This is a genomic window from Luteimonas viscosa (assembly GCF_008244685.1).
In the GTDB taxonomy this organism is placed as follows: Bacteria; Pseudomonadota; Gammaproteobacteria; order Xanthomonadales; family Xanthomonadaceae; genus Luteimonas; species Luteimonas viscosa.
The window spans coordinates 1,027,390-1,082,157 of sequence record NZ_VTFT01000001.1; the positions used below are offsets into that span (position 1 = coordinate 1,027,390).

Consider the following 54,768-nt stretch of genomic DNA (forward strand, 5'->3'; position numbering starts at 1 on the left):
TGCCGCGGTAGTAGCCATCGGCAGTGATGTGGTGGCGCAGGTGGGTTTCGCCCGAGGTCGGGTCGGTGGCGAGCTGCTTGGCCGTGAGGGCGTCGTGGGAACGACGCATGCCACGACGGGACGGGGTGACGCGGGACTTCTGCACAGCCATGGGATTGCTCCAGGAACGATTCGGTTGTTGCGACTGCTCGGATCCGCCATGAAGGCGCGGAACGCGACGATTCTGTTGTTCAACTCTGCTTCTTCAGCGCGGCCAGCCCGGCGAAGGGATTGGCACGCACCTCTTCTTCCGCGGACACCGGCCAGTCGCGCTCGACCGCTTCCGAGCCCGGCTTCACCGGCACCACCGGGATGGCGAGGATCAACTCGTCCTCCACCAGGTCCAGCGGCCGCAGCACGCCGTCCTGCGGCACCAGCAGCGGCTCGTAGCCGGGCGGCAACCCGGCCTCGTCCGCCTCGTCGCGGATCAGGCCCAGCCGCTGCACCGTACGCACCGGGAACAGGAACCGCTGCAGGGTGCGCTGGCATTGCAGCGGCAACTCCGCATCGATCCTCAGTTCCAGGTACGGGACCTGCATGGTGTCGCGATCGAACCCGAGCGCGAAGACCACCTCACCCCCGGCTTCGGACAGCGCGTCGCGCAACCTCGGCAGCGCGGACAACGCGACCCGGCCTTCGAATTCCCGCCGCGCGGCAACCATTCGCCAGGCGTCCAGGATCTCGGGCATTTCCGCGGACATAAGCCGCTGAATTTTAAGGATGCCGGGCGCCCCTGTCAAACCGGGCGCGGATCGCCAACCCCCTGAAGCGGCAGGGAATTTGCCCCGGCTGTCGGCCCACGGCAGACTGCACCCCCGCACCGGGAGCGCCATTGTGACCCTGTTCGTCCTTTCCCTGCTGCTGGTCGCGGTCGTGTTCGGGCTGTCGTTGTGGCTCCGCCGCCGTGGCGGGCGCCGCAACCGGGCGATGGCGCAGCTGCTCGATTCGGCCGATGCGCTGGAGGACCGGCTGCGGGCCGCGCGCTCCGAGATCGAGGCCATCGCCGGCGACGAGGAGAACCCGGTGCGCGAAGCGATGCAGGAAATGCTGCGGCAACGCCTGTGGTTGCAGTTGCACGGCCGCGAGGCGTCGCTGGAGCAGCTCGATACGGTGCGCGCGTCGATCGACGCGGCCCGCGGCAACATCGAGACGCAACTGCTGCAGATCGAACGCGCGCGCGCGTCGCTTCACTGACCGGGCGCCGGGACCGCATGCATCGGCTCGTCCTCGCCTCCACCTCGCGCTACCGGGCGGAGCTGCTCGCGCGCCTGCGCCTGGCGTTCGACAGCGCGAACCCCGACGTCGACGAGCGGCCGTTGCCCGGCGAAGCGCCCGGATCGCTGGCGCTGCGCCTGGCGGGGACCAAGGCCGAGGCGGTCGCGGCGCGGCGCCCGGATGCGGTGGTGATCGGTTCCGACCAGGTCGCCAGCTGCGACGGCCAGGTGCTCGGCAAGCCCGCGACGCGCGAGGCGGCGATCGCCCAGTTGCAGGCGATGTCCGGCCGCGAGGCGGTGTTCCTGACCGCAGTGGCGGTCACCGGGCCCGGCAGCCCCGTCGCCCATGCGCTGGACACCACCACCGTCCGCTTCCGCCCGCTGGCGGACGACGACATCGCGCGCTACATCGAACTCGAGCAGCCGCTCGATTGCGCGGGCAGCTTCAAGTGCGAGGGACTCGGGATCGCGCTGTTCGACGCGATCGAATCGCGCGATCCGACCGCCCTGGTCGGCCTGCCGCTGATCGCGACCGCGCGCCTGCTGCGGGCACGCGGCTTCGCCGTTCCCTGAGGCCGCCCCGGCATTCAGTCCACGGGCTCGACCCGGACCGGGATCTCGCTCCAGTCCTCCACGCTGCCGTCCTCCCCGTGCAGGCGCAGCCCCAGCCAGCGCAGTCCGGGCGCGATCGCGTCGCCTTCGAGCTTCGCGCGGAAGCCCACCGCCGGATGCCGCGGGTCCGTGGAAATCTCCCAGTAGGCCGCCGTTCCCGGGCTGGGCAGCCCGTACTCGGCCATGGCCGCCGCGCCCCCGTCGACCAGCACCTCGACCTTCGACAGGCCCACACCATCCTTGAACGCCCAGCCGACCACTTCGACATCGCCCGAGACGGTGCCGCCGGACCGCGGGGTGTCGATCCATGCCATCGCCGGCGTGACGCAAGCGCGCGCGTCCTCGTCCGCGTCCGCCCTGCGCGCGCGCGGCAATCCCTCCGGCCACGCCAGCAGCACGAAGCGCTGCCGGCCATGGTCGACGTTGAGCACGCGCGGCGCGGGCAGCGGACCGAGCATCCGGCACAGCGCGTGGTAGCGCGCCAGCAGCCCGCGGTACGGCACGTCGCTGGCGCCGACCACCAGCAGCAGCGGCGCGCCGGCCAGCGCCTCGCGGGAAGTGACTTCCAGCCCCCACAACTGCAACTGGGGCGCACGCCCGTGCGCGCGGTTGAGCGGGTGGTCCAGCACCGGGATGTCGGTCTCGCCGAGCGCGAACCCCAGTTCCGCGCCGATCTTGAAGTTGTCGGCCACCAGCCGGGTATCGGCGGGAAGCTCCGCGCGGACGCGACGCACCTCGTCGGCCAGCACGTTCCAGCCCGCGAAGTTCGACGGATACCACTTCAGCGCGGCCGCACGCGCGCGCAGTTCGGGCATGGAGACCGCGACGTGGTAGCCCAGCACCGCCACCAGCCCGAGCGCCGCCAGCGACCAGGTCGAGACGCGCAGCCACTTCGACCATCCGGCGATCGTCGCCGGGAGCAGCGGCAGCAGGGCGACATAGCCCGGCAGCGGCCAGTGGAAGCTGACCCGTTCGGTATCGGCGAAGAAGCCGAGCCCGAAGAAGCCGACGATGACCACTGCCCCGCTGATCGCCAGCAGTTGCAGCGCCGGATTGTCGGCGCGGCGGAACTTCCAGGCCGCACACAGCAGTGCCGCGAACAGCAGCGGCGTCACCAGGATCGCCTGGATGCCGAGGAAGGTGATGCCCTCCCAGTGCAGGGTCCAGGGGTGGCGGTCCACCAGTTGGAAGCGCAGGCCGGCCTCCGCATTCTCGATGTTCCAGGCCAGCAGCGGCATCCACGCCGCCGCACCGAAGGCGACGGCGATGATGACGCGCGGATCGCGCAGCAGCCCGCGTCCCCGTGCGATCAGCAGCAACGCGACGAAGCCGGCGCCGATCGCGGCGATGAAGCGGTAGTGGCTCAGCGCGCCTATCGCCAGGGCGAACGCCAGCTGCACGGCGTTGGCGTGGGTCACGCCACGCAACATCCGCGTCAGCGCATCCAGGCAGAGCAGCGTCGCCAGCGCCAGCAGCACGTCGGGCAGGGCCATCACGCCGAGCATGCCGAACAGCGGAAGCACCAGCGCGGCGCAGCCGGCGATCCAGGCCTGGCGCTCGTCGAATTCGCGCCGGCCGATCGCCACCACCAGCCACGGCAGCAGGGCCGACACCAGCAGGAACAGCGATCTCGCGGCGAGCACGCCATCGCCGAAAAGTTCGCCGCCCAGCCGGATCGACCACGCGGTGAGACCGGGCAGGTCGGAGTAGGCCCAGGCCAGGTGGCGGCCTTCCTGCCAGTAGAACGCCTCGTCGACGAACAGCGGCAGGCGCGCGGCCACCACCAGCTTGACCAGCACGACCGCCGACCAGAGCGTGATGAATGCCGCACGCATGCCGTCCCGTTCCCGCATTGCTACGCAACCCCGCTACACTCGAATCCGTATCGAAAGGAGTGCGCCGTGCCCGCCGCCATCCACGAACCGGCCATGCTAACCGACCGCGATCAAGACGCGTTGACGGCAGCGCAGGCGCAGGTCAACCGGTTCGTGCTCGGCAAGGCGCACGAGGTGCGGCTGGCGTTCGTCGCTTTGCTGTCGGATGGGCACCTGCTGATCGAGGACCTGCCGGGCCTCGGCAAGACCACGCTTGCGCACGCGCTCGCCGCGACCCTCGGGCTGGGCTTCCAGCGCGTGCAGTTCACCTCCGACCTGCTGCCCTCGGACATCGTCGGCGTGTCGATCTTCGACGCGCAGGCGCGGCGGTTCGAATTCCACCCGGGTCCGGTGTTCGCCAACGTCCTTCTGGCAGACGAGATCAACCGTGCACCGCCCCGCACCCAGAGCGCGCTGCTCGAGGCGATGGCCGAGCACCAGGTGACGGTCGACGGCACCACCCACCGCCTGCCCGAGCCGTTCTTCGTCATCGCCACCCAGAACCCGGTGGACCTGTCGGGCACCTACCCGTTGCCCGACTCGCAGCTCGACCGCTTCCTGCTGCGGCTCACCCTGGGCTACCCCCATGAGGAAGCCGAGCGCGCGCTGCTGTCGGGCGAGGACCGGCGCGAGCTGATCGCACAGGCCATGCCCACGCTCGGCGCCGAGGACGTGCTGCGCCTGCGCCGCGCGGTGGCCGGCGTACACGCCGGCGAACCACTGATCGCCTACGTGCAGGCCCTGCTGGGCCGGAGTCGCCATGCCGCCGGGGTCCGGGTCGGGCTCTCGCCGCGCGCGGGCATCGCGCTGCTGCGCGCATCGCGCGCCTACGCGATGCTGCAGGGTCGCAACCACGTGCTGCCCGAAGACGTGCAGGCGCTGTTCGGCCCGGTCGCCGCGCACCGGCTGGTCCCGGGCAGCGAGGCCGGGGACGGCGCTGCGCTGGCCGAATCGATCCTGCGCGGCGTACCGGTCGACTAGGCCGCGTCGATGGCGACGTTCCCTGCCGACGCGATCGTGCATGCGCGTCCGCCGCAGTGGCGGCAGCGCCCCGCACCGCTTCGCGGGGCCGGGGGGTCGACGCCCCGGCGCGACGCCCACGCCAAACCGATCGATACGGCGAGGCCGGCGGCCCTCGCCGCATCCGGACGCTGATGCCGGGCAGGCTGCAGCAACGCCTGCGCGCGCGTTTCGATGCGTGGGTCCGCAGGCGCACCCCACGGTCGCTGCCGGTGCGCTTCGACCGGCACCGGATCTACGTGCTGCCCACGCGATTCGGTGCGTTCTTCGCGATCCTGCTGCTCACCATGGGCGTGGGCGCGCTCAACTACAACAACAATCCCGCGCTGCTGCTGTGCCTGCTGCTCGCCGGTGCCGCGGTGGCCAGCCTGCTGCACGCGCAGCTCCAGCTCACCGGGCTGGAGATCCACGCCATCGGCGCCGAGCCGGTCGCCGCCGGGACGCCGCTGCAGCTGCGGGTCCATGCACGCGCACCGGCCGGCCGCGCGCGGCGCGGCCTGCGCGTCGACTGCGGCGCCGCGTCGGGCGTACTGTCGCTGGACGGGGGCGCAGGCGAAGCGGTGCTTTCGCTGCCCACCTCCCGGCGCGGCTGGCTTGCGCCCGAACGACTGCGTATTTCCACCACGCGTCCGCTCGGCCTCGCCCGCGCATGGGCCTATGCCTGGGCCGAGATGCCGTTGCTGGTCTACCCGGCCCCGGAGGCCGGCAGCCCCCCGCTACCGCAGGGGCGGGGCGACGGCCAGCACTCGCGCCTGGATCCGGCCGGCGACGACGTCCACCACCTGCGCGACTGGCGCCGCGGCGACAGCCGCCGCGCGGTGGCGTGGAAGGCTTCGGCGCGCCGCGATGCGTTGCTCGTACGCGAGTTCGAACAGCCGCTGGGTGCCGACGTCCTGCTGGAGTGGAGCGCCCTGTCCGCGCTGGCCCACGAGGACCGGATCCGCCGGCTGGCCGGCTGGATCGACGCGGCCGAACGCGAGGCGCGGCGCTACAGCCTGCTGCTGCCGGACCACGCGGCGCTCGGTCCCGGTACCGGACCCGCGCATCGCCACGCCTGCCTGCGTGTGCTGGCGCTGATGCCCGGAGAAGCCGATGGCACGCGTTGACCCGCAGCCGCTCTCGCCCGCGGCGCGTGCCTGGTCGCTTGCCGCGGGCGCGGCCTGCCTGCTGCCGCTGCTGCCGCAACTGCCCGCGCCGGTCGCGATCGGCAGCGTCGCGATGGCGCTGGCGATCGGCACGCTGTCCTGGTGGCGGCCGCTCCCCGGCTGGTTGCGCATGCTGCTCGCGCTGGCGCTGGTCGCGGCGGTACTGTCCATGTTCGGTTTCGCGCTGGGCCGCGACGTCGCCTGCGCGCTGCTCGCGGTGATGCTGGCATTCAAGCCCGGCGAACTGGTCACGTTGCGCGATGCGCGCAGCCTGGTCGGCTTCGCGCTGTTCGCGCCGTTCTCCACGTTCCTGCTCGACCAAGGCCCGCTTTCGCTGCTGCTGGGCCTGGTGGGCGCGACCCTGGCGCTGGTCGCGCTGCTGCAACTGTCCGAGGAAGAGTCGGGCGATGCGGCACCGATCCGGCCGTGGCGGCGCGTGTCCACCGTGCTGCGCCTGGTCGCGATCGGACTGCCGCTGGCCCTGGTGGCCTTCTGGCTGTTCCCACGGATCGGGTCGCCGTTGTGGGGAGTACCGGAACGCGTGCTGGCGCGACCCGGCCTGTCGGACGAGATGACGCCAGGCGAATGGCTCGACTTGATGAATGACGACCGGCCGGCGCTGCGCGTGAGTTTCTTCGGCACTGTGCCTTCGACCTCTCAGATGTACTGGCGTGGCCCGGTGCTGATGGACTACGACGGTCGGAGCTGGACGCGTTCGCGTTGGCTCAGCGACCTCCCCGTGCCCGCCACCACCCGTGGGCCGGTGGCCTGGGACTACGAGGTGGAAGTAGAGCCCACCGAACGGCGCACCCTGGTCGCGCTGGAACTGCCCCTTGCCGTGCCCGTCGGGGCCCGGGTTGCATGGGATCACGTGCTGCAGTCCGATGTGCCGCTGGGACGGGTGACCCGCTGGCGCATGCGCGCGTCGCCGCCGAGCACATTCGAGCCGCAGTTGCCCGCCTTGTTCCGCCAGAACGCCCTGCGCCTGCCTGAGGGCTACAACCCGCGCACGGTCGCGCTCGCGCGGCAGTGGCGTCGCGAAGTTGGCGCCGAGAACGATGTGGCCGTGGTCGACCGCGCCATGCGAATGATCCGCAACGAATTCGGCTATACGCTCAGCACCCCGTTGCCGGGACGCCACGCCGCGGACGAATTCCTGTTCGACTGGAAGCAGGGCTTCTGCGAGCACTTCAGTTCGGCGTTCGTGATCCTGATGCGCGCGGCCGGTATCCCGTCGCGCGTGGTGACCGGTTACGTCGGAGGAGACCGCAATCCGATCGGCGATTATTGGATCGTCCGCAACGAAGATGCCCACGCGTGGGCAGAGGTCTGGCTCGATGGCCGCGGCTGGGTGCGGGTCGACCCGACCGCCGCGGTCGCGCCCGAGCGCATCTACGACACCATCGACGACCGCACCGACGGCGGTGGCTTCGGCGGGCTGCCGGGCGTCACCCCCATGCTCGACCTCGGAGACTGGCTGCGACGCGGCTGGAACGACCTCGTGCTCGGCTTCGATGCCGCGCGACAGCTGGCGATCCTGCGACCGATCGGCCTGGACCGGACCGGTGCGCGAGGCCTGGTGGGCCTGTTCGGCGCCTGCGCCGTCCTCGCGCTGGGCTGGATGCTGTGGCTGACCGCACGTGCCGAGCGCAGTGGCGATCCCGTGGTGCGGGCCTGGCGTCGGCTCGGGGCGCGCTACGCCCGTTTCGGCCTGGCCCGCGAAGCCCACGAGCCGGCGCAGCAGTGGGCACGGCGCGTGGCCGCGGCCCGGCCCGCCGATGCCGAGGCCCTGCTCGCACTCAGCGCGCGTTTCGCGAAATGGCGCTACGCTCCGCGCATCGATGCGGACGACCCGCGTCCGCTGATCCGCGACCTGCGCAGGTACCGCCCCGCATGAACCGTCCCCACGGAGCCGCCGCCATGACCGTCCGCCTCCTAGTACCCGCCACGGCGATCCTGCTGCTGGCCGCCTGCGCTTCCCAGCCCAGGCCGCTGCAGGGCGATTACAGCGAGGCCACCCCGCACGCGATGATGCAGTCCGAGGCCAGCGGCACGCCGGTGCGCTGGGGCGGCCGCATCGTGCAGGTGGAACCGCGCGCGGACGAGACCTGCTTCGAGATGATCTCCACGCGCCTGACCACGACGGGCCGGCCGTACTGGGCCAGCGACGACACCAACGGCCGCTTCATCGCCTGCCGTGCAGGCTTCTACGACCCGGCGGTGTTCGAGGTCAACCGCGAAGTCACGTTCACCGGCAGCGTCAGCGGCTACGAGACCCGCCGCATCGGCGAGTACGACTACCGCTTCCCCAGGATCGCCGCCGATGTCGTCTACCTGTGGCCCAAGCGCGAGCCGGTCAACATCATCACCCGGCCCGAGCCGTGGCCGTGGTGGGGCTGGTGGTGAGAGGAGCCGTGACTGGAGGATTACCAGCCTACGGCTGTTGAAAAGCTTTTGGTGATTCGTGCTTGGTGAAAGCAGTTCGCAGGCGCTGCTTTTTTCGAATCACGAATCACGAATCACCAATCACCAATCACCGCTTTCACGCCCCGAACCGCCCCAGCGCCGCGCCCGCCAGCAGGTGCAGGTGGATCTGGAACACGGTCTGTCCGCCGTCGCCGTTGCAGTTCATGACGATGCGGTAGCCGTCCTCGTCGAAACCCTGCGCCTTCGCATAGGCCGCGGCCGCCAGCGCGAGACGGCCGACCACCTCCGGCCTGTCCGCGGGCACCTCGTTCAGGGTCGCGAACGTTTCCTTCGGCACGAACAGCACATGCACCGGCGCCTGCGGCGAAATGTCGCGGAAGCCGATCACGTGCTCGTCCTCGAACACGATGTCGGCGGGAATCTCGCGGCGGATGATCTTGTGGAAGAGGGTGGGCATGGGGGGAGCCGTGATTGGTGATTGGTGATTGGTGATTCGGGATTCGGGATTCGGGATTCGGGATTCGGGAACTTGATCGGAGATCGGAAATCCGTGTCCGGCTCGCGTCGTGCAGAAGGCGCCGGCTTCGCTCTTTCAAATCACGAATCACGAATCACCAATCACGAATCACCGCCCCTCAACCATCTCGCTGCGCGAGCCGAACGCATGCGACAGGGTGCCGCGATCGACGTACTCGAGTTCCCCGCCCAGCGGCACACCATGCGCCAGCCGGCTCGGGCGCGCGCCATGCTGTCGCGAAAGCTGGGCCAGGTAATGCGCGGTGGCCTCGCCTTCCACGGTGGGGTTGGTGGCGATGATCAGCTCCTGCACCTGCCCTTCCTGCAACCGGTCGGCCAGCCGGTCCAGGCCGATCTCGCGCGGACCGATGCCGTCGAGCGGGCTCAGCCGGCCCTGCAGCACGAAGTAGAGGCCGCGGTAGCCGGTCGCCTGCTCGATCGCGAGCCGGTCGGCGGCCGATTCGACAACGCACAGCTGGTGCGCATCGCGCGCGGCGCTGGCGCAGATGGCGCAGACCTCGGTTTCGCTGAAGTCGCGGCAACGCGCGCAGTGGCCGACGCGTTCCACCGCCTCGGACAGCGTCGATGCCAGCCGTCGCCCACCCTCACGCTCGCGCTCGAGCACGTGGTAGGCCATGCGCTGCGCGGTCTTCTGGCCGACGCCCGGCAGGATCCGGAAGGCTTCGATCAGTTGTTCGAGGAGGGAAGACATCGGCAGGTCGTGGTTGGTGACGACCAGCTTGCGGTCGTTGAGAAGCGTCTCGTGACGGGTAAGGCCAGACTCGCTGCGGTGTCTCGCTTTTTCGAATCACCAATCACCAATCACGGCTCCTCAGAACGGCAGCTTCATCCCCGGTGGCAACGGCATGCCGGCCGTGGCGCCGGCCATCTTCTCCTTCGAGACGGCGTCGATCTTGTTGGAGGCGTCGTTGAAGGCGGCCGCGATCAGGTCCTCGGCCATTTCCGGATCGGACAGGACGCTCGGGTCGATCCGGACCTTGCGGCACTCCTTGGCACCGGACAGGGTCACGGTGACCATGCCGCCGCCGGCGCTGCCGTCGACTTCGAGTTCGGCGATTTCCTGCTGCACGCGCTGCATGTTTTCCTGCATTTTCTGCGCCTGCTGCATCAACTGGGCGATGTTTCCACGCATGGGCGTTCTCTAGCCTTCTTCGTAGGGTCGGATGGAATCGGGGACGAGCCTGGCGCCCTGCTGCTGCATCAGCCGCTGCACGTTCGGGTCGGCCAGGAACGCGTTCTCCGCGGCGGCCTGGCGCGCTTCGCGCTGGCGTGCGTTGCGTGCGTGCAGGGTCTCGCCGGCGGCAGGCACGTCGTCGTCGAAACGGATCTGCGGCGCGATACCGAGCGCCGGCGCCAGTGCGCCCGCCAGTTGCGAGACCAGGAACGGCGTCTTCAGGTGGTCGTCGCTGGCGGGCAGCGAGAGGCGCAGCACACCCGCTTCCCAGCCCGCGAACGCGGCATGCGCGGCGAGTTCCCGCACCGGTCCGCGCAGGGCGAGGTCGGCGACCAAGTCCAGCCAGCCGGCTGCGTCGAGCGGGCGCGGCGGGGTGCGAGCACCGGCATCAGCGGCATCGGGCCGCGCGATCCGGGTCGGAGTCTCGGCTTCGGGCGCTGACTCCAGGCCCGAAGCGGCAGCCCCGGCCACGCCGGGCCGCGCTGCGCGCGGTGCATCGATCACCCGCGCCTCCGCGGGCACCCCGGCTTGCGTGGCAGCACCGCCGGCCGCGGCGGACGCCGGCGTCGGCGCAGGCCCGCCCGCCGCGTCCGCCAGGTCCGAATCCAGCGCGGCGCGCGCGGCGGCAGCCGCCGAACCCCTCGCACGGGGCTGGCCCGGAGCGGCGGGCGCGGCGATCACCTGCCCTGCGCCCTCGACCGGCCGGAACGCCAGCATCCGCAGCAGGCTCATCTCGAATCCGGCGCGCGGGCTCGGCGCCAGCGGCAGGTCGCGCCGACCGCCCAGCGCCATCTGGTACCAGAGCTGCACCAGTTCCGGCCGCAGCGCCGAAGCCAGCGCCTCGACGTCGAAGCCGTCGCCCTCGGCCGCCGCGGCGGGCACGAGCTGCTTCACCTGGATCCGGTGCAGGGCCCCGGCCAGCGCATCGAGCACGCCGGCCCAGTCGGGCGAGACTTCCGCCAGCGTCGCTACTTCCGCCATGAGCCGCTCGCCGTCCCCCGTCGACAGCGCCTCGAGCAGCGCGCCGATGCGGGTGCGGTCGACCGTGCCCAGCATCTTTCCCACCACCTCGTCCGACAGCGCGCCGCCGGCGTAGGCGATCGCCTGGTCGAGCAGCGACAGGCCATCGCGCAGGCTGCCATCGGCGGCCTTCGCCAGCTGGCGGATCGCGCCCGGCTCGGCGTCGATGCCCTCGGCAGCGAGGATCATCTCGATCTGGCCGCGGATCTGCTCCTCGTCCAGGCGCTTGAGGTTGAACTGCAGGCAGCGCGACAGCACCGTGACCAGCAGCTTTTCCGGATCGGTGGTCGCGAACAGGAACTTCACGTGCCCCGGCGGCTCCTCCAGCGTCTTGAGCAGCGCGTTGAACGCCGGCTTCGACAGCATGTGGACTTCGTCGATCAGGTAGACCTTGTAGCGGCCGCGCGAGGGCATGTACTGCGCGTTGTCGATCAGGTCGCGGACGTTGTCTACGCCGGTGTTGGAGGCGGCGTCGATCTCGAGCAGGTCGATGTAGCGGCCGGCGTCGATCGCCAGGCAGGTCTCGCACTGGCCGCAGGGATCGGCGCCGGTGCCGGTCTCGCAGTTCAGGCTCTTGGCGAAGATGCGGGCGATGGTGGTCTTGCCCACGCCGCGGGTGCCGGTGAACAGGTAGGCGTGGTGCACGCGGCCCGAATCGAGCGCATTGGACAGCGCCCGGACCACGTGTTCCTGGCCCACCAGCTCGGCGAACCGCTTGGGGCGCCACTTGCGGGCGAGGACGAGGTACGACATTCGCCCATTGTGCCGCGCCCCGGGAAAATCTGCCTGTCCGGGCACGGAACGCGCTGCTCGCGCGGGAAGCGTCCCTTCGCATGAGCCGACGCGCTCGACTCCGCGGCATTCCCCGGATGCGGCTGCGGCCTTATCCGGGCTACGCGGCGCGGGTGACACGGCGTAGCCCGGGTAAGCGCAGCGCACCCGGGGCTAGGTGGCATTCCCGGATGCGGCCTGCGGCCTTATCCGGGCTACGCGGCGTGGGTGACACGGCGTAGCCCGGGTAAGCGCAGCGCACCCGGGGAGCGGCGGCGTTCCCGGATGCGGCCTGCGGCCTTATCCGGGCTACGCGGCGCGGGACACGGCCGTAGCCCGGGTAAGCGCAGCGCACCCGGGATGCCCGGGCGACAGCCACCCCTTCGGGCGGGCGAGGCGGCAGGCTCGATGCGCTCGCCGACGCCGGGCTTCCCGATCGCCCCCGAGCTGAACTCGTCGGCCCGGGAAAGCCACCTGCGACTCGCTTTAACGCCACGCGCCCGCTAAAATCACCGGTCCGATCGGCGGCCGGATGGCCGCCCGGGCGGGAACGGAGAGGTGTCCGAGTGGTTGAAGGAGCACGCCTGGAAAGTGTGTAAGCGTCTAAACCGCGCTTCGGGGGTTCGAATCCCCCTCTCTCCGCCAGTTTCAAGCGGTGTGGTGGTTCGGGTCGCGTGGGTTTCGCCGGCGGCTTCGAAGTGGGGGTGAGAACCCCCGCGGGTTCGACAGACCGCGGAGCGGTCTGCACGGCGAAGCCGCCCGAAGGGCGAGGCGCGCAGCGCCGAGTGAATCCCCCTCTCTCCGCCAGTTTCATGAAACGCCCCGGCAGGGGCGTTTCACTTGTCCAGTCCTATGGTGGCCCCGTCGGCCCCTCGCGACGCTAGATCGAAAACCCCGCCAGGGCCGGAAGGCAGCAACGGTATCGATCGACGCGGGTGCCGAGGCAAGCTGGCGGGGCCATCGCCATTGCGGAAGCTGTGTACGGCTGCCACCCACTCGCCGGCCCCTGGCGGCGGTGATGTTGGGCACGCCGGCACCCTGCCCGCTGCGCGGGGAATCACCAGGCCTGGAACCGGGCCAAGCCACAACCCCTCACCGGGCCCCGGACGCGAGCTCCACGCTCGGCTTGCCGTCCTGCTGGCTGAACACGAACGCATACGACAATCGCAACGCGACCGGGGTTTCCACCGCGTCGGGTTCGGCACAGGCGTCGTCCACGCCGCGGCCGTCGGGCATGCGGCAGACCAGCGCGGGGTCGTAGCGCCACAGCCGTACCGCCTGCCCGACCGCGGCGGCGAAGCGGGCCGCGTGCGACGCCTCGGGCACGCGGCAGCCGTCGTCGCTGCGGGGCGACACGGCGGTGACGGTTCCATCGCTGCCGATGTCGACTTCCACGCACAGCTCCAGCGGCGGCAGGCGCAGCGCCAGGACATCCGGCGGATACGCGGGCATCGGCGACTCCAGCAACTGCGGGAAGACGAACGCCTGGCTGGAATCGAGCTGCATGCGCGTCGCGCCCGCGGGAGGCGGCACCAGTGCCACGTCCACCTTCGCCACCGGCTCGGGCGGGTCCGCCGGCAGGGTCCGGCACCCGGCAACGCAGGCCAGGCCGAGGAACATCAGCAGATGGGCGCGCATCGGGATTCTCCTTCCATGGTGTGGGGCTCCGCCTGTCAGGGCAGGATACCCAGGGCGTCGGGCTGCCGTCCGGTCGCCCAGAACTCCAGCACACGCCAGTCGTCGGCATCGATCACGGCGATGCGGTCGGCGCCACTGATCGCGACATAGATGCGCGGCCGCACGGGGTCGGCGATCACGCCGATCGGCATCGGGCCCTGGCCGAGCATGCTCTGGCCGCTCTCCGCGCCTTCGGGCCGCAGCGCCACCGTCGCCACCAGCCGAGGGTCGGTGGCGTCGAACACGCTCATGCTGCCGGCCATGGCGTTGGTCACCAGGGCATGGCGGCCGTCGGGCGTGAACACCACGCGGATCGGGAAGCCCTCGCTCGGGAGCGTCGCCATCGTCTCCAGCGTGTCCGGATCGTGCACGGTCACCGTGTCCTCGGCGCGGTTGGTCACCCACACCCGACCGTCCGGCGCGACCTCGATGCCTTCGGCGCCCTCCCCCGCCGGCACCTCGTGCGTCTTGCGACCGGTCGCCAGGTCGATGCGCGCCACCGTGCCGGCGGCGATCTTGCTGACGTATGCGGTCGCACCGTCGGCCGCCAGCGCGACCATGTGGCCGACGCCGTCGCCGACCTCGATCGCCTGCACCACCGCACCGGCATCGAGATCCACGCGCAGCAGCGAGCGGCTCTGCTCGGTGGTCACCAGCGCGTGTCCATCGGCCAGCAGGCGGATGCCATGCGGGCGGGCGTGTGCGCCCAGGTCGATCGAACGCGGCGCCTTGCCGTCGCCCATGTCCAGCACGGTCAGCGAGTTGCCGGCCTGCTGGTGCCCGTAGTCGGTGACGACGGCGAGGCGCCGGTCGGGCGACACGGCGATCTCATGCGGCCCCTGCCCGCTGGGGATCTCGTCCAGGCGACGGCCGTCCTCCAGCGACAGGCGCCAGACGGTGTCGTCGCTCTTGTTGCCGACGAGCAGTTCGCCTCTCGCGAACCCCGCCGGACACGGCAGGACGAGAGACATTCCAAGCAGGAGCGGTGCGAATCGCTTCATGACGACCTCTGCGCAGCGACGATACCGGATGGTACCGACCAGGTGCTCGAGCATGGGGTTGCCTCATGCTTTCGCCCGTGGCGACGGTGTCAGTCCCCGGAGCCTGCGGGATGGGTCTGGCGCGGATGCAGCCAGTCTGCTTGCCCGTCGAGGTAGCGCTCGTGCTTCCAGATCGGCACCCGCGATTTCACCTCGTCGATGATCCAGCGGCAGGTATCGAAGGCCACGTCGCGGTGCGCGGCGCTCACGCCGACCCAGACCGCGAGCTCGCCGATCGCCAGGTCGCCGACGCGGTGCACGCAACAGGCATCGAGCGCACCGAACCTCTCCAGCGCCTCGCGCACGATGCGCTCGCCTTCGGCTTCGGCGAGCGCGACATAGGCTTCGTAGCGCAACCCGGCCACCGGGCGGCCGTCGTTGTGGTTGCGCACCCAGCCTTCGAAGGCGGCGAACGCGCCCGCGCGTTCGTGCAGCAAACGAGCGCGCAACGGGGCGACGTCGACGGGTCCGGCGGCGATGCTGAAACGGTTCACCGCCGGCGCTCCCGCAACCTACGCCGCGGATGCGCCACTTCGGCGCGCGCGCAGGCGCACGGGGCGCGAAGCGCGCGCGACGCCGGACTCGAACTAGCCACCCGACACCGGCGGAATGAAGGCGATCTCGGTGCCGTCGCGGACCGCGTCCGTCCAGGCGGCGAAGGCGCCGTCCACCGCGACGCGCAGGTGCTCCGACGGGAGGGCGAAGCCGTGCCTCAGGCGCGTTTCCGCGTACAGCGCCGCCAGGTCGGACGCATCGGACTCCAGCGTTTCCGATGCGGCGCCGGCGGCATCGCGCAGGCTGGCGAAATACAGCAACGTGACCCGAACCATCAGTCCACCTTCCCGACATCGCGCTTGCCGCCGCGCTTGCCGACCAGCTTCGCCGGCCCGATCACGATCGCATGCGACAGGGCCTTGCACATGTCGTAGACCGTCAACGCGGCCACGGTGGCGCCGGTGAGCGCCTCCATCTCGACACCGGTGCGGTGGGTGGTGGCGACCACGCATTCGATCCGCAGCTCGCGCTCGCTATGCCAGTCGATCGCGATGCGCACGGCGTCGATCGGCAGCGGGTGGCAGAACGGGATCAGCTCGTGGGTGCGCTTGACCGCCATCGTGCCGGCGATCACCGCGGTGTCGACGATCCCGCCCTTGGCGCTGCGCAGGCCGGACCTGCGCAGTTGCGCGGCCACGTCCGCGGGAAACCGCACGCGGCATTCGGCCAGCGCGCGGCGCGCGGTCGCCGGTTTGGCGGACACGTCGACCATGGCCGGGCGGCCGTCGGGGTCCAGGTGGGTCAGCGTCTTCGCGGGCGTCATGCGTCCATGGTACCGAGGCCCGTATCCGGCGTCCCCTGGTGGAAGACCATGCGCCAGTGGCCGTCGGCCTCGCGCCGCCACCACGAGCTGCGCAGCGACCTGCGCACGTCCGTTCCGTGCGTGCGCGTCGCCGCGTAGACCACGCAGGCCACGTCCTGCGTCACCACCCGGGTCCGCATCGACCGGGCCTCGAACGACACGCCACGCTCCGCGGGCACGGCATCGAGCGCGGCGCGCTTGCCGAAGACGGCGCCGGACGCGCCGATCTCCATGAAATCCTCCGCCAGCAGGGCATCGACCTGGCTGCGGTCGGCGCGCACCACCGGATCCAGCAGCGCGCGCTCCAGCGCCTCGACCTGCCGGCACTCCTGCTCCGTCAGCGCATCAAGGTGGCTCATCCTCCCACCAGGAACATTTCCACGTGGCGGGGCGACGCCTGCGCGCTGCCGCGCAGCTCGCTGTAGCGGTCCACGCGCGTCTTCCACAGCTCCGCGAGCCGCGCCGCCACGGCCAGTTCGCCCTGCGCCAGCAGCGGGCGCAGGTCGATGCCGTCGCCCGAGAACAGGCAGGTGTAGAGGCGCCCGTCCGCCGAGACCCGGGCGCGATGGCAGTCGCCGCAGAACGGCGCGGTGACCGAGCTGACGAAACCCACTTCGCCCCCGCCATCGACGAAGGCGTGGCGCTGCGCCACCTCGCCGCGGTAGTTGGCGTCGAGCGCCTGCAGCGGCCAGCGGGCATGGATGCGGTCGCGCAGTTCCGCCGACGGCACCACGCGCTCGCGTCGCCAGTCGTTGCACGTGCCCACGTCCATATATTCGATGAAGCGCACGACATGCCCGGTGCCGCGGAAATGCCCGACCAGCGCGAGCGCGGCCTCGTCGTTGACGCCGCGCTGCACGACGCAGTTGATCTTCAGGCGCTGGAAGCCGGCCGCCTCCGCGGCCGCGATCCCCGCCAGCACGTCGGCCACCTCGCCACGGTCGCCGGAAAGCGTGCGGAACAGCGCCGGTTCCAGCGCGTCCAGGCTTACCGTGATGCGGCGCAGCCCGGCCTCGTGCAGCGCCCGGGCGTGGCGAGCGAGCAGCGCCCCGTTGGTGGTCATCGCCAGGTCGTCGATGCCGTCGATGCTGGCAAGTCGCGCGACCAGCGCAGCCAGGTCCTTTCGCAGCAGCGGCTCGCCACCGGTGATCCTCAGCTTGCTCACGCCCAGGCGCGCGGCGCCGCGCGCCAGCGCCTCGATCTCGTCGAACGACATCCGCCCCGCCGCGTCGAACCCGTAGTCGTCGGGCACCCGGTCGGCCGGCATGCAATAGCCGCAGCGGAAGTTGCAGGCCTCGATCACCGACAGGCGCAGGTCGCGCAGCGGCCGGCCCAGCCGGTCCAGCGGCGCGGACAGCACGTGTGGTTGCGCGCTCATGTCACGCCGCCGGGTGGCGCAAGCGGCGCTTCGAGCGGGAACGCTTCGCCCATGCGTGCCACGCGGTAACCACGCGCGGCAAGCGCGTCGCCATCGGCCGCGGAGGCGTAGTGGTAGAGCACGCAGCGCGCCAGCACGGCAGGCTCGTACTCGCGCTCGAGATCGTCGATGCCGCTGTGCGAGGGATTGCCGTGCAGCCCGCAGTCGTGTGCGACCAGCTCGCCCGCATCGGCGTGCCTGCGCAACTGCTCCGGGATTGGACGGGTGTCGCCGCTCCAGACCACGCTGCCGGGCAGGCGCAGGCCGAAGGCGGTGTCGGGCCAGTGGTGGCGCGCGGGAAACACCTCCAGCCGCTGCCCGTCGTGCCAGAACGCGTCGCCCACCGGCACGAGGTGGAACGCGTCCCAGAAGTTGGCGCCGCCCTCGGCCAGCACGTTCGGATACGCGCCCACCCGCTGGTGCAGCAACGGCACCACGGTCGCAGGCACGTAGACCGGCATGCGGCCGCGACGGGCGGCGTCGAAGTAGCCGGAGACGAACAGGCGCTCGAAGCCGCCGACATGGTCGAGATGGGTATGGGTGACGAACAGCGCGCGCGGCGGCTCGCCGTACTGCGCCAGGCAGGCGCTGAGGCCTTCGCTGCCGCAGTCGATGGTGAGCCATGGCGCGCCATCGCGCTCGATGGTGGCCATCGGCGAGCCGAGTTCCGTCGCCGAGGCATTGCCGACACCGTGGAAGCGAAGCGCCCACATCACGATGCATCCACCGACATTCCGGGCGCTGCGGCCCCGGCGCAGGCGTGCGGCGTCCCCGTGCTCGCGGCGGCGCTGGACGCTTCGCGCCGGTGCGCGCGCCCGGCGCGGCCCGCGCGCCATGCGAATCGCGATGCCATCCGGTGCGAGTGCGCACGCATGCCTAGTTGCCCTTCGCCCAGCGTGCGTCGTAGGCCTTGCGCAGGCGCGCGAAACCGGCGTCGACCGCGTCGCGGCGGGCGTCGCCACCCACCTTGTGCAGCGAGCGCAGCAGCCGCTGCAGGTTGCGTTCGCGCCAGGCGGTATCGGGGATGTGCAGGCGGCTGCGGTCGAAATCGATCATCCAGCCCTTGCCGGCCGGGTCGAAGAGCACGTTGTGCGCGTTCAGGTCGGCGTGGTCGAGGCCTTCGCGATGGAAGCGCGCGACCAGCCGCCCGGTTGTTTCCCAGGGCGCGTCCGCGGGCGCGGCGAGCACCAGGTCGGCCAGCGACCGCACGTCCATCAGCCGCTCGACGATGATCCAGGCGCGGTAGCTGAAACGGCCGCGCAGGTAGCAAGCCGCCACCGGATGCGGCACCGGGCACTTGCGCCGCAACAGTTCGCGCAGCAACCGGAACTCGGCGAAGCCGCGGGTGCGGTTGGCGCCACGCCAGAGATAGCGGTCGCGGCTGAACTTCGCTGCGAACCCGCCGCGCAGGTACTGGCGCAGCACGCAGGGGCCGTGGCTGGCCTCGATGAACCAGGCGCCGCCGCGGCCGCTGCCGTCCACCTGCTGCGCGCGGATGCCCCACTCCTGCGGGTCGAACCAGCGCGGGTCGACTTGCCGCAGTTGCGTGAGGTCGAACAGAATCGCGCCATACTCCCCGCTGCCACGGTGGTCGTGGAAGGGCGTCAGGCTTTCAGTGGCGTCGAACGCGACCATCCCGCGAGTCTAACAAGCCGTGACGATCCCTCCCGCAGCCCCCCGCTCGATCTGCCTGCTGCGCCTGTCGGCGCTCGGCGACGTCACCCACGTGCTGCCGCTGGTGGAGACCCTGCGACGCGCCTGGCCGGACGTCGCGCTCGGCTGGGTGATCGGCAAGGGCGAGCACCGACTGCTGGAGGGGCTGCCCGGCGTGGAGTTCCTCGTCTACGACAAGAAGTCCGGCCTGGCCGGCATGCGCGCCCTGCGCCGCAGCCTGCGCGGGCGCCGCTTCGACGCCCTGCTGCAGATGCAGGTGGCGGCGCGGGCGAACCTGCTGTCGGCCTTCGTGCCGGCGCGGCGGCGGATCGGCTACGACCGCGCGCGCTCGAAGGACCTGCACGGCCTGTTCATCAACGAACGCATCCCCGACCGCCCCGGCATCCATGTGCTCGACGCGATCGGCAGCTTCTGCGAGCCGCTGGGCCTGCGCCAGGACACGGTGCGCTGGAACCTGCCCGTGCCGGACGACGCCCGCGCCTGGGCCCGCGCCCAGTGGCCGGACGATGGCGCTCCGACCCTGCTGCTCTCGCCCTGCTCCAGCCATGCGCGCCGCAACTGGACCCCGCAGCGCTACGCCGCCGTCGCCGACCACGCCGCCGCGCAGGGCTGGCGGGTCGTGCTGTGCGGCGGCCGCAGCCGGCTCGAACGCGACACCGCCGACGCCATCGTCGGCGCCATGCAGGCGCCGGCGCTGGATCTGGTCGGCAAGGACACGCTCAAGCAGCTGCCCGCCCTGCTCGAACGCGCCGACCTGGTGATGACGCCCGACTCGGGCCCCATGCACATCGCCAACGCCATGGGCACCAAGGTGCTGGGGCTGCACGCGGCCAGCAACCCCGCGCGCAGCGGCCCGTATTCGGACCGTCGCTACTGCGTCGACCGCTACGACGATGCGGCCCGCAGGTACCTCGGCAAGCCGGCCGCGGAACTCGCGTGGGGCACCAAGATCGAGTTCGACGGCGTCATGGACCTGGTCACGGTCGACGATGCGGTCGCCGCGTTCGAGCGCTATCGCAGCGACCGTCGCTGAACCACGCGCGACGCCTGCGAGGCGTCGCCCATCACTTCCGGCACGGTCGCTTCCGGCACATCCGGGCCGCGGACGGCCGGGCTATGGTCGCTGCAGACACGGGGCGATCGGGAGATCGACGATGGTGGCCAAGTCCCTGCCAAGGCCGGCCCTGCGGTGGTGGATCCGCAACACGGCGCAGCCCCTCCTGCTCGCGGCAGCCTTGGCGCTGTGGTACGCGCTCGACCTGGACGAGGCCAGCGCCGCCATCCTGGCGCTGGTCGGCGCGCAATGCATGCTGGCCATGCTCGAACACCTGGCGCCCGCCGTACCCCACTGGCGCCAGCGCCCCGGTGAAAAGCTCGCCCTCGCCGGCCTGTACCTGCTCACGATCGTCCTGCTGCAGCTGATCCTGACGCTGTACGCGGTCTTCCTCGTCCCCGCGCTCGCGGCAACGCGCGAGGCCGCCGGCCTGCAGCTGTGGCCCACCGGCCTGCCACTGCCGGCGCAGGTGCTGCTGCTGTTCCTCGCCGCCGATTTCATCTACTACTGGATCCATCGCGCGCTGCATCGCTTCGCGTTCCTGTGGCGCGCCAGCGGCCACGGCTTCCACCACGCCTTCCACAACCTGCATGCGCTCAACACCGGCGCCTCGCATCCGCTGGAGATCCTCCTGCTGGCGCTGCCGGTGGTGCTGGTGGCGGCGCTCTTCGGCGCCGGCGCGCAAGCCGTGGCCGGCGCGACCGTGCTCGCGGTCGTCAACACCTCGATCGCACACGCCAACCTCGACATCGACACCCCGGCACTGCGCTGGGTGTTTACCAACAGCAACCAGCACCGGCGCCACCACTCGGCGGTGTTCGAGGCGAGCAACAGCAACTACGCCTGCAACGCGATCCTCTGGGACCGCCTGTTCGGCACCTATTCCGAGGGCGAGGTGGCGCAGACCGGCATCGGCCCGCGCGAGCCGACGCTGCTGGAAAAACTCCTGCTTCCGTTCCGCGAACCCGCGTACGCGGACACCGCCCTGTCGCGTCGCGACGCGGCGGACTGAGGACGCGCCGGACCGGACCTCAGGCGCCGGAGCCGGCGCCGTAGTCCTGGTAGGACTTTTCCTCGACGTAGGCCGAACCCAGCGCGAGGTTGATGTCCTTCTTGATCCGCGCGCGCGTGTCGTTCTCGAAGTACACGCTGCGGGCGAGCCGGATGAACTCCTCGTCGAAGGCCTGCGCCTTTTCCTTCAGGCGGATGTCGTCCTCGATCACCCACAGCCGCTCGTTGACCGCCTTGAGGTCGGCGCGCAGCCGGGCGATGTCGCCGGTCGCGGCCGGATGCGCCATCCAGGTGTTTTCCAGCGCTGCCAGCTCGTTGCGGACGTTGGCCAGCTTGGCCGGGTCGGACATGCGCTCGGACTTGATCTGCAGGATCGCGATCTTGTCGAGCAGTTCGCCGAACGAGACGGGCACGGAAATCTCGGACATTGCGGGGATCCGGCTGCACAGGGGGCGGACAGTCTAGCGTCGCGCCTTGTCCGCCGGCACCCCGCCCCGTATCATTGCGCGCCCCGGCGTTCAGCGCGGGGCCGCGCGACGCAGACGTCCCGGGGAGGTGGCAGAGCGGTTGAATGTACCTGACTCGAAATCAGGCAGGCGTTTATAGCGCCTCGGGGGTTCGAATCCCCCCCTCCCCGCCAGACTGAAGAAAAAGCCCTTGATTGCCAAGGGCTTTTTTCATGTCCGAAGCGGTGGCTTCATTGCCGGGCGTTCGGCCACGTCGCGCCGACATGCCGGTCGCGAGCGCCGGTGCGCCCGCATCGCGTGGATGCAGGCGCTACGGCGGCGGCGTCGAGGTTTCTGCCGGCGCCACAGGCGTACCGTCCGCGCCTTCGTCGCCGGCCGGATCCGGCTCCTGCGTCGGCATGCCGGCCCCCGCGCCGGTCCGCGCCACCCGCCAGATCGTGTTCGACAGGTCGTCCGCCACGATCAGCGCGCCGCGCGGGTCCACGGTCACGCCCACCGGGCGGCCGCGGGTGGGGCCGTCGTCATCGCGGAAACCCGTGACGAAATCGATCGGATCGCCGCTCGGGCGGCCGTTGCGGAACGGCACGAACACCACCTTGTAACCGACCGGCTCGGAGCGGTTCCAGCTGCCGTGCATGCCGACGAACGCGCCATCGGCGAACTCCGGGCCCATGACCGGACTCGAGAAATCGAGCCCGAGCGCCGCCACGTGCGCGCCAAGGCTGTAGTCCGGCGTGATCGACTCGGCGACCTTGTCCGGATTCCGCGGCCGCACGCGATCGTCCACGTTCCGGCCCCAGTAGGCCCATGGCCAGCCGTAGAAGCCGCCCTCGCGGACCGAGGTGAGGTAGTCGGGGACCAGGTCCGGACCGAGTTCGTCCCGCTCGTTCACCACCGCCCACAGCTGCCCGCTGCCGGGCTGGATCGCGAGTGCGGTCGGATTGCGCAGCCCGGTCGCGTAGGGGCGGTGCATGCCGGTGGCGGCATCGATCTCCCAGACCATGGCCCGGTCGGCCTCGGCGACCATGCCGCGCTCGGTGATGTTGCTGTTCGAACCGATGCCGACGTACAGCAGGCGGCCGTCGGCACTGGCGGTCATCGCCTTGGTCCAGTGGTGGTTGATCTCCGAAGGCAGCTGGGTGAGCGTCTCCGGCGTGCCGGCGCTGGCCTGGGTCTGGCCGGGCCGGTAGTCGAAGCGCACGACCGCATCCTGGTTGGCCACGTACAGATCGTTGCCGACCAGGGCGAGGCCGTATGGCGCGTCGAGGTCGTCGGCGAACACCGTCTGCACTTCGTAGTCGCCATCGCCGTCGGCATCGCGCAACAGGGTCAGGCGGTCGCCGCTTTCCACCTGCGTGGTCCCGGCGGCCTTGATCGGCCCGGCGATGACGTCCTTGGGCTTCAGGCTCGGCGCATTGCCGCCGCGCCCCTCGGCCACGAGGATGTCGCCGTTCGGCAGCACGAGGGTCTGGCGCGGGATCCGCAGGTCGGTGGCGATCGCCCGGACCTCGAAACCCTCGGGCACCGTCGGCAGCCGGTCGCCCCACCCGGCCGGCTCGGCGATGACCATGTCCGGCAACAGCCCGCGCTCGGGCTCCGGCAGTTGCGGATCGGCGCCGTACTGCAGCGGAGCCGGCTCCCGGCCGCAGCCAGCCAGCGTGGCCGCCAGCGCGAGCGCAGTGGTCAGGGCCAGGCGGTTCATGGTGTTCCTCCGATGCGTGTGGGCCGGCATCCGAGCCACGTCGCCACGCAGGCCAGCACGAAGACCAGGACCGACAGCACGAGCCCCCCGGGCATGCTGGCCCAGGCGTCCCGGGCGTGCATCAGGGCATTGAGCAGCCCCGCGATCAAGGTCGCCAGCAGCAATGCCGCGTGCAGGATGGACTGGCGGGTGCGTCGCGACGGCAGGAGACCGAGGGTCGAGCACGCCAGCGCGACCGCACCCACGACCAGCCCCCCGACGATCAGCCACGACGCGAAGTTGTTCCACTGGATCTCGAAGGTCCGCGCGTAGGCGATGTCGCACAGCAGCGCACCGAGGAACAGCGTGATCGTCCCGCCGAGCAATACGGCGTGGAACGGATGGAACATGGGGAAGCGGGGGCGTTCGATGGTCGAAGACATTGCGCGGTTCTCCAGGGCGGGCCACTCGCTGCCGGAGTGCGGGATCGGTTTCGAGACTAGACGAATCGACTTGACGGGGATGTGCACGGGGTGGACTGCGCGCGGCGGGCGCGGATGCCCACGCGCCTGCCGTGCGCGGACCGGGGCCGGGTGAGAGGGGACGGCGCGGAGACCCGCGAACGATGGCTCCCTGCAGGAATACGCGCCTGCGTGGGGCATCCCGCAGGCGACACGCGCCTCCCGGACGGACGTCGCGTCGCTTGGCCCGCGTGCTGCGCTTCGATCGCCGCGATCGGGCGGCAGGTCCAACAGTGACGCGTCATCCCGGGGAAAACTGCCGGGTTCGGTCACTTTGCGGCCACGGATTCGCGCACTGCGTTCCGCTTTGCGCAGGCACGGTTCCTGCTACCTGTCTTCTGCGACCCGCGGGGAAGGCGGGACGGATCCGGCGACAGACGATGATGCGCGTACCCGATTTCCAATTCCGAAAGCTCGGCGAACAGGCCGGCATCGTGCTGCTGCGGGCGGCGCTGGTGCTGGCGGTGGTCTTCGCCCTGGCGAATTCGTTCCCGGGCTGAGGCCCTGGCCCACGCTCGCCGGTCTAGCGCTGCGGGAACGCACGCAGGCGGACCGCGAGAGATCTCGCTGCGCTCGGGACAGGCGTTCGATGACGCGGCTCGGCGGTTCATCGGGAGCGACCACCCGCAGCCCCGGGCGAGCACCGGAGCCCGGACGCCCGTAGGGGCATGCCCCCTGCCGGGCCGCGAGTTTCCCCGCAGACGAGCGGCCCCCGACAGGTCCGCGGGCGCGGCGACGACAACGCCCGGGACCGCGCGCACAGGGGCGCGGGGTCGGCCGGGCGGCTTGCACAAGGTCGCCTACCGCGTGGACAGCAGGTCCTGCGCCGCGTGCACCAGGTAGATGTAGCTTGCGCCCAGGTTGATGACGTACTCGTTCTGGCCCCACAGGAACGGCCAGTCCTCCTTGTTCTCGGGGAAGTCGGGCTTGAGCACCAGCACGCCGGGCACGATGCCGCCGGCGATGAAGCTGAAGTCCGCGCGGTTCATGCCGTAGGCGACCTGCTTGGATTTCGCGCCGACCGCGGACACGAACGAGATGTTCGAATCCGGGTGGGTGCCGTAGAGGTAGTTCAGTCCCTGCAGGGTCGGTTCGATGTCGAACAGGTCCGGGAACGCCTTGTGCAGCCGGTAGTTGGTGGTGGCCATGCCGATCACCGCGCCATTGCCGGCCCACCCGCCACGGGTGATCAGCACGCCGTAGGGGTTCTCCGCGACCATCTTCGAGCGCTCGGCCTTGAACGCTTCCGCGCGTGCGCGCAGCTTCGCCTTGAAGGGCTCGCCCATCTCCGGCAACGCCGCGACCGCGTAGGCGGCGTTGAAGCCGAAGCGCGCGTCGATCGCCGGCCACAGCGCCTCGATGCGTTCGGCGTACTTCGCCTCGCCGGTGCTGAGCAGCAACTGCACCGCGGCGCGCAATTCCTCGTCCTCGGGGTCGCCGCCGGTCGTGTTGCCGACCCGGAACAGGTTCGGCTCGCGCGAATGCTCGAACTCCCACACCTTCTTCGCGGTGGCCAGGCATTCCTCGGCCAGCGCATCGTTGTAGCCCTGCAGCGCGCGTCCAGCGGCGGCCAGCGCGGCGGCCGAGCCGAAGTTGAGCGCGGTGGTGTTGCTGGTGAACGCGAGCCGGTCGTCGTGCGGAGAATCCGGATCGTCCGGGTCGTCGACCTTGCCATCGGTCTTGGTCACCGCGTCGCCCAGGTGCGTGTACTGGCCCAGGTCGGGCTCGACGATGCCGGGGATCGCATGGCCGAACACCCGGTGCTGCGCGATCAGCGCCAGGGTGCCGTGCTCGATCTGCTGCAGCAGGTCGGGCACGCCGTCGGGGCGATGGATCTCGACGTGCTGCTTGTTCTGGCCGACGGTGGTCTCGTCGCGCTCCGGGCGGAACTGCTCCCAGGTATCCACCAGCGACAGCACGGTGGCGTAGTGGGTCTGGGTGCGGATGTCGTAGTCGCCGGCGTCGTACCAGCCGCCATAGTTGAGCCCCGGGATGTGCTCGCCGGGCTGGAACGGCGAATCGAGGTCCGGCCCCTGCCCGAACAGGTCGAAGTGTTCCTTGTCCGGCGGCACCTGGCGCGCGTCGTCCATGTGCGAGCGGCCGTGCCAGACGCGGTAGGCCTCGTTGACGAACATGTGGTCCATCTGCACCGGAAGGAACACATCGAGCGTGGGATGCCAGGCGGTGGCATAGGCGTCGGTGGCGATGCGGAACGCATTGCTGCGCTGGCCGGCGGCCTCGATCACGTAGACGCCGGGTTCGCGCACGTCGGAGAAATCGAAGGTGTAGTACTCGTAGCGCAGGTAAGGCCCCCAGTGCTTCGCCTCGGCGGCATGGGCCTGGTGTTCGCGTCCGTCCGTGTCGATGCGCAGCAGGCGGGCGCGGCCGGGCGCGGCCCCGTTGCGGTCGTTCTCCAGCACCGCGACCTTGCGCTGCGCGGGGTGGTAGCCCACCTGCGAGTGGCCGATCACGGTGTCGCGCGTCCAGCCGGGCACGGTGTTGCCCTCGAGCGTCCACTCGAGCACCACGCCGGTCCTGCCGGCCGGCAGTTCGCCGCGCACCACGTACCAGCCGTTCTGCGCCTGGTTGCGGCCATCGTAGAGGCCGAGCTCGCCATCACGGGAGTGGATGGTGACGCGCCGCTGCGGGTCTTCCGGCGCCAGGGTCAGCGTGCGGCCGCTGGCCATCGGCAGGCGCCGTGGCTTGCCTTCGGGATCGCGCTCGGTCGGGCCCGATGGGTACAGCGGCAGTTGCCCGCTGCCGCGGTCGCTCAGCCAGCTCTTGCCCCAGTAGGCCGAGGGCAGGAACTCCAGGTTGAAGCCGGCCCGGCCTTCGAGCGCCGCCGGAAGCGGCTGGTCGAAGACCACCTGCAACCGCACGCCCTCGCCCGCCGGCGCCACGCGGATGCTGTATTCGAAGGACTCTGCCGCGTAACCGAGGCGGGTGGTGACCGTACCGCTGTCGCGATCGACCTGGCGGTCGACCATCAGCGCCACCGGATCCCACTGCTCGGGCGTGGGGCTCAGGCGCACGTCGCCGTTGGTCGCGGTGCGCACGCCGTGGTGCACCAGTTCCACCCCGGCGTGCTTGGAATCGCTGAACAGGCCGTCGTAGTAGTTGTTGAACACCAGTACGTCGAGGCCGCGCTTGTGGAAGTACTCGAGCTCGTTGAGTACCGGCGCTTCGGCCGATGCGGCCATGGGCCAGGCGAGCGCGAGCGCCAGCAGGGAGGCGAGGACCGGGCGCTGCCGGACCTGCAGGCGATGGCGGTTCGGACGGATCATGGCATTCCCCCTGGGATCGAGTGTTAACGCTAACATCCGGCGCGACGAGTGACTTGTCGCGGCGCAGCAATCGCGCAGTCGACCGTGCAGAGCCACGTGCGACGGGCTCGCGGCGGCGGCGGCATGGCGCATGGAGGGCGCATCGTGCAGCGGCTGCCGAGCGAGCCGCTGCAAGCCGGGCGGCGCCGGTGTCGAGGCCTATCCGCGCGGGTGGTGCGTTGCGTGCAACTGCCTCAGCTTCTCGCGGGCCACCAGCGTGTAGATCTGCGTGGTCGACAGTGAGCTGTGGCCAAGCAGCATCTGCAGCGCGCGCAGGTCGGCGCCATGGTTGAGCAGGTGGGTGGCGAAACTGTGGCGCAGTCCGTGCGGGCTGACCTTCGACGGGTCGATGCCGGCGCTCGCCGCCGACTTCTTTACCATCGTCCAGAACCGCTGCCGGCTCGGTGGTTCACCGGAGGCGAGCAGGAACAGCGTGGGCAACGCCCGCTTGCCTGCGAACGCCGGCCTCGCCTGGGCCAGATAGCGTTCGAGCCAGTGCTGCGCCTCCTCGCCCAGCGGCACCAGCCGTTCGCGGCCGCCCTTGCCGGTCACGCGCAGCACGCCCTGGCGCAGGTTGACCGCCGTGGCCGGCAGGTTCACCAGCTCGCTCACGCGCAGCCCGCAGGCGTACATCAACTCCAGCATCGCGCGGTCGCGCAGTCCTTCGGGCGTGTCGACATCGGGCGCGGCGAGCAGCGCCTCTACCTGCGCTTCGCCCAGCGCCTTGGGCAGGGAACGCGGTAGCCGCGGCGGATCGATCAGCGCGACCGGATCGTCGTCGCGCACGCCGCGGCGGCGCAGGTGGGCGAAGAACGCCCGCAGCGCGGTCAGCAGCCTGGCGTTGCTGCGCGCGGAGTAGCCATCTCGGGTGCGGTCGGCGAGGTATTCGAACAGGCCTGCGCGGTCGAGCGCGACCAGACCGCCGCCGCGCCCGTCGCGCCAGCGCGCGACGCCTTCGAGGTCGCGGCGATAGCCATCGAGCGTCTGCCGCGCCGAGCCGCTTTCGGCCCACAGCGCATCGAGGAACGCGGCGATCGCGTCGCCGTCCGCGTCGCGCAACGGCGGCAGGCATCGTGCGCGCTGGCGGCGTTCGGCGGGCGTGGTGCTGGGCATCGCCACAGCTTAGCCGACACTCCGAGCCGCTATCCTGTGCGGATGCAGGACGACAGCTCCAGCCACACCCGAACGCAACCGCCCGCCGCCTTCGTCGGCCGTCGCCTGCTGGCGCTGCTGTACGACCTGCTGCCCGCCGTTGCGCTGTGGTTGCTGCTGTCGATGCTCTTCACCGCGGGCTACACCTACCTCGGCCACCGTGCCCCGCAGGAGAACATCGCGCCCTTCAGCACGTTGCAGTGGCTGTTGTGGCTGGCCTGCTGGCTCGTCACCGGACTGTACGCCACCGTCAGCTGGCGCCGCGGCGGGCAGACCCTGGGCATGCGGCCCTGGCGGATCCGGGTCGCGACGCTCGACGGCAACCGGCCGACCCGGGCAGCCCTGTGGCGTCGCTATGCGGTCGGGACGGTCTCGCTGCTCGCGGCGGGCCTCGGGTTCTGGTGGGCGTGGATCGACCGCGACCGCCTCACCTGGCACGACCGCGCCAGCGGCACCCGCGTTGCGCTGTCGGGAAGATAGTTTTCGGTACTCAGGCGGCCCCGCAGACCGGGAGTGCGTCGCACGACTGTTTGTCCAACCGCGCCGTGCGCGATCAGAAGAAGACAATGGTGATGAACGCGCCGGCGCGTAGCCGGCGCGCTGCTGCCTGCCGACCGGCTTATCGCGGTAAACGCGCTTTGGTCCTTCTGTTTGACTCGACCCGGCGCCTCACTCCTGGTCGGTGCGCTGCTCGACCGAGCAATGCGCACGAAGTGACGGTCCAGATACGTGGAATGAACTTCCCGATGTACTCGCGGGACCTTCGTGGGTGACGCGAGGCCGTGCCTCGGAAATGGGACCGCTATCCGGCCGGACGTAGCACGCCCGTCGTTCGCGAACAGCGCGCGAGCGGTGCCCGCTCATTCGGCCCCGCGAAGTACGCGGGGCGTTCGCCAAGCCCGCGCGGCAGTGCCGCGCAAACGGGCTTGACTCCTCCGGCCCCGCGAAGTACGCGGGGCGTTCGCCAAGCCCGCGCGGCAGTGCCGCGCAAACGGGCTTGACTCCTCCGGCCCCGCGAAGCACGCGGGGCGTTCGCCAAGCCCGCGCGGCAGTGCCGCGCAAACGGGCTTGACTCCTCCGGCCCCGCGAAGCACGCGGGGCGTTCGCCAAGCCCGCGCGGCAGTGCCGCGCAAACGGGCTTGACTCCTCCGGCCCCGCGAAGCACGCGGGGCGTTCGCCAAGCCCGCGCGGCAGTGCCGCGCAAACGGGCTTGACTCACCCACTCCGTCTTCGGAAGAGGAACCATGAGACCGCCAGCATCATCAGCGGGGGCATCAGGTAGGCGATGCGGTAATCGAACGAGTAGACCGCTGCCAGCTTGACCACCTGGGTCTGCAGCAGCCAGAAGCCGAGCGCGAACACCACGCCGATGAACAACCGTCTGCCGAGGCCGCCACTGCGCAGGCTGCCGAAGGCGAACGGGATCGCGGCCAGGCACAGGGCCAGCACGTTCAGCGGATAGAACCAGTGGCCCCAGTAGTACTCCTCGAATTCGCTGGCATCGAGCTGGTTGCGCTCGCGGTACTCGATGCCCTGCTTCAGCTCGGCCGAGGACATGTAGCGCGGGCGCCAGATGTTGCCTGCGTTCGCGGCCAGTGCCGCGGAATCGAGGGTGGAGTCCCAGCGCTCTTCGGCCACGTCCGTCTGCGCGACGGAGCGTTCCTCGAAACGCGTGCGCCTGACGTCGCGCAGGAGCCAGCCGGTGCTGCGGTGCTCGGCGATTCGCGCGTGCGCGACCGACGCCAGGCGGCCTTCCTGGTCGAATTCGAACAGGCGCACATCGTTGAGCTCGAGCCAGCGATCGTCGCCGTCGCCACGCTCGCGGCCGGCCTGCGCATTGAGGAAGGTTTCGCCTTCCCTCGCCCACAGCCCCGAGTACTGCGCCACGATCATGTCGTTGGAGCGGGCGGCGGACTTCATCATGTCGGCGCTGCGCTGCGCCCAGGGGCCGAGCGTCTCGGCGTTGAGCATCATCAGGCCGGTCAGCACCAGCAGCGGCAGGGCTACCGACACGCTCAGTCGCCTGCGCGAGACGCCAACGGCACGCAGCGCGGTCAGTTCGGAGCTGGCCGCCAGCTGTCCCAGCCCCATCAGCGAGCCGATCACCGCCGCGGTCGGAAACATCATGTAGGCGCGCCGCGGCACGGTATGCGCCACGTAGGTCACCGCGCCGAAGAAGCCGTAGTTGCCCTGGCCGACGCTGCGCAGCTCGTCGACCATCGCCAGCACCAGATCGAGCCCGGTCAGCACCGCCCAGGTCAGCAGCACGGTGCCGATGACCACGCGCGCGACCAGCAGGTCATGCACTTTCGGGAAGGGCATCATCGCATCGGTCCCTTCATGCGCCGACCAGCCGCGAGCGCTTCATCCGGCCATCACCGAAATACATCCACAGGCCCAGCGCCAGCAGCGGCAGCACCAGCCACCACAGGCCTAGCGCTACCGGCAGCCGACCCGAGGCCAGCGCGTTGGTGCCGAGCAGCATGAGGTTGATGCCGAAGACGTAGGCGAGCAGGCCGAGAATGATCCGGCCCCAGCGCGCCTGCCGCGGCGGGCTGCGCGCGAGCGGGACGGCCAGCAACGCGAACGCCAGGGCGAGCAGCGGCGGCGCCATGCGGAAGTGCAGCTGGGCGCGCGCCTCCGGACGCCCGTCGGGCAGCAGCGCCGGCGTCGACATCAGCTCCGGATCGTCGGCGATCTCGCGCGACTCCGCGTCGGGCAGGCGCACCTCGTTGGCGGCGTAGCGCATCAGCCGGAAATCCTTGCCACCGTCCATCGGACCTTCGACGCGGAAGCCTTCGTCGAGCGTCAGGTAGCGGCTCGTGCCCTCGACGTTGAGCGTGCCGGTGCGTGCCGAGGTGACGTCCATCCGGCCTTCCTCCTGGCGGTAGATGAACACGCGGCCCAGGCGGGTGCCGTCGTTCGACATCGAGTTCGCGTAGACCACGCCGCCACCGCCGGGCAGTTCCACGAAGCGCCCCGCCTCGAGCCCCGCGACCAGCAGACTGCGCTGGCCGACCTCGATCATCTGCTGCGAGTACTGCCGCGCCCACGGCCCCAGCCACAGCGAGCAGGCGCCGATCAGCAGCACGAACGGCACCACCAGCAGCATCAGCGGACGCAGCAGGCGCCGCGGGCCGACACCGATCGAGGTGAGCACGGGCATCTCGCTGTCGCGGTACAGCCGACCCACGCTCAGCAGCAGGCCGAGCATGAGTCCCAGCGGCAGGATCAGCGGCAGGTAGTTCAGCACCTGCAGCCCGAGCTGGGCCAGCATCATCCCGGCCGGCACCCGCCCGCGCACGATGTCGCCCAGGACATCGGCGAACACCGCGCCCAGGCTGACGATCATCAGCACCACCAGCGCCGCGAACGTGGTCTGCGCGAATTCGCGGAACAGGTAGCTGTCGAGCTTCGGCATCGGGCGGGGGCTTGGATTAGACTAGGGCGTTGCGTCCGGGCCGCAGCGGGCCACGAACGAAGTGGCCCGGGGCATGAGGCCGCTGTCCGGGCACCGATTGTACGTAAGTCACCTCGGAATCTGATCGATGACCCTCGAATTCACCCTGAACCGGGCCGCGCCCGCGGCTGCCGCCACCGACTGCATCGTGGTAGGCGCCTTCGCCGACGGCTCCCTCACACCCGCCGCGCAGGCGCTCGACGGAGAAGGCCGGCTTGCCGCCCTGGTCGCCCGCGGCGACATTCCCGGCGCGACCGGCCGCAACCTCCTCCTGCACGACGTGCCCGGCATCGATGCGCCGCGGGTGCTCGTCATCGGCCTCGGGGACAAGGCCAAGTTCGGCGTGCCGCAATACCTCAAGGCGGTGGCCGACACGGTGCGGGCGCTGAAGACCGGCCCGGTGAAGCAGGCTCTTTTCACGCTGTCGGAACTCGCGCTCGATGGCCGCGATGCCGCGTGGAACATCCGCCAGGCGGTGGTCGCCGCCGACCACGCCGCCTACCGCTACCTCGCCACGCTGGGGCCGAAGAACAAGAAGCGCAGCGAGTCCGGACTGTCCGCGCTGTCGATCCAGGGCGCCGACGAGCAGGCGCTGGCGCAGGGCAAGGCGATCGCTGCGGGGGTGAAGTTCGCGCGCGAACTCGGCAACCTGCCGCCGAATGTCTGCAACCCCGCCTATGTCGCTGAACAGGCGCAGGCGTTCGCCGATCGTTTCGACAAGGCCGAGGCCGAGATCCTCGACGAGGCGCAGATGGAGCAGCTCGGCATGGGCGCGCTGCTGGCGGTGGCGCGCGGCTCGGTCAACCGGCCGCGCCTGGTCGTGCTGAAGTGGAACAACGGCGGCGACGCCAGGCCTTTCGTCCTCGTCGGCAAAGGCATCACGTTCGACACCGGCGGCGTCAACCTCAAGACCCAGGGCGGCATCGAGGAAATGAAGTACGACATGTGCGGCGCGGCCGCCGTGCTCGGGACCTTCGTTTCCGCGGTCGGCCTGCAGTTGCCGATCAACCTGGTGGCGATCGTGCCGGCGGTGGAGAACGCGATCGACGGCAATGCCTACCGCCCGTCCGATGTGATCACCAGCATGGCCGGCAAGACGATCGAGGTCGGCAACACCGACGCCGAGGGCCGCCTGATCCTGTGCGACGCGCTCACCTACGCCGAGGGCTTCCAGCCGCAGGCGCTGGTCGACGTGGCCACCCTCACCGGCGCCTGCATGGTCGCGCTCGGCCGCTACGCCTCGGGCCTGATGAGCAAGCACGACGATCTCGCGGACGAGCTGCTCGCCGCCGGCGAAGGCGTGTTCGACCGCGCCTGGCGCCTGCCGCTGTGGGACGAATACCAGACCCTGCTCGAATCCAATTTCGCCGACGTCTACAACATCGGTGGACGCTGGGGCGGCGCGATCACCGCCGGCTGCTTCCTCGCCCGCTTCACCGAGGGCCAGCGCTGGGCGCACCTGGACATCGCCGGCAGCGCCAACACCGACGGCAAGATGGGCATGGCGACCGGCCGTCCGGTGGGATTGCTGAGCCAGTGGCTGATCGATCGTGCGGCGGGCGCTGCGTAGCCCGTGGATTGGTGACTGGTGGATTGGTGATTGGAAAATGCAAAAGGCATTCGAGCAACGTTCCTCCGGCTGACGCCAGCCCTTTCGAATCACCAATCACCAATCACGAATCACAGCTTTCATGCGCGCCGACTTCTACCTCATCGCCAGGCCCCGCTTCCGCGCCGAGCCGCTGCGGCTGGCCTGCGAGCTGGTACGCAAGGCCTACGAGGCGAACCTGTGGACGCTGGTGCTGGCGCGCGACACCGCGCAGGCCGAACAGCTGGACGACCTGCTCTGGGACATGGGCGACGATACCTACATTCCGCACCAGATCGCCGGCCGCGACGAAGAGGACGAACTGACCCCGGTGCTGATCGCCGAGCCGCAGACCGACACGCCGATGCGTGCGCTGGTGATCAACCTGCGCGACGCGCCCGTACCCGACGGCTTCGAGCGGGTACTGGAAGTGGTGCCGGCCGACGAGTCGGCGCGCGGCCCGCTGCGCGAGCGCTGGAAGCACTACAAGGCGCGCGGCCTCGAGGTCAACAAGCACGACATGTAGTGGCGTGCGGCGATGCGTGATTCGCGATTGGTGATTCGAAACCGCCGATGCGAACCGGTTGCCGCACTTCCCAATCACCAATCACGAATCGCCAGTCACCGCTCCCATGCCCCTCGCCCCTTCCTACGATCCGGCCACCTTCGAATCCCGCCTCTACGCCGAGTGGGAAGCGGCGGGCGTGTTCGCGCCCCGCGGTGACGGCCCCGCCTACACCATCCTGCTGCCGCCGCCCAACGTCACCGGCACCCTGCATATGGGCCACGCGTTCCAGCACACGCTGCAGGATGCCCTGATTCGCTATCACCGGATGCTCGGTCACCGCACGCTCTGGCAGATGGGCAGCGACCACGCCGGCATCGCGACCGAGATGGTCGTCGGCCGCAATCTCGCCCTGGAAGGCAAGGGCGAGACGCGCGACTCGCTGGGACGCGAGGCGTTCATCGCCAAAGTCTGGGAGTGGAAGCGACAGTCCGGCGACACCATCGAGCGGCAGATGCGGCGACTCGGCACGTCCGGCGACTGGACCCGCAGCGTGTTCACGATGGACCCGATGCCGTCCGCGGCGGTGGTCGAGGCGTTCGTGCGCCTGCACGAGCAGGGGCTGGTCTACCGCGGCAAGCGGCTGGTGAACTGGGATCCGGTGCTGAACACCGCGATCTCGGACCTCGAGGTCGAGAACCGGGAAGTCCCGGGCCACATGTGGCACTTCAGGTATCCGCTGGCGGGCGGCGAGACCTACGAATACGTCGAGCGCGACGCCGACGGCAACGTCACCCTGCGCGAGACGCGCGACTACATCGCCATCGCCACCACCCGCCCGGAGACCATGCTCGGCGACGGCGCGGTCGCGGTGCACCCGGAAGACGCGCGCTACGCCCCCATCGTCGGCAAGCTGTGCGAGATTCCGGTCGGACCGAAGGAACATCGCCGGCTGGTCCCGATCATCACCGACGAGTATCCCGATCCGGCGTTCGGCTCCGGCGCGGTCAAGATCACCGGCGCGCACGACTTCAACGATTACGCTGTGGCCGCGCGCAACGGCATCCCGCTCTACGCGCTCATGGATGGCAATGCGCGCATGCGCGAGGACGGCCTGCCGTACGAGCAGAGCGCGCGGATCGCGGGAGAGATCGCGCGGGGCGAGCGAGCGGCGGACGATGTCGCGGCGATCAACCTGGTCCCGGAGGAACTGCGCGGCCTGGACCGCTACGCCGCGCGCGAGCGCGTGGTGGCGGCCATCACCGCAGAAGGCCTGGCGGTGACCGGCCCGGACGGCAATCCGCTGATCGAATCGAAGCCGATCATGCAGCCCTTCGGCGACCGCTCCGGTTCCGTCATCGAGCCCTACCTGACCGACCAGTGGTTCGTGCGCATGGACGACATGGGCCGGCGCGGCATGCAACTGGCCGAAAGCGGCGCCGTGAAGTTCGTGCCGCCGAACTGGATCAACACCTACCGCCACTGGATGGAAAACATCCAGGACTGGACCATCAGCCGCCAGCTCTGGTGGGGCCATCGTATTCCGGCGTGGTTCGACGATGCCGGCAATATCTACGTGGCGCGCAACGAAGGCGACGCGCGGGCGCAGGCGAAGGAGCGCAATGGCGGGCTGGAGCCTGTCCTGCGCCAGGATCCCGACGTGCTGGAGACGTGGTTCTCTTCCGCGTTGTGGCCATTCAGCACGATGGGCTGGCCGGACGAGGCGGCGATGCGCGCGCGCGGCTTCGATGACTTCCTGCCGACCAGCGTGCTGGTCACCGGCTTCGACATCATCTTCTTCTGGGTCGCGCGGATGGTGATGATGACCGACGCGCTGACCGGCAAGGTCGCGTTCGACGACGTCTACATCACCGGCCTGGTCCGCGACAAGGATGGCCAGAAGATGTCCAAGTCGAAGGGCAACATCCTCGACCCGCTCGACCTGATCGACGGCATCACCGCCGATGCGCTGGTCGTCAAGCGCACCAGCGGGCTGATGCAGCCGAAGATGGCCGAGAAGATCGAGAAGGCCACGCGCAAGGAATTCCCCGACGGCATCATCGCCCACGGCGCCGATCCGCTGCGCTTCACCATGGCCGCGCTCGCCGGCCCGGGCCGCGACATCAAGTTCGACCTCGGCCGAGCCGAGGGCTACAAGAACTTCTGCAACAAGCTCTGGAACGCCACGCGGTTCGTGCTGATGAATACGGAGGGTTTCTCGCTTCCCCGGCACGCGGGGGAAGGCGCCCGCAGTGCGGACGGGGTCAACGCTCCTTCGCCCGCCACCGACGCCGAACGCTGGATCCTCGCCCGCCTGGCGAGGACCTCGGCGGAGGCGGAAGTCCATTTCGCGGCCTACCGTTTCGACCTGCTCGCGCAATCGCTGTACGAGTTCGCATGGAACGAGTTCTGCGACTGGTTCGTCGAACTGTCGAAGCCGGCGTTGAACGGAGACGACCATGCTGCCGCCGACAGCACCCGCCACACCCTGCTGTCCGTGCTCGAGGCGCTGCTGCGCCTGCTGCACCCGCTGATTCCGTTCGTCACCGAGGAACTGTGGCGGCAGGTCGCGCCGCGCCTCGGGATCGGGGGCGCGACCATCTCGCTGCAGCGCTACCCGAAGGCATCCGACCTCGCGGGCCACGACTTCACCGCGGCCGAGGCCGATGTCGAGTGGCTGCGGCAGATGGTCACCGCGCTGCGCCGCATCCGCAGCGAACTGGGGGTGTCGCCGTCGAAGCAGGTCCCGCTGCTGGTGCAGGGCGGCTCTGACGAGGAGCGCGCGCGCCTGCGGCGGTTCGACTCGCAGCTGCGCTTCCTCAACCGGCTCGCGGGGATCGAGGCGGTCGATGGCGATCCGCCGCCCTCCGCTGCCGGCCTGGTCGGCGAACTCAGGCTGTTCGTGCCGCTCGAAGGCCTGGTCGACCTCGACGCCGAGCGCGCGCGCCTGGACAGGGAGCTCGCGCGCATCTCGGGGGAGAAGGACAAGAGTGCGGCCAAGCTCGCGAAGTTCAGCGACAAGGTGCCGCCGGCGGTCGTGCAGCAGGAACGCCAGCGCCTCGAGGACTGGACGGCGCAGCACCAGGCCCTCGCTGCCCAGCGCACACGATTGGGCTGACCCGCCGGTCGCCTGTCAGGCGTGGCATGCTTTTCCCGTTCTCCGGAGCACATTCCCCGGAGGACAACGCCGATGCGCCTGCCACTGTTGCTCGGATGCCTGCTGCTCGCCCTGCCCGTGCACGCGGCCGAAATGCTGCTGGTCAACGGCCGCATCTGGACCGGTGACGACGAGCGGCCACAGGCCGGCGCGATGGCCGTGCGCGACGGCCGGATCGTGGCCGTGGGCGACGCCGCCGCGGTCGCGGCCGCCGTGTCCGGAACCGCGGTACGGATCGACCTCGGTGGACGGCGCGTGGTCCCCGGCATCAACGACGCGCACGTCCACCTCGGCGCCTCCCCGCCGTCGACCCGTCTGGAACTGCCCTTTCCCGAATCCACCAGCGACGAACTCGAAGCCGCGCTGAAGGCGCAGCCTGCCGGTGGCGATGGCTGGATCACCGGCGACATCGGCGGCGCCATCTGGACCGATCCGACCTGGCACCAGGCGCGACTCGACGCCCTGCATCCGACACGCCCGCTGCAGTTGCAGATGTTCACGGGCCACGGACTGCTGCTCAATACCGCCGCGCAGCGCGCACTCGGCATCGATCCGGACGTCGCGGTACCCGGTGGCTGGTACGGGAAGGGTCCGGACGGGGCATTCGATGGCCGCGTCTACGAGTACGCGCACTGGCGCACGCTCGCGCATTCGCCACCCCGCCCCGACGCCGAAGAAGTGCAGTCGATCCAGCGCTATTCGCAGGCCACGCTGAAGTGGGGCACCACGTCGCTGCAGGTGATGGCGTGGATGCCGCCGGAACGCTTCGTCGGCCTCTGGAACGCGGCGGGCGCCCGGTCCAGGCTGCGGCTGATCCGTTTCCCCATGCCCGCCGCGGACGATGAGCCGGTGGTCGCTGATGCACTGGAGAAGCACCCTGCCGACACGCCACGGATCGCCGTATCGGGCACCAAATGGATCATCGACGGTACGCCGGTGGACCAGGCCGCCCCATTGCGCGAACCCTATCCGGGCACCGGCGGCAACGGTCGCCTGAACTTCGACCAGACCCGGATCGAAGCGCTCCTGCGCGAGATCCTGGCGCGCGACGACCAGGCGCTGCTGCATGTGGCTGGCGACGTCGCCGCGATCGCGATCATGGACGCGATGGAAACGATCGCATCGCCGGCGCAATGGCGCGCACGCCGCCTGCGCTTCGAGCATGGGGATGGACTGGCCCCGGACCTGCTGGCGCGCGCCGCGTCGTTCGGCATCGTCGTGGTCCAGAACCCGTCCCACTTCTCGATGCCCGAGGATCATCCCTTCGCCTCGCTCGTGCGCGAACGCGGCTTTTCGCCACTCTCGGGCCTGCTCGACGCCGGCGTACCGCTCGCGCTCGGCAGCGATGGTCCACCGAATCCCTGGCTCAACCTGATGTTCGCCACCGCGCCGGTCACGCGCCCGGAGCAGGCGCTGACCCGCGAACAGGCCCTGCGCGCCTACACGCACGGCAGCGCCTACGCCGAGTTCACCGACCACGAGAAAGGCCGGCTGGTCGCGGGCTACGTCGCGGATTTCGCGGTGCTGTCGCAGGACGTGCTGGACCCGGAGTTGCCCGCGCAGGCCTTGCCCGGCACCCGCAGCCTGCTGACGGTGATCGATGGCGACATCGCGTGGCGCGACCCGGAGTTCTGAGCAGGCTTGCCGCGGACACCGGGCCTCCCCGGCGGGCGCCTCCGGTTCCGCAGGCACCCGCGGCGGGCGCCCGGGCCCGTGCGCAGCGGCGGCGGCCGCATCCGCCTACGACGGCATCCGGGTCAACGCGTCCGGCAGCAGTTCCTTCGCCATCACGATCGCGTCCTCGCGTCCTTCGTGCGCGGGGTAGTAGCGCGGGCGGCGCCCGATCTCGTTGAACCCCTCGTCGTGGTACAGCGCGATCGCGGCCGGGTTGGAAGGCCGCACCTCCAGGAACACGCGCTGCACGCCCAGCCCGCGCGCCACCCGCTCCAACCCGCGCAGCAGGCGCCGCCCGTGGCCCTGGCCCTGGTCGTCGGGATCGACGCACACGTTCAGCACGTGCGCTTCGTCCGCGGCGACGCTCAACACGCCGTAGCCGATCAGCCGCGGCCCGGCTTCGAGCACCCAGGCCGGATAGCCGGCGCGCAGGCAGTCGCGGAAGATGCCGATCGTCCACGGGAACGGGTACGCGCGCAGTTCGATGCGCATGACTTCGTCGAGGTCCGCGTCGCGCATCGGCCGCATCGAGGCCTGGGCACGACCGGCGTCGGCGGCGACGGCGCTCACCGTGCGGTTCGGGCGCGCAGTCCACGCAGCCGCGGCCACAACGCCCGTCGCGAACGCGCATCGCGCAGACCCTCCGGCGGCAACAGGTCGCGGCACAGCGCCAGTGCCTGTGCATCATCCAGGTCGCGACCGGCCGCGCGCAGCAGGGCCAGCAGCAGGGAGTCGGGACCGCTCGCGCAGGGCGCGGCAGCGCGCGGCCCTGGAGGAGCCGCCGACGCGACCGTGGCGGCGGCGACCGTCGCGGCATCATCGCCGTTCGCCGCGTAGACGGTGTATCCCATCTCCGCGAGGATCTCCCGCTGCAGCCGGTCGAGCTTCATGCCGGCTCCACGCGCCCGCCATCGTGCCGCCGCCAGAACCACAGGACCGGCCCGGACAGCGCGTAGACGGTGGCGACGGCCAGCAGCGTCTTCGGCGGATCCACCCACAACGCGATCAGCGCGCCGACCGCGATCGGCAGCGCGACGAACGGCACGCGCTCGGCCCTCGGCCCGCTGCCGCTGCCCTTGAAACTGTTGTAGCGCAGGCGGCTGACCATCAGCAGGCCGGAGACCACCGTCACCGCGAGCGCGGCATAGCGCAGGTCCTCGCCGGCGAAGCCGAGTTCGTGGCAGGTCCAGACGAAACTGGCCATCAGTCCCGCCGCGGCAGGGCTCGCCAGTCCCACGAACCAGCGCTTGTCGACCAGCCCCACCTGGCTGTTGAACCGCGCCAGCCGCAACGCCGCGCAGGCGGCGTAGAGGAACGCGGCGAGCCAGCCGATCCTGCCCTGGATCACGCCGTCGAGCTTCATCGACATCAGCGCCCAGTGGTACATCACCAGCGCCGGCGCCATGCCGAAACTGATCAGGTCGGCCAGCGAGTCGTACTGCACGCCGAACTCGCTCTGGGTGTTGGTGAGGCGCGCGACGCGGCCATCGATACCGTCCAGGACGCCGGCCACGAAGATCGCGATGCAGGCCGCGCCATAGCGTCCCTGGGAAGCGGCGATGATGGCGAAGAAGCCCGCGAACAGGCCGCCGGTGGTGAACAGGTTGGGCAGCAGGTAGATGCCGCGGCCGCGCGGCGGCACTGGGGTCTGGGGCTCCATCGGCGCAGTGTAGCGCCTGCCGGCGGGACCACGCCCGGGCCTGGTGTCGCCGGCCCGACCGGCCCGGGTCACGCCGGCAGTTCACGTTTCCGTCGCGCGGCGCTTGCGTCCGCGACGGGGCGATGCTGGAATCGCGCCACGACCACGCTCCAGGAGTCATGCGATGCCCCGCCTCCCGTTCCTGGCGCTTGCCGCCGGCCTGCTAGCCGCATCCGCCGCCTACGGCGCCGAGGTCTATCAGTGGAAGGACGCCAACGGCGTGACCCACTACTCGCAGACGCCACCCCCGCGGGGCAGCTACCAGCAGCGCCAGATCACCAGCGCCGGCGCGGGCACCGCGCAGCAGGCGACGCAGGCCGCAGCCCCGGCCGAGAGCCCGCAGTGCGCGAACGCGCGCGCCAACGTGACCGCCCTGAGCGGCAGCCGGCCGGTCCACGAAGCGGGAGAGGACGGTAAACCGGGCCGCGCATTGAACGACGCCGAGCGCGCCAGCCAGCTCGAACTGGCGAACGCGGCGGTGAAGGCCTACTGCACCACGCCGGCCGCCTAGGTCTGTCGTGAAGCTGGCCTGGGCCATCGTCGCAGGTGCCCTCGGCGCCGGCGCGCTGGCATGGTGGTTGACGCGCGAGGAGCGGCCGGTGCGGCCGGCCGGCGCGAGCGAGGCCCCTGCCGGGGAGCCAGCGGACGCGGCGCGGCAGGCGCCTGCAGGGCCGGCCCTGTACCGCTGGCGCGACGACGCCGGTATCGTGCAGATCACCGACATCCCGCCGCCCGACCGCGACTACACGATCGTGGACGTGGCCGCACTCGAGCGCCGCAACACCATCGATCCCAATCCGGCGATCGAAGCCGCGCGCTGAATACCGGCAGGGCCCCGGCATGGGCGCATGGCAAAATGCGCGTCCCTCCGCCATGAGCCCGCCGATGCGCCTGTCGCAGTTCCACCTCCGCACCGAGAAGGAAACGCCTGCCGACGCCGAGATCGCCAGCCACCGGCTGATGCTCAGGGCCGGCATGGTCCGCAAGCTCGCCGCGGGTCTGTACACCTGGTCTCCGCTGGGACTGCGCGTGTTGCGCAAGGTGGAATCGATCGTGCGCGAGGAGATGGACCGCGCCGGCGCGATCGAGATGGCGATGCCTTCGGTGCAGCCCCGCGAGCTGTGGGAGGAAAGCGGACGCTGGCGCAGGTTCGGCCCGCAGCTGCTCAAGATCCGCGACCGCAGGGACCAGGATTACTGCTTCACCCCGACCGCCGAGGAGGCGGTGACCGATTTCTTCCGCCAGGAGATCGCCAGCTACAAGCAGCTGCCGGTGAACTTCTACCAGATCACCAGCAAGTTCCGCGACGAGATCCGTCCGCGCTTCGGGGTGATGCGCGCGCGCGAATTCATCATGAAGGACGCGTATTCGTTCCATGTCTCGGACGAGGACCTGCAGCGCGAATACCGCAACATGTACGACGCCTACTCGCGCATCTTCACCCGGCTCGGGCTGCGCTTCCGCGCGGTGTTCGCCGACACCGGCGCGATCGGCGGCAGTGCCTCGCACGAATTCCACGTACTGGCCGATTCCGGCGAGGACGCCCTGGCCTTCGCGCAGGAGTCCGGCTACGCCGCGAACGTCGAGCTGGCCGAAGCGATCTGCAACCAGACGCGTCCGGCCGCGACCCAGGCGCTGGAGAAGGTCGAGACCCCCACCCAGAAGACCTGCGAGGACGTTGCCGCCCTGCTCGGCATCCCGCTGCAGCGCACGGTGAAGTCGATCGCGCTGATGGGTGTGGATGCCGGGGGCGGCGCGCAGTTCGTGCTGGCAATGGTGCGCGGCGACCATGCGCTCAACGAGATCAAGGTGTCGAAGCTGCCCGGCCTGGCCGACCACCGACTGGCGACCGAGGCGGAAATCCGTGAATACCTGGGCGCCGAACCGGGTTTCCTCGGACCGTACAACGCGCGCGGGAAGATCCGCGTCCTCGCCGACCGCAGCGTCTGCGCGATGGCGGACTTCGTCGTCGGCGCCAACGAGAACGGCTTCCATCTCACCGGCGTCAACTGGGGCCGCGACCTGCCCGAACCCGACGAGACCGCGGACATCCGCAACGTCGTCGCCGGCGATCCCTCGCCCGACGGAAACGGATCGCTGGGCATCGCGCGCGGCATCGAGGTGGGCCACGTGTTCGCGCTCGGCCGCAAGTATTCCGAGGCGATGCATTGCACGGTGCTCGATGCGGACGGCAGCGCCGTGCACCCGGCGATGGGCTGCTACGGCATCGGCGTGTCGCGCATCGTCGCCGCGGCGATCGAACAGAACCACGACGAGGCCGGCATCGCGTGGCCGGCGCCGATGGCGCCGTGGCAGGCCGTGGTGTGCGTGATCAACCCGAAGGGCAACGCCGAGGTGGCCGCCGCGGCCGACGCGCTCTACCGCGAGCTGGGCGAAGCCGGGATCGAGGTCGCGCTCGACGACCGCGGCCTGCGACCCGGCCCGATGTTCGCCGACATCGAGCTGATCGGGATTCCGCACAGGATCGTCGTGTCCGAGCGCGGCCTGGCCGCGGGCACGTTCGAATATCGCGCGCGCACCGCGACGGGCCCGGAGAATCTCGATCGCGCCTCGCTGCTTGCGCGCCTGCGCGCGGAGTGAAATCCGCAGGCCCGGGATAATCGAACGGATTATGGCGTTCGCGCATCGCTGCGAAGGCATTTTCTCGTCGTCACGCGTATTCCACTATCATGCGCGGGTGCCAGGGACGGGACATTCCCTTCCAGATTCCGGAGTTTTTTTGCATGGCAATCGATTTGACCGCATTTTCACCGAAGCAGCTCGACGCCCTGATTTCCGAAGCCAAGCGCCGCAAGACCGCCCTGAGGAAACGCAAGCCGATCGCCGCGATCCGCAAGCGCATCGTCGACTTCGCCACCGCCGAGGGTTATACGGTCCAGGAACTGTTCGGCGGGCGCTCGGCCGCATCGAAGAAGGCGCCGGCTGCGAAGAAGACCGCGAAGAAGGCCGGCAAGACCGGGCGCAAGCTGGGCAAGGTGCCCCCCAAGTACCGCAATCCGGCGGTGCCGAGCGAAACCTGGACCGGCCGCGGCAAGCAGCCGCGCTGGATGGCGGCACTGGTCAAGAAGGGCCGCAAGCCCGAGGACTTCCTGATCAAGAAGTGAGCGCGGCTCGCTGCTTCGCACGGAAACTTCCGCGACAAGGAACGCCGGCCGACCAGCCGGCGTTTCCTGTTGCCTGGACGGGAAGCAGGGCAGGCAGGACGGCCGTCCGGTTTCCCGCTACAGGTTGCGCCGCGCCGGCAGCAACAGGTTTCCGATCAGCAGGCCGGCGATCAGCGCCAGCAGCACGTTGATCACGGTGATCGCCGCATCCTGGCCGGCCGCCACGTCCTGCTGCTGCACCGCCACCAGCAGGCTGCGCAGGCTGGTGCTGCCCGGAACCAGCATGATGATGCCCGGCACCCGGATCAAGGCCCCGGGCCGGCGCATCCAGCGCGCATAGCCGTTGCCGGCGACGGTGATCGCCAGCGCCGACAGGAACACGCCGACCGGGCTGCCCAGCCATTGGCCCACCATGCGCGAGATGTAGTAGCCCGCGATCGCCGCCGCCATCACCAGCAGGTAGTCGCGGCGACCGGCGCGGAACAGCGCGGCGAACGCCCAGGCGGCCGTGACCACCGCGCCCCACTCCACCCACACCGGTTGCGGGCGCCACGCCCGCACCTGCGGTTCCAGTCCCAGCAACTGCACGGTGGTCAGGGCGATCATCGTGCCCACCGTCAGCTTCAGCAGCGTGGTCAGGGCGCCGAACAGGCGCGCGGTCCCGGAGACCAGGTGCTGGCTGGTGAGTTCGCTGAAGGCATTCGTCAGTGCCATGCCGGGCATGAGCACGATCATCGAGGCGATCACGACGGTATTCAGGTTCAACGGCACCAGGAAGGTGGCCACCAGCGCGGCCAGTCCACCCGCGACGATGCCGGCAATGGCGTCGTCGGCCTCCTTCATCTGCGGCCTGCCGCGGCTGGCGACGCCGAGCAGACCGACGAGGGTGCCGATCACCCCGGCCGTGGCGACATCCAGCCACGGCAACCGCAGCAGTCCCGCCACGCTCGCCGCGGCGAGCCCGAATCCCAGCACCTGCTGCAGCTTGCCACGCCAGCCCACGTCGCGGTCCAGCGCGCGCAGCGCGGCGTGGCCTTCGGCGATGCCGAGTCGGCCCGCCATCACCTCTTCCGCGATCCGGTCGGCCTCGCACAGCCTGTAGAGGTTGGTTTCCCCCGGCGGCAGCCGGATCACGCGCGTGGTGTCGCTCTCGCCCGGCGGTCGCTGCGGATCGCTGAAGGTCAGGATCAGCCCGGTGGGGTTGCTCCAGGGCTCGCAGTCGAGGCCCAGCTGGCGGGCGACCGACACGATCGCACCCTCCAGCCGCTGCGACGTGGTGCCGTAGCGGTGCAGGTGTCCGGCCAGCTCGACGATGAACGCGATGCGCGTGGCGTAACTGGCGCTGGGGGGCATCGTCGGCATGGCGTCGCGAAGGATCGCACGGCCCGCCCCGCCAGGGCACCAGCGGACCCGTCCGCCTCCCTGCTGCCGACACGTCGATCCCTGTATCCTCGCCCCCGATGACCGTGCCCGCGAGCCAGCCGCCCACCGCCGAGCCCGATCCGCAGGACCCGGCGCTGCTGCGCCTGGGGGGGCGCTGGACGCTCGACCACGCGCTGGATATCGGACGCGCGTTGCGCGAACTCCCCGACTCGGTCGGCGCGATCGACGCCTCGGCCGTCGACAGGCTCGACTCCGTAGGGGTCCTGCAGTTGCTGCGCTATGCCGAGCGCCGGCAACTCGACTACACCACCTTCCGCTTCCGCGACGACCATCGCGCGCTGGTGGCCGCGATCGAGGATGTGCACGACGACCGCCCCAAGGCCCGGCGCGAATACGGCTTCGCTGCGGCGCTGGCGCGGCTGGGCTACGCGGTACAGGACAACTCGCGCGAGATCGTCGCGCTGGTGAGCTTCCTGGGCGAAACGCTGGTCAAGCTCGGGCGCACGATCCTCGACCCGCGCCGCTTCCGTCTCACGTCCACCATCCACCACATGGAGCAGGTGGGACTGGATGCGGTGCCGCTGGTGGCGCTGCTGTCGTTCCTGGTGGGCGCGGTGATCGCGTTCCTCGGGGCGCAGATCCTCGCCGACTTCGGCGCGACGATCTTCGTGGTCGAACTGGTGTCGATCGCGTTCCTGCGCGAATTCGGCGTGCTGCTGACCGCGATCCTGCTGGCCGGCCGCACCGCCAGCGCCTTCACCGCTCAGATCGGGGCGATGGTCAGCCGCGAGGAGGTGGACGCGATCCGCACGCTCGGCCTCGATCCCGTCGACCTGCTGGTGATCCCGCGCGTGATCGCATTGCTGGTGATGCTGCCGCTGCTGACCTTCATCGCCATGCTCGCCGGCCTGCTCGGCGGCCTGTCGGTCGGCGCGTTCAGCCTCGACATCCCGCCGCAGGCGTACCTTGCGCGGATGCACGAACAGATGGAGTTGCGCCATTTCCTGATCGGCATGTCGAAGGCGCCGCTGTTCGCGCTGGTGATCGGCCTGATCGGCTGCCTCGAGGGGTTGCAGGTGCAGGGAACGGCGCAGTCGGTGGGTGAACGGACCACGTCCAGCGTGGTGCAGACGATCGCGCTGGTGATCGTGTTCGATGCGATGGCCGCGATCTGGTTCATGTACATGGATTGGTGAAGACGTGGTTGGTGACTGGTGACTGGTGGTTCGAAAGATCAGGAGCGTGCAGGCCACCCCGCCGCAGGGGAGGATGCCGCCGTTGCCGATCGCGAATCGCCCATGCCGGATCGCGGCGACGCGGACGCGTCCCCCATCATCCGTGTCCGCGGGCTGATCAACCGCTTCGGCGCGCAGACCGTGCACGACGGCCTCGACCTCGACGTGGTGCGCGGCGAGATCCTCGGGGTGGTGGGCGGCTCCGGCTCGGGCAAGTCGGTGCTGATGCGCTCGCTGATCGGCCTGCGCACGCCCGACGAAGGCGAGATCCAAGTACTGGGGGTCGATCCGCGCTCGGACGACCCGCAGGACCGGCTGCACCTGGAACGCAGCACCGGCGTGCTGTTCCAGGACGGCGCCCTGTTCTCGTCCCTGACCGTCGGCGAGAACGTGCAGGTGCCGCTCAAGGAGCACCATCCGGAGCTGCCGGAATCGCTGCGCTACGAACTCGCCCTGCTCAAGGTGCGCCTGGCCGGGCTGCCTGCGGACGCCCTGGACAAGCTGCCTTCGCAGCTGTCGGGCGGGATGCGCAAGCGTGCCGCGCTCGCCCGCTCGCTGGCGCTGGACCCGCCGCTGCTGTTCCTGGACGAACCCACGGCCGGCCTCGACCCGATCGGTGCCGCGGCCTTCGACCGCCTGATCCGCACCCTGCAGCAGGCGCTGGGACTGACCGTGTTCCTGATCACCCACGATCTCGACACGCTGTATGCGATCTGCGACCGTGTCGCCGTGATCGCCGACCGCAAGGTCGTGGCGGCCGCTCCGCTGGCCGAGATCGAACGGCTCGACCACCCCTGGATCCGCGACTACTTCCATGGCCCGCGCGGAAGGGCCGCGCACGCGGCCGCGGCGACCGCTGAGGACACCTGACGCATGGAAACCAAGGCCAACTACGTCCTGATCGGCGCGTTCACCATCGCGGTGACCGTATTCCTGCTGCTGTTCGCGCTGTGGGCGGCCAAGTACTCCTCCGAACGCGACTGGAACGAATACCTGGTGGTCTTCAGCGAGCCGGTGACGGGTCTCTCCGAGGGCAGCAGCGTGCAGTACAACGGGATCGCGATCGGCACCGTCGACGACCTGATGCTGGCGCCGGACGACCCACGCCAGGTGATCGCCCGGCTCAAGCTGCAGGCGGACGCGCCGGTCAAGGTCGATACCCGGGCCCGCCTGTCGATGACCAGCCTCACCGGCCCGCCGATCATCCAGCTCACCGGCGGCAGCCCGGGCGCGCCGGCTCTGCTGCCGGGCCCCGATGGAGGGCCGCCCAGGATCGAGACCGCGGCCTCCGCGCTGCAGAACATCGCCGACACCGCCAACCGCCTCGTGGAACGCCTCGACCAGGTGCTGAGCGAGGAGAACGTGGGACGCATCGCCGCCACGCTCGAGAACATCGAGACCATGACCGGCGCGATCTCCGACCAGCGCCAGGACATGCGCGAGATCCTGATCAACGCCCGTACCGCCAGCGAACAGCTGAACGTGACGATGGCTTCGGCCAACCGCAGCCTGGACACCGTGGACCGGGAACTGGTCCAGCAGTTGCCGCGGCTGATGGAACGGATCGACGGCACGCTCGCCAAGCTCGACTCCGCGGCGAACGGCGCCGACACGATCCTCAACGAGAACCGGTCCGCCATCAACAGCTTCGCCAACGACGGCCTGTCGCAACTCGGGCCCACGCTGGGTGAACTGCGGGGACTGATCCGCGACCTGCGCAGGATCAGCGACCGGCTCGACGCAAATCCCTCGCGCTACCTGCTGGGCCGCGACGCAACCAAGGAGTTCGAACCGTGAGCACAACCGCAGTGGGGAATCGCGCACCGGCTCCCGCCGCCGCCATGCGGGCTCGCGCGGGCGTCGCGTTGCGCGGCACGGTCTTGGCCATGCTCGCCGCGTCGCTGGCGGGCTGCTCGCTGCTGGGCGGGGGCGGCGAACGCGAACGCTCGACGATCTACGCGCCCGACCCGCGTGTCGAGATCGACGCGTCCGCTCCGTCCACCAGCTGGCAACTGTCGCTCAGCCCGCCCTCGGGCGCGCGCTCGATCGACAGTTTCCGGATCGCGGTGCGGCCGACACCGGGCGAGTTGCAGGTCTACCGTGGCGCCAGCTGGGCCAAGACGCCCACCGACATGTTGCAGGACGCGCTGCTGCGCGCGCTCGAGGACTCGGGCAAGCTGCCGTCGGTCGCGCGCCAGGGCTCGGGCATCGCCGCCGACTACAAGCTGATCGTCGACCTGCGTCGTTTCGAAGCCGACTACGCCGGCAACGCGGTGCCCGCGGCCACCGTCGAGTTCAACGCCAAGCTGATCCACACCGTCGACCAGGGCATCGTGGCGTCGCGGACCTTCCACGCCGCGCAGCCGGCGGCCGGGACCGACATCGCCCTGGTGGTCGACGCGTTCTCGCGCAGCCTCGAGGACGTCACAACCGAACTTGCGCACTGGATCCTTTCCACCGGCGACGCCCACGAACGCGAGACGCATCCGCAGACGGATGGCTGACGCGGTCCGCCGCTGCGAGCTTCCCGGGCCCCTCCGGGCGACGCCAACCGGAAAGCACTAGGGCTCCGCAGAGCACCGCGGGAGATGCGGCAACCGACGTCGCCCAGACCACCGCAAGTCAATCAGGATTCGCCATAATCCGCCGGAACGTCAGGTTGATCCGCGGGCCCACCCGCTTCGCGGTACGACACAGCGCGTGGCGGTAGTCCTCCTGGGTGGCGCCGCGCATCACCAGCAGGCTGCCATGCGGCAGTTCCAGCACCAGCTTGTGCATTGGGTCGCTACGATGCCTGAGCACGAAGCGGCGCGTCGCACCCAGGCTCAACGATGCGATCACCGGCTGAGCGCCCAGTTCCGGTTCGTCGTCGCTGTGCCAGCCCATGCAGTCCCTGCCGTCGCGATAGAGATTGGCGAGCACGCTGTTGAATGCCACGCCGGTCTCGCGGATCAGGCGCTCGCGGATCGGAAGCAAGGCGTCGGGCCAGGCCGACGGGTGATGCCGTACCCCGGAATAGCGGTACGTCGTTCCCCGATCGCCAATCCAGCAACTCAACCTCGGCGAGTCGATCTCGCGGCCGAAAAGACGGACACGGTGTACGCGCCACGGGAGTCCGTCAGTCAGCTGCCGATGCAATGCGGACGCAGGACTGGTCCGCAGCCAACCGCGGAGCATCCAGACGTCCGGCCCACCGAAGTCACCGAGACCACCCGCAATGCTCGCTCGCGTTCCCACCGCTAGGTCGCAGCTATGGTCCGGTCTCGGATCCCCGCTTCCGGCTCCCAGCATGCGCCGACCACAGTCCGTGCGCCCGCTTCCGTCAACGCGCCTCCGCGATCTCCACGCCATCCAGTCCCTGCGACAGGGTGCGCGCGTCGCCGCCCTGGGCGAGCTTGATCCTGAGCCGCACCTCGTTCTGCGAGTCGGCGAAGCGCAGCGCGTCCTCGTAGGAGATCTCGCCGGCCTGGTACAGCTCGAACAGGGCCTGGTCGAAGGTCTTCATGCCGAGGTTGGTCGACTCCTTCATCACTTCCTTGAGCTTGTGCACCTCGCCTTCGCGGATGTAGTCCTGCACCAACGGGGTACCGAGCAGGATCTCCATCGCGACGCGCCGCCCTTTGCCGTCGGGCGTGGGGATCAACTGCTGTGCGACCACGCCCTTGAGGTTGAGCGAGAGGTCCATCAGCAGCTGGTTGCGGCGATCCTCGGGGAAGAAGTTGATGATGCGGTCCATCGCCTGGTTGGCGTTGTTCGCATGCAGGGTGCACAGCACCAGGTGGCCGGTCTCGGCGAAGGCGATGGCGTGGTCCATGCCCTCGCGGGTGCGCACCTCGCCGATCATGATCACGTCCGGCGCCTGGCGCAGGGTGTTCTTGAGCGCGTTGTCCCAGCTGTCGGTGTCGATGCCGACCTCGCGCTGGGTGATGATGCAGCCCTCGTGCTTGTGCACGAACTCGATCGGGTCCTCGATCGTGATGATGTGCCCGGTCGAGTTCTGGTTGCGGTACCCGATCATCGCCGCCAGCGAGGTCGACTTGCCGGTGCCGGTGGCGCCGACGAAGATGATGATGCCGCGCTTGGTCATCGCCAGCGTCTTGATGATCGGTGGCAGGTTGAGCTCCTCCACCGTCGGGATCTTGGTCTCGATCCGGCGCAGCACCATGCCCACCTGGTTGCGCTGGTAGAAGCACGAGACGCGGAAGCGGCCCACCCCCGACACGCCGATGGCGAAGTTGCACTCGTGCGTCTTTTCGAACTCCTCGCGCTGCGGCGGCGACATCACGTTGAGTACCAGGTCGCGCGACTGCTGAGGCGTGAGCGGGTTCTGCGTGATCGGCGAGATCTTGCCGTGGACCTTCATCGACGGCGGCATGCCGGCGGTGATGAACAGGTCCGACGCCTTCTGGTGCGCCATCAGCTTGAGGAACGAGGTGAAATCGATGCTGCTCATGGTGGCTCCTGCGGAGCCGGGGATTGGGGATTCGGGATTGGGGATTCGGGAGCTCGCGCCACATCGAATCTCCGCACCGCCTGCCCTGCCCGGCTATTACGAATCCCGAATTTCGAATCCCGAATGCCGGCGGTTGTTCATTCGAACAACCGCTTCTCCTTCGCGTATTCCTTCGCCTGCTGGCGCGTGACCATGCCGCGCTTGACCAGGTCCTGCAGGTGCTGGTCGAGGGTCATCATGCCGTGCTGCTGGCCGGTCTGGATCGACGAATACATCTGCGCCACCTTGTCCTCGCGGATCAGGTTGCGGATGGCGGGGATGCCGACCATGATTTCCCAGGCCGCGGTGCGGCCGCCGCCGACCTTCTTCAGCAGCGCCTGCGAGATCACCGCGCGCAGCGATTCGGACAGCATCGAGCGCACCATCGGCTTCTCGCCGGCGGGAAACACGTCGATGATGCGGTCGATGGTCTTGGCCGCCGAGCTGGTGTGCAGGGTGCCGAACACCAGGTGGCCGGTTTCCGCGGCGGTCAGCGCCAGGCGGATGGTTTCCAGGTCGCGCAGCTCGCCGACCAGCACGATGTCCGGGTCTTCGCGCAGCGCCGAGCGCAGCGCCTCGCTGAAACCGTGGGTGTCGCGGTGCACCTCACGCTGGTTGATCAGGCACTTCTGCGAGGTGTGCACGAACTCGATCGGGTCCTCGATGGTGAGGATGTGCCCGTACTCGTTCTTGTTGATGTGGTCGATCATCGCCGCCAGCGTGGTCGACTTGCCCGACCCGGTCGGCCCGGTCACCAGGATCAGGCCCTGCGGCTGTTCGATCAGTTCGCGGAAGATCGGCGGGCAGCCGAGGTCCTCCAGCGTCAGCACTTCGGAGGGAATCGTCCGGAACACCGCGCCGGCGCCGCGGTTCTGGTTGAACGCGTTGACGCGGAAGCGCGCGAGGCCGGGAATCTCGAACGAGAAGTCGGTTTCGAGGAATTCCTCGAAGTCGCGGCGCTGCTTGTCCGACATGATGTCGTAGACCAGCGCGTGCACCTGCTTGTGCTCGAGCGCCGGGATGTTGATCCGGCGCACGTCGCCGTCGACCCGGATCATCGGCGGAAGCCCCGCCGACAGATGGAGGTCGGAGGCCTTGTTCTTGACCGAGAACGCCAACAGTTCGGCGATATCCATGCATGCTCCCCTGGCACTGCAATGTAACGTGATGCGGCCATGCGCCACGGACCGCTGGCGGCTAGCCTATCCCCGGCCGGCAGTATAGCCCTGTACGCGGATCACAATTCCAGCCCTTTCAGACGGATATCCGGAGTTGCGGGCACGCGCCCTGCACGAGGTCCTGCAAGGAATTGAAACGTGGTGCGCGGCTCGGGCGGGCCACGACCTGGCGCCCGATGTCCGGCGGCATCGCGGCCCTGTGCCACCGGGCGTTGCCGCGTCGCGTGGCCGATTCGGCGGTGTCGGGCAGGACGCGGACCCGGAGCCGCGGCGCTACCCGGCGCACGATGGCGCCCGACCCGCCCGCGTTGGCGGTGCCGCGGCAGGACGCGGTAGGGTGTGCATCCCCGTCCGATCGGACCACAGGCTCATGCCCGCGGCCAGCCCCAGCACCGTTGCTTCCGAGTCCGTCGCCTTCATCGGTGGCGGCAACATGGCCCGCAGCCTGATCGGCGGGCTGGTCGCCGCCGGCACGGACCCGGCCGCGATCCGCGTGGCCGACCCCAACGCCGCGGCACGCGACGCGCTGGCGGCCGATTTCGGCGTGCACGCCTTTGCCGATGCGACCGATGCAGTGGATGGCGCGGGCACCTGGGTCTTCGCGGTCAAGCCGCAGGTCATGCGCGAGGTCAGCGCGGGGCTGGCGGCCCCCGCACGGGAGGGCGCGCCGCTGGTGATCTCGATCGCCGCCGGCATCACCTCGACGCAACTGGCGCGCTGGCTCGGTGGCGCGGTGGCGGTGGTGCGCGCGATGCCCAACACCCCCGCCCTGCTCGGCGCCGGGGTCACCGGCTTGTATGCGAACGCCCTGGTCGACGCTGGCGGGCGCGCGCGCGCCGAACGGCTGCTGTCCAGTGCCGGGGCGACCGTCTGGATCGATGACGAAGCCCTGATGGACGCGGTGACCGGCACGTCCGGCAGCGGCCCGGCCTACGTCTTCCTGCTGGCCGAAGCGATGGAGGAGGCGGCGATCGCCGAAGGCCTGCCGGCCGCGGCCGCCCGCATGCTGGCGTCGCAGACCATCCTCGGCGCCGCGCGCATGCTCACCGAATCCGGCGAACCGCCGTCGGAACTGCGGCGACGGGTCACCTCGCCCAACGGCACCACCCAGGCCGCGATCGAGACCTTCGAGACCGGCGGGTTCCGCGCGCTGGTGGCGGGCGCGATCCGTGCCGCGACCCGGCGCGGCGGCGAGCTGTCGGCGGCAAATGACTGAGGGACCTGCGATGCGGCTGTTGCGCCCCGGACTGGTGCTGACGCTGGTCGTGCTGTCGGCCTGCGGAATCGACCCCTCGTCCCGCACCGATCTGGCCGAACACGCCGAGGCCGCGCGCCAGCCGGCCGAACTGCAGGTGGGCGATGCGCGCATCCACGCCAGCCTCGCGCCGACCGCGGCGTTGAGTCCGGCGATCGCCTCGCGCTACGGCGTCGATCGCGGCCGCGACGTCCAGCTTCTGCTGGTCGGCGTGCGCCAGGGCCCGACCGGCGACGAGGTTTCCGTGCCCGCGCAGGTGGTCGCGCGCGTGCGCGACCTGCGCGGCGTCAGCCAGGAGGTCGCAATGCGCGAAGTGCGCAGCGACGGGTTCATCGACTATGTCGGCGCAGTGCGGGTGGCCCCGCCGGACACGCTGGCATTCGAGGTCACGGTCCGCCGCGAGGGCGCGGATGCGCCGGCGGTGCTGCGCTTCAGCCGCGAGGTGTTCGCGCCCAGCGGCGGATGATCGCCGCGATCGCGCCCACGCCATCGGTCAGCGCGGCGGGGCCCGGCTGCAGGATCAGCGGCGACCTGATCTCGTGCAGTTCACCGTCGCGCACCGCCGGGATCGCGTCCCAGCCCGGCCGCGCCGCGACCTTCTGCGGCTGGAACTTCTTGCCGCACCAGGATCCGAGGATGATGTCCGGCGCGCGCTCGACCACGGGATCGCCGCTGGCGAGGATGCGCGCCTTCGCCAGCGGCTCGGCCGACAGTTCCGGGAACACGTCGTCGCCGCCGGCGATCCGGACCAGTTCGGACACCCAGCGGATGCCGGTGATGATGGGCTCGTCCCACTCCTCGAAATAGACCCTGGGCCGTCGCGGCAGTCGGGACGCCTCGCGCGCGATGCGCTCCAGCCCCGCCTCCAGTTCATCGGCATACGCATCCGCACGCGCCGCGGCCCCCACCAGCGCGCCGAGCCGCCGGATGTAGTCGACGATGCCCTCGACGCTGCGATGGTTGGCGATCCACACCTCCACGCCCCGCCGCACCAGGGTCGCGGCGATCTCGGCCTGGATATCGGAGAAGCCGACCACGAAGTCCGGTTCGAGCGCCAGGATCGCGTCGATCTTCGCACTGGTGAAGGCGCTGACCTTCGGCTTCTCCCTGCGCGCCTGCGGCGGACGCACGGTGAAGCCGCTGATGCCGACGATGCGGTCCTGCTCGCCGAGTGCGTAGAGGACTTCGGTCGGCTCCTCGGTCAGGCAGACGATGCGGCGCGGGCCCACGCTAGAGCCGCTTGCGGAAGTAGACCACGCGTTCGGTCTCCTCGAATCCGCAGCCCAGGTGCGCGGCGTGGGACGGCACGTTGCCCAGCAGCGCGTCGGACGCCAGTTCGTCGCAGCCGATGGCGCGCGTCCACGCTTCGACGCCGGTGACCAGCGCGCGGCCGACGCCCCGCCCGCGCCAGGCCGGCGCAACGTACCAGCCTTCGAGGAATCCGACCGGCGACGACCCGGTGCCGTTGACGTAGTCGACACGCCGCCGCGCCTCGGCGAAGCCGATGGCCTCGCCGTCGACCGAAACCGCCAGCAGCACGCAGGCGCCGCTCGCCGGTTGCAGTGCCGCCCGCAGTTCCCGCGGCGCATCGACGCCGGCCTCGTCCGGCCACAGCGCCACCCGCAAGCGCCCCCAGGCGGCCGCGTCCACGAGCGGATCGACCGGGCGCACCGCGAAGCCCGCCTCGGCCTTCACGGATACAGCATCCGCTTGCTGCACTGTCCCGTGCAGTCGAATTCGTACAGCCAGCGCTCGTGCAGCCGATACTCGGCGCCGTACCAGAATTCGATGCGGTCCGGGCGCACGCGCA

General features: G+C 70.2%; 56 protein-coding genes, 2 tRNA genes and 2 other RNA genes (2 of these 60 cut by a window edge). 27 read left to right on the forward strand and 33 right to left on the reverse strand.

Annotation, left to right across the window (positions count from 1 at the left end; all coding sequences use genetic code 11):
- Positions 1-151: the 5' portion of a 50S ribosomal protein L32 gene (gene rpmF / locus FZO89_RS04690; RefSeq protein ID WP_149102163.1), read on the reverse strand. The gene continues 44 nt to the left of window position 1, outside the view; only the first 151 of its 195 coding nucleotides appear in the window; it begins with the start codon at positions 149-151; its stop codon lies off the left edge, out of view.
- 79 nt (positions 152-230) lie between these two features.
- Positions 231-740 carry a YceD family protein gene (locus tag FZO89_RS04695; RefSeq protein WP_149102164.1) on the reverse strand — a complete coding sequence of 170 codons (510 nt, stop codon included), beginning with the start codon at positions 738-740 and terminating at the stop codon, positions 231-233.
- 133 nt (positions 741-873) lie between these two features.
- Between FZO89_RS04695 and FZO89_RS04700 the strand changes: the two genes are divergently transcribed.
- Both FZO89_RS04700 and FZO89_RS04705 read left to right on the forward strand, forming a co-directional pair.
- Positions 874-1,233: a hypothetical protein gene (locus FZO89_RS04700; protein ID WP_149102165.1), complete on the forward strand. Its 360-nt coding sequence runs from the start codon at positions 874-876 to the stop codon at positions 1,231-1,233.
- Between the two features lie 17 nt (positions 1,234-1,250).
- Positions 1,251-1,826: a Maf family protein gene (locus FZO89_RS04705; RefSeq protein ID WP_149102166.1), complete on the forward strand. Its 576-nt coding sequence runs from the start codon at positions 1,251-1,253 to the stop codon at positions 1,824-1,826.
- Positions 1,827-1,840: 14 nt separating this feature from the next.
- Here the strand turns inward: FZO89_RS04705 and FZO89_RS04710 are convergent, their stop codons facing one another.
- Positions 1,841-3,718, reverse strand: coding sequence for a glycosyltransferase family 39 protein (locus FZO89_RS04710; RefSeq protein ID WP_149102167.1), 1,878 nt, complete (start codon positions 3,716-3,718; stop codon positions 1,841-1,843).
- 48 nt (positions 3,719-3,766) lie between these two features.
- On the opposite strand from FZO89_RS04710, the gene FZO89_RS04715 reads away from it, so the two are divergent.
- The 4 genes from FZO89_RS04715 to FZO89_RS04730 all read left to right on the forward strand — a co-directional run bounded on the left by FZO89_RS04715 (position 3,767) and on the right by FZO89_RS04730 (position 8,310).
- The gene (locus FZO89_RS04715) at positions 3,767-4,720 is read left to right on the forward strand and encodes an AAA family ATPase (RefSeq protein WP_425480418.1); all 954 of its coding nucleotides are present in this window, start codon (positions 3,767-3,769) and stop codon (positions 4,718-4,720) included.
- 173 nt (positions 4,721-4,893) lie between these two features.
- Positions 4,894-5,865: a DUF58 domain-containing protein gene (locus FZO89_RS04720; RefSeq protein ID WP_149102168.1), complete on the forward strand. Its 972-nt coding sequence runs from the start codon at positions 4,894-4,896 to the stop codon at positions 5,863-5,865.
- Positions 5,852-7,801, forward strand: a complete 1,950-nt coding sequence (locus FZO89_RS04725; protein ID WP_149102169.1) for a transglutaminase TgpA family protein — start codon at positions 5,852-5,854, stop codon at positions 7,799-7,801. The genes FZO89_RS04720 and FZO89_RS04725 overlap by 14 nt, the downstream gene beginning before the upstream one ends.
- 23 nt (positions 7,802-7,824) lie before the next feature.
- Entirely contained in the window at positions 7,825-8,310 is a 486-nt protein-coding gene (locus FZO89_RS04730) for a Slp family lipoprotein (protein ID WP_149102170.1), read from the forward strand.
- Between the two features lie 136 nt (positions 8,311-8,446).
- Here the strand turns inward: FZO89_RS04730 and FZO89_RS04735 are convergent, their stop codons facing one another.
- From FZO89_RS04735 to dnaX, 4 genes are all read right to left on the reverse strand, one after another.
- The gene (locus FZO89_RS04735; RefSeq protein ID WP_149102171.1) at positions 8,447-8,788 is read right to left on the reverse strand and encodes a histidine triad nucleotide-binding protein; all 342 of its coding nucleotides are present in this window, start codon (positions 8,786-8,788) and stop codon (positions 8,447-8,449) included.
- Between the two features lie 168 nt (positions 8,789-8,956).
- A complete protein-coding gene (gene recR / locus FZO89_RS04740; RefSeq protein ID WP_149102172.1) occupies positions 8,957-9,559 on the reverse strand; it encodes a recombination mediator RecR in 603 nt (200 codons plus the stop codon).
- Between the two features lie 120 nt (positions 9,560-9,679).
- Positions 9,680-10,000: a YbaB/EbfC family nucleoid-associated protein gene (locus tag FZO89_RS04745; protein ID WP_149102173.1), complete on the reverse strand. Its 321-nt coding sequence runs from the start codon at positions 9,998-10,000 to the stop codon at positions 9,680-9,682.
- 9 nt (positions 10,001-10,009) lie between these two features.
- Positions 10,010-11,815 (reverse strand): DNA polymerase III subunit gamma/tau, encoded by a 1,806-nt coding sequence (gene dnaX / locus FZO89_RS04750; RefSeq protein WP_149102174.1) that lies wholly within the window; start codon positions 11,813-11,815, stop codon positions 10,010-10,012.
- A gap of 570 nt (positions 11,816-12,385) precedes the next feature.
- On the opposite strand from dnaX, the gene FZO89_RS04755 reads away from it, so the two are divergent.
- The 3 genes from FZO89_RS04755 (at position 12,386) to ffs (ending at position 12,791) form a co-directional block, all read left to right on the forward strand.
- A tRNA-Ser gene (locus FZO89_RS04755) sits at positions 12,386-12,478 on the forward strand.
- A 39-nt stretch (positions 12,479-12,517) separates the two neighbouring features.
- A non-coding RNA gene (locus FZO89_RS04760) (RtT sRNA) lies at positions 12,518-12,640 on the forward strand.
- A gap of 54 nt (positions 12,641-12,694) precedes the next feature.
- An RNA gene (gene ffs / locus FZO89_RS04765) (signal recognition particle sRNA small type) lies at positions 12,695-12,791 on the forward strand.
- 134 nt (positions 12,792-12,925) lie between these two features.
- Here ffs and FZO89_RS04770 read toward each other — a convergent pair.
- The 9 genes from FZO89_RS04770 to FZO89_RS04810 all read right to left on the reverse strand — a co-directional run bounded on the left by FZO89_RS04770 (position 12,926) and on the right by FZO89_RS04810 (position 18,959).
- On the reverse strand, positions 12,926-13,471 hold the full coding sequence (locus FZO89_RS04770; RefSeq protein WP_149102175.1) for a hypothetical protein: 546 nt from the start codon (positions 13,469-13,471) through the stop codon (positions 12,926-12,928).
- Positions 13,472-13,506: 35 nt separating this feature from the next.
- Positions 13,507-14,481 (reverse strand): Vgb family protein, encoded by a 975-nt coding sequence (locus FZO89_RS04775; RefSeq protein ID WP_187471042.1) that lies wholly within the window; start codon positions 14,479-14,481, stop codon positions 13,507-13,509.
- A 119-nt stretch (positions 14,482-14,600) separates the two neighbouring features.
- Positions 14,601-15,044, reverse strand: a complete 444-nt coding sequence (locus tag FZO89_RS04780; RefSeq protein WP_149102177.1) for a molybdenum cofactor biosynthesis protein MoaE — start codon at positions 15,042-15,044, stop codon at positions 14,601-14,603.
- Positions 15,045-15,137: 93 nt separating this feature from the next.
- Positions 15,138-15,383 carry a MoaD/ThiS family protein gene (locus FZO89_RS04785; protein WP_149104040.1) on the reverse strand — a complete coding sequence of 82 codons (246 nt, stop codon included), beginning with the start codon at positions 15,381-15,383 and terminating at the stop codon, positions 15,138-15,140.
- Positions 15,380-15,868 carry a cyclic pyranopterin monophosphate synthase MoaC gene (moaC, locus tag FZO89_RS04790; RefSeq protein WP_149102178.1) on the reverse strand — a complete coding sequence of 163 codons (489 nt, stop codon included), beginning with the start codon at positions 15,866-15,868 and terminating at the stop codon, positions 15,380-15,382. Before moaC ends, FZO89_RS04785 begins: the two co-directional genes overlap by 4 nt.
- Complete coding sequence (locus FZO89_RS04795; RefSeq protein WP_149102179.1) at positions 15,865-16,266, reverse strand: nuclear transport factor 2 family protein; 402 nt, start codon at positions 16,264-16,266, stop codon at positions 15,865-15,867. The genes moaC and FZO89_RS04795 overlap by 4 nt, the downstream gene beginning before the upstream one ends.
- Positions 16,263-17,285, reverse strand: coding sequence for a GTP 3',8-cyclase MoaA (gene moaA / locus FZO89_RS04800; protein ID WP_149102180.1), 1,023 nt, complete (start codon positions 17,283-17,285; stop codon positions 16,263-16,265). Before moaA ends, FZO89_RS04795 begins: the two co-directional genes overlap by 4 nt.
- The gene (locus tag FZO89_RS04805) at positions 17,282-18,037 is read right to left on the reverse strand and encodes an MBL fold metallo-hydrolase (protein WP_425480457.1); all 756 of its coding nucleotides are present in this window, start codon (positions 18,035-18,037) and stop codon (positions 17,282-17,284) included. Before FZO89_RS04805 ends, moaA begins: the two co-directional genes overlap by 4 nt.
- 163 nt (positions 18,038-18,200) lie before the next feature.
- Positions 18,201-18,959: a 3-deoxy-D-manno-octulosonic acid kinase gene (locus FZO89_RS04810; RefSeq protein WP_149102182.1), complete on the reverse strand. Its 759-nt coding sequence runs from the start codon at positions 18,957-18,959 to the stop codon at positions 18,201-18,203.
- A gap of 25 nt (positions 18,960-18,984) precedes the next feature.
- Here FZO89_RS04810 and FZO89_RS04815 point away from each other — a divergent pair, with 25 nt between their 5' ends.
- Positions 18,985-20,031, forward strand: a complete 1,047-nt coding sequence (locus FZO89_RS04815; RefSeq protein WP_187471180.1) for a glycosyltransferase family 9 protein — start codon at positions 18,985-18,987, stop codon at positions 20,029-20,031.
- A 121-nt stretch (positions 20,032-20,152) separates the two neighbouring features.
- Positions 20,153-21,064, forward strand: coding sequence for a sterol desaturase family protein (locus FZO89_RS04820; RefSeq protein WP_187471043.1), 912 nt, complete (start codon positions 20,153-20,155; stop codon positions 21,062-21,064).
- A 19-nt stretch (positions 21,065-21,083) separates the two neighbouring features.
- Here FZO89_RS04820 and FZO89_RS04825 read toward each other — a convergent pair whose 3' ends face one another.
- Positions 21,084-21,491 carry a DUF6165 family protein gene (locus tag FZO89_RS04825; protein ID WP_149102184.1) on the reverse strand — a complete coding sequence of 136 codons (408 nt, stop codon included), beginning with the start codon at positions 21,489-21,491 and terminating at the stop codon, positions 21,084-21,086.
- 121 nt (positions 21,492-21,612) lie between these two features.
- Between FZO89_RS04825 and FZO89_RS04830 the strand changes: the two genes are divergently transcribed.
- Positions 21,613-21,703 (forward strand) — tRNA-Ser (locus tag FZO89_RS04830).
- Positions 21,704-21,840: 137 nt separating this feature from the next.
- Here FZO89_RS04830 and FZO89_RS04835 read toward each other — a convergent pair.
- The 4 genes from FZO89_RS04835 to xerD form a co-directional block, all read right to left on the reverse strand.
- The gene (locus FZO89_RS04835) at positions 21,841-23,232 is read right to left on the reverse strand and encodes a PQQ-dependent sugar dehydrogenase (RefSeq protein WP_149102185.1); all 1,392 of its coding nucleotides are present in this window, start codon (positions 23,230-23,232) and stop codon (positions 21,841-21,843) included.
- Positions 23,229-23,654 carry a DUF2231 domain-containing protein gene (locus tag FZO89_RS04840; RefSeq protein WP_149102186.1) on the reverse strand — a complete coding sequence of 142 codons (426 nt, stop codon included), beginning with the start codon at positions 23,652-23,654 and terminating at the stop codon, positions 23,229-23,231. Before FZO89_RS04840 ends, FZO89_RS04835 begins: the two co-directional genes overlap by 4 nt.
- 878 nt (positions 23,655-24,532) lie before the next feature.
- Positions 24,533-27,016, reverse strand: a complete 2,484-nt coding sequence (locus FZO89_RS04845) for a glycoside hydrolase family 9 protein (RefSeq protein ID WP_149102187.1) — start codon at positions 27,014-27,016, stop codon at positions 24,533-24,535.
- Positions 27,017-27,214: 198 nt separating this feature from the next.
- Positions 27,215-28,168 (reverse strand): site-specific tyrosine recombinase XerD, encoded by a 954-nt coding sequence (xerD, locus tag FZO89_RS04850; RefSeq protein WP_149102188.1) that lies wholly within the window; start codon positions 28,166-28,168, stop codon positions 27,215-27,217.
- 42 nt (positions 28,169-28,210) lie between these two features.
- Here xerD and FZO89_RS04855 point away from each other — a divergent pair, with 42 nt between their 5' ends.
- On the forward strand, positions 28,211-28,687 hold the full coding sequence (locus FZO89_RS04855) for an RDD family protein (protein WP_149102189.1): 477 nt from the start codon (positions 28,211-28,213) through the stop codon (positions 28,685-28,687).
- Positions 28,688-29,422: 735 nt separating this feature from the next.
- Here the strand turns inward: FZO89_RS04855 and lptG are convergent.
- Together lptG and lptF are read right to left on the reverse strand one after the other, a co-directional pair.
- Positions 29,423-30,532, reverse strand: a complete 1,110-nt coding sequence (lptG, locus tag FZO89_RS04860) for an LPS export ABC transporter permease LptG (protein ID WP_149102190.1) — start codon at positions 30,530-30,532, stop codon at positions 29,423-29,425.
- A gap of 13 nt (positions 30,533-30,545) precedes the next feature.
- The gene (gene lptF / locus FZO89_RS04865; protein ID WP_149102191.1) at positions 30,546-31,628 is read right to left on the reverse strand and encodes an LPS export ABC transporter permease LptF; all 1,083 of its coding nucleotides are present in this window, start codon (positions 31,626-31,628) and stop codon (positions 30,546-30,548) included.
- 127 nt (positions 31,629-31,755) lie between these two features.
- On the opposite strand from lptF, the gene FZO89_RS04870 reads away from it, so the two are divergent.
- The 4 genes from FZO89_RS04870 to FZO89_RS04885 all read left to right on the forward strand — a co-directional run bounded on the left by FZO89_RS04870 (position 31,756) and on the right by FZO89_RS04885 (position 38,552).
- On the forward strand, positions 31,756-33,237 hold the full coding sequence (locus FZO89_RS04870) for a leucyl aminopeptidase (protein WP_149102192.1): 1,482 nt from the start codon (positions 31,756-31,758) through the stop codon (positions 33,235-33,237).
- Between the two features lie 121 nt (positions 33,238-33,358).
- Complete coding sequence (locus FZO89_RS04875) at positions 33,359-33,781, forward strand: DNA polymerase III subunit chi (protein ID WP_149102193.1); 423 nt, start codon at positions 33,359-33,361, stop codon at positions 33,779-33,781.
- Between the two features lie 106 nt (positions 33,782-33,887).
- The gene (locus FZO89_RS04880; RefSeq protein ID WP_149102194.1) at positions 33,888-36,878 is read left to right on the forward strand and encodes a valine--tRNA ligase; all 2,991 of its coding nucleotides are present in this window, start codon (positions 33,888-33,890) and stop codon (positions 36,876-36,878) included.
- Between the two features lie 72 nt (positions 36,879-36,950).
- A complete protein-coding gene (locus FZO89_RS04885; protein ID WP_149102195.1) occupies positions 36,951-38,552 on the forward strand; it encodes an amidohydrolase in 1,602 nt (533 codons plus the stop codon).
- 105 nt (positions 38,553-38,657) lie between these two features.
- Here the strand turns inward: FZO89_RS04885 and rimI are convergent, their stop codons facing one another.
- Genes rimI through pssA form a run of 3 tightly spaced genes read right to left on the reverse strand, consistent with a single transcriptional unit; the run spans position 38,658 to position 40,251 of the window.
- A complete protein-coding gene (gene rimI / locus FZO89_RS04890; protein WP_187471181.1) occupies positions 38,658-39,119 on the reverse strand; it encodes a ribosomal protein S18-alanine N-acetyltransferase in 462 nt (153 codons plus the stop codon).
- A 38-nt stretch (positions 39,120-39,157) separates the two neighbouring features.
- The gene (locus tag FZO89_RS04895) at positions 39,158-39,481 is read right to left on the reverse strand and encodes a hypothetical protein (RefSeq protein ID WP_149102196.1); all 324 of its coding nucleotides are present in this window, start codon (positions 39,479-39,481) and stop codon (positions 39,158-39,160) included.
- On the reverse strand, positions 39,478-40,251 hold the full coding sequence (pssA, locus tag FZO89_RS04900; protein WP_149102197.1) for a CDP-diacylglycerol--serine O-phosphatidyltransferase: 774 nt from the start codon (positions 40,249-40,251) through the stop codon (positions 39,478-39,480). The genes FZO89_RS04895 and pssA overlap by 4 nt, the downstream gene beginning before the upstream one ends.
- Before the next feature lie 163 nt (positions 40,252-40,414).
- On the opposite strand from pssA, the gene FZO89_RS04905 reads away from it, so the two are divergent.
- The 4 genes from FZO89_RS04905 (at position 40,415) to FZO89_RS04920 (ending at position 43,415) form a co-directional block, all read left to right on the forward strand.
- Complete coding sequence (locus tag FZO89_RS04905; RefSeq protein WP_425480419.1) at positions 40,415-40,801, forward strand: DUF4124 domain-containing protein; 387 nt, start codon at positions 40,415-40,417, stop codon at positions 40,799-40,801.
- A gap of 7 nt (positions 40,802-40,808) precedes the next feature.
- A complete protein-coding gene (locus FZO89_RS04910; RefSeq protein ID WP_149102198.1) occupies positions 40,809-41,111 on the forward strand; it encodes a DUF4124 domain-containing protein in 303 nt (100 codons plus the stop codon).
- 64 nt (positions 41,112-41,175) lie between these two features.
- Positions 41,176-42,891 carry a proline--tRNA ligase gene (locus FZO89_RS04915; RefSeq protein ID WP_149102199.1) on the forward strand — a complete coding sequence of 572 codons (1,716 nt, stop codon included), beginning with the start codon at positions 41,176-41,178 and terminating at the stop codon, positions 42,889-42,891.
- A gap of 143 nt (positions 42,892-43,034) precedes the next feature.
- Positions 43,035-43,415: an H-NS histone family protein gene (locus FZO89_RS04920; protein WP_149102200.1), complete on the forward strand. Its 381-nt coding sequence runs from the start codon at positions 43,035-43,037 to the stop codon at positions 43,413-43,415.
- A 117-nt stretch (positions 43,416-43,532) separates the two neighbouring features.
- On the opposite strand, the gene FZO89_RS04925 is transcribed toward FZO89_RS04920, so the two are convergent.
- Positions 43,533-44,777 carry a threonine/serine exporter family protein gene (locus FZO89_RS04925; RefSeq protein ID WP_149102201.1) on the reverse strand — a complete coding sequence of 415 codons (1,245 nt, stop codon included), beginning with the start codon at positions 44,775-44,777 and terminating at the stop codon, positions 43,533-43,535.
- A 98-nt stretch (positions 44,778-44,875) separates the two neighbouring features.
- Here FZO89_RS04925 and FZO89_RS04930 point away from each other — a divergent pair, with 98 nt between their 5' ends.
- From FZO89_RS04930 to FZO89_RS04945, 4 genes are all read left to right on the forward strand, one after another.
- Positions 44,876-45,994, forward strand: a complete 1,119-nt coding sequence (locus tag FZO89_RS04930; protein ID WP_149102202.1) for an ABC transporter permease — start codon at positions 44,876-44,878, stop codon at positions 45,992-45,994.
- A 102-nt stretch (positions 45,995-46,096) separates the two neighbouring features.
- The gene (locus FZO89_RS04935; RefSeq protein WP_149102203.1) at positions 46,097-46,903 is read left to right on the forward strand and encodes an ABC transporter ATP-binding protein; all 807 of its coding nucleotides are present in this window, start codon (positions 46,097-46,099) and stop codon (positions 46,901-46,903) included.
- A gap of 3 nt (positions 46,904-46,906) precedes the next feature.
- The gene (locus FZO89_RS04940; protein ID WP_149102204.1) at positions 46,907-47,830 is read left to right on the forward strand and encodes an MlaD family protein; all 924 of its coding nucleotides are present in this window, start codon (positions 46,907-46,909) and stop codon (positions 47,828-47,830) included.
- A 44-nt stretch (positions 47,831-47,874) separates the two neighbouring features.
- On the forward strand, positions 47,875-48,537 hold the full coding sequence (locus tag FZO89_RS04945) for an ABC-type transport auxiliary lipoprotein family protein (RefSeq protein ID WP_149104044.1): 663 nt from the start codon (positions 47,875-47,877) through the stop codon (positions 48,535-48,537).
- A gap of 118 nt (positions 48,538-48,655) precedes the next feature.
- On the opposite strand, the gene FZO89_RS04950 is transcribed toward FZO89_RS04945, so the two are convergent.
- The 3 genes from FZO89_RS04950 to FZO89_RS04960 form a co-directional block, all read right to left on the reverse strand.
- A complete protein-coding gene (locus tag FZO89_RS04950) occupies positions 48,656-49,210 on the reverse strand; it encodes an alpha-ketoglutarate-dependent dioxygenase AlkB family protein (protein ID WP_149102205.1) in 555 nt (184 codons plus the stop codon).
- Between the two features lie 145 nt (positions 49,211-49,355).
- Complete coding sequence (locus FZO89_RS04955; protein WP_149102206.1) at positions 49,356-50,486, reverse strand: PilT/PilU family type 4a pilus ATPase; 1,131 nt, start codon at positions 50,484-50,486, stop codon at positions 49,356-49,358.
- Positions 50,487-50,623: 137 nt separating this feature from the next.
- Positions 50,624-51,661, reverse strand: coding sequence for a type IV pilus twitching motility protein PilT (locus FZO89_RS04960; protein ID WP_149102207.1), 1,038 nt, complete (start codon positions 51,659-51,661; stop codon positions 50,624-50,626).
- Between the two features lie 412 nt (positions 51,662-52,073).
- Between FZO89_RS04960 and proC the strand changes: the two genes are divergently transcribed.
- Both proC and FZO89_RS04970 read left to right on the forward strand, forming a co-directional pair.
- Positions 52,074-52,919 (forward strand): pyrroline-5-carboxylate reductase, encoded by an 846-nt coding sequence (proC, locus tag FZO89_RS04965; RefSeq protein WP_149102208.1) that lies wholly within the window; start codon positions 52,074-52,076, stop codon positions 52,917-52,919.
- 10 nt (positions 52,920-52,929) lie between these two features.
- Positions 52,930-53,424: a DUF4426 domain-containing protein gene (locus tag FZO89_RS04970; RefSeq protein ID WP_187471045.1), complete on the forward strand. Its 495-nt coding sequence runs from the start codon at positions 52,930-52,932 to the stop codon at positions 53,422-53,424.
- On the opposite strand, the gene FZO89_RS04975 is transcribed toward FZO89_RS04970, so the two are convergent.
- The 3 genes in view from FZO89_RS04975 to pdxH are tightly spaced (at most 1 nt apart) and all read right to left on the reverse strand, a layout consistent with a single transcriptional unit that may run on beyond the window.
- On the reverse strand, positions 53,390-54,187 hold the full coding sequence (locus FZO89_RS04975; RefSeq protein ID WP_149102210.1) for an ABC transporter substrate-binding protein: 798 nt from the start codon (positions 54,185-54,187) through the stop codon (positions 53,390-53,392). The genes FZO89_RS04970 and FZO89_RS04975 overlap by 35 nt on opposite strands.
- A 1-nt stretch (position 54,188) precedes the next feature.
- Positions 54,189-54,653: an aminoglycoside 6'-N-acetyltransferase gene (gene aac(6'), locus FZO89_RS04980; protein ID WP_425480420.1), complete on the reverse strand. Its 465-nt coding sequence runs from the start codon at positions 54,651-54,653 to the stop codon at positions 54,189-54,191.
- Positions 54,650-54,768, reverse strand: the 3' portion of a protein-coding gene (gene pdxH, locus FZO89_RS04985; RefSeq protein WP_149102211.1) for a pyridoxamine 5'-phosphate oxidase. 484 nt of this gene lie beyond the right edge of the window; only the last 119 of its 603 coding nucleotides appear in the window; its start codon lies off the right edge, out of view; its stop codon occupies positions 54,650-54,652. Before pdxH ends, aac(6') begins: the two co-directional genes overlap by 4 nt.

Coding starts and splice junctions, on each gene's coding strand:
- FZO89_RS04695 (WP_149102164.1), bottom strand. CDS start 740: ATGTCCGCGGAAATGCCCGAGATCCTGGACGCCTGGCGAATGGTTGCC.
- FZO89_RS04705 (WP_149102166.1), top strand. CDS start 1,251: ATGCATCGGCTCGTCCTCGCCTCCACCTCGCGCTACCGGGCGGAGCTG.
- FZO89_RS04710 (WP_149102167.1), bottom strand. CDS start 3,718: ATGCGGGAACGGGACGGCATGCGTGCGGCATTCATCACGCTCTGGTCG.
- FZO89_RS04720 (WP_149102168.1), top strand. CDS start 4,894: ATGCCGGGCAGGCTGCAGCAACGCCTGCGCGCGCGTTTCGATGCGTGG.
- FZO89_RS04725 (WP_149102169.1), top strand. CDS start 5,852: ATGGCACGCGTTGACCCGCAGCCGCTCTCGCCCGCGGCGCGTGCCTGG.
- FZO89_RS04730 (WP_149102170.1), top strand. CDS start 7,825: ATGACCGTCCGCCTCCTAGTACCCGCCACGGCGATCCTGCTGCTGGCC.
- FZO89_RS04735 (WP_149102171.1), bottom strand. CDS start 8,788: ATGCCCACCCTCTTCCACAAGATCATCCGCCGCGAGATTCCCGCCGAC.
- recR (WP_149102172.1), bottom strand. CDS start 9,559: ATGTCTTCCCTCCTCGAACAACTGATCGAAGCCTTCCGGATCCTGCCG.
- FZO89_RS04745 (WP_149102173.1), bottom strand. CDS start 10,000: ATGCGTGGAAACATCGCCCAGTTGATGCAGCAGGCGCAGAAAATGCAG.
- dnaX (WP_149102174.1), bottom strand. CDS start 11,815: ATGTCGTACCTCGTCCTCGCCCGCAAGTGGCGCCCCAAGCGGTTCGCC.
- FZO89_RS04770 (WP_149102175.1), bottom strand. CDS start 13,471: ATGCGCGCCCATCTGCTGATGTTCCTCGGCCTGGCCTGCGTTGCCGGG.
- FZO89_RS04775 (WP_187471042.1), bottom strand. CDS start 14,481: ATGTCTCTCGTCCTGCCGTGTCCGGCGGGGTTCGCGAGAGGCGAACTG.
- moaC (WP_149102178.1), bottom strand. CDS start 15,868: ATGACGCCCGCGAAGACGCTGACCCACCTGGACCCCGACGGCCGCCCG.
- FZO89_RS04795 (WP_149102179.1), bottom strand. CDS start 16,266: ATGAGCCACCTTGATGCGCTGACGGAGCAGGAGTGCCGGCAGGTCGAG.
- moaA (WP_149102180.1), bottom strand. CDS start 17,285: ATGAGCGCGCAACCACACGTGCTGTCCGCGCCGCTGGACCGGCTGGGC.
- FZO89_RS04805 (WP_425480457.1), bottom strand. CDS start 18,037: ATGTGGGCGCTTCGCTTCCACGGTGTCGGCAATGCCTCGGCGACGGAA.
- FZO89_RS04810 (WP_149102182.1), bottom strand. CDS start 18,959: ATGGTCGCGTTCGACGCCACTGAAAGCCTGACGCCCTTCCACGACCAC.
- FZO89_RS04820 (WP_187471043.1), top strand. CDS start 20,153: ATGGTGGCCAAGTCCCTGCCAAGGCCGGCCCTGCGGTGGTGGATCCGC.
- FZO89_RS04825 (WP_149102184.1), bottom strand. CDS start 21,491: ATGTCCGAGATTTCCGTGCCCGTCTCGTTCGGCGAACTGCTCGACAAG.
- FZO89_RS04835 (WP_149102185.1), bottom strand. CDS start 23,232: ATGAACCGCCTGGCCCTGACCACTGCGCTCGCGCTGGCGGCCACGCTG.
- FZO89_RS04840 (WP_149102186.1), bottom strand. CDS start 23,654: ATGTCTTCGACCATCGAACGCCCCCGCTTCCCCATGTTCCATCCGTTC.
- FZO89_RS04845 (WP_149102187.1), bottom strand. CDS start 27,016: ATGATCCGTCCGAACCGCCATCGCCTGCAGGTCCGGCAGCGCCCGGTC.
- xerD (WP_149102188.1), bottom strand. CDS start 28,168: ATGCCCAGCACCACGCCCGCCGAACGCCGCCAGCGCGCACGATGCCTG.
- FZO89_RS04855 (WP_149102189.1), top strand. CDS start 28,211: ATGCAGGACGACAGCTCCAGCCACACCCGAACGCAACCGCCCGCCGCC.
- lptG (WP_149102190.1), bottom strand. CDS start 30,532: ATGATGCCCTTCCCGAAAGTGCATGACCTGCTGGTCGCGCGCGTGGTC.
- lptF (WP_149102191.1), bottom strand. CDS start 31,628: ATGCCGAAGCTCGACAGCTACCTGTTCCGCGAATTCGCGCAGACCACG.
- FZO89_RS04870 (WP_149102192.1), top strand. CDS start 31,756: ATGACCCTCGAATTCACCCTGAACCGGGCCGCGCCCGCGGCTGCCGCC.
- FZO89_RS04875 (WP_149102193.1), top strand. CDS start 33,359: ATGCGCGCCGACTTCTACCTCATCGCCAGGCCCCGCTTCCGCGCCGAG.
- FZO89_RS04880 (WP_149102194.1), top strand. CDS start 33,888: ATGCCCCTCGCCCCTTCCTACGATCCGGCCACCTTCGAATCCCGCCTC.
- FZO89_RS04885 (WP_149102195.1), top strand. CDS start 36,951: ATGCGCCTGCCACTGTTGCTCGGATGCCTGCTGCTCGCCCTGCCCGTG.
- rimI (WP_187471181.1), bottom strand. CDS start 39,119: ATGCGGCCGATGCGCGACGCGGACCTCGACGAAGTCATGCGCATCGAA.
- FZO89_RS04895 (WP_149102196.1), bottom strand. CDS start 39,481: ATGAAGCTCGACCGGCTGCAGCGGGAGATCCTCGCGGAGATGGGATAC.
- pssA (WP_149102197.1), bottom strand. CDS start 40,251: ATGGAGCCCCAGACCCCAGTGCCGCCGCGCGGCCGCGGCATCTACCTG.
- FZO89_RS04905 (WP_425480419.1), top strand. CDS start 40,415: ATGCCCCGCCTCCCGTTCCTGGCGCTTGCCGCCGGCCTGCTAGCCGCA.
- FZO89_RS04915 (WP_149102199.1), top strand. CDS start 41,176: ATGCGCCTGTCGCAGTTCCACCTCCGCACCGAGAAGGAAACGCCTGCC.
- FZO89_RS04920 (WP_149102200.1), top strand. CDS start 43,035: ATGGCAATCGATTTGACCGCATTTTCACCGAAGCAGCTCGACGCCCTG.
- FZO89_RS04925 (WP_149102201.1), bottom strand. CDS start 44,777: ATGCCGACGATGCCCCCCAGCGCCAGTTACGCCACGCGCATCGCGTTC.
- FZO89_RS04930 (WP_149102202.1), top strand. CDS start 44,876: ATGACCGTGCCCGCGAGCCAGCCGCCCACCGCCGAGCCCGATCCGCAG.
- FZO89_RS04935 (WP_149102203.1), top strand. CDS start 46,097: ATGCCGGATCGCGGCGACGCGGACGCGTCCCCCATCATCCGTGTCCGC.
- FZO89_RS04940 (WP_149102204.1), top strand. CDS start 46,907: ATGGAAACCAAGGCCAACTACGTCCTGATCGGCGCGTTCACCATCGCG.
- FZO89_RS04945 (WP_149104044.1), top strand. CDS start 47,875: ATGCGGGCTCGCGCGGGCGTCGCGTTGCGCGGCACGGTCTTGGCCATG.
- FZO89_RS04950 (WP_149102205.1), bottom strand. CDS start 49,210: ATGCTCCGCGGTTGGCTGCGGACCAGTCCTGCGTCCGCATTGCATCGG.
- FZO89_RS04955 (WP_149102206.1), bottom strand. CDS start 50,486: ATGAGCAGCATCGATTTCACCTCGTTCCTCAAGCTGATGGCGCACCAG.
- FZO89_RS04960 (WP_149102207.1), bottom strand. CDS start 51,661: ATGGATATCGCCGAACTGTTGGCGTTCTCGGTCAAGAACAAGGCCTCC.
- proC (WP_149102208.1), top strand. CDS start 52,074: ATGCCCGCGGCCAGCCCCAGCACCGTTGCTTCCGAGTCCGTCGCCTTC.
- FZO89_RS04970 (WP_187471045.1), top strand. CDS start 52,930: ATGCGGCTGTTGCGCCCCGGACTGGTGCTGACGCTGGTCGTGCTGTCG.